The organism is Sabulicella flocculans (assembly GCF_045449635.1).
Lineage (GTDB): Bacteria > Pseudomonadota > Alphaproteobacteria > Acetobacterales > Acetobacteraceae > Roseococcus.
In genome coordinates this window covers 325,654-381,063 of record NZ_JBJJBR010000002.1, presented here as the reverse complement: position 1 = coordinate 381,063, position 55,410 = coordinate 325,654, and the positions used below count along the sequence as shown (strand labels likewise).

The 55,410-nt window shown below is 72.9% G+C and carries 52 protein-coding genes and 1 riboswitch (2 of these 53 cut by a window edge); of the genes, 29 read left to right on the top strand and 23 right to left on the bottom strand.

The genetic code is table 11. From position 1 onward, the window contains the following. The 4 genes from ACI6QG_RS04700 to ACI6QG_RS04685 form a co-directional block, all read right to left on the bottom strand. A protein-coding gene (locus ACI6QG_RS04700) for a hypothetical protein (protein ID WP_407023408.1) crosses the window boundary here: on the bottom strand, positions 1-363 show its 5' portion. The gene continues 33 nt to the left of window position 1, outside the view; only the first 363 of its 396 coding nucleotides appear in the window; it begins with the start codon at positions 361-363; its stop codon lies off the left edge, out of view. Positions 364-378: 15 nt separating this feature from the next. Continuing rightward, positions 379-3,522: an efflux RND transporter permease subunit gene (locus ACI6QG_RS04695; protein WP_407023407.1), complete on the bottom strand. Its 3,144-nt coding sequence runs from the start codon at positions 3,520-3,522 to the stop codon at positions 379-381. Between the two features lie 3 nt (positions 3,523-3,525). Then, on the bottom strand, positions 3,526-5,223 hold the full coding sequence (locus tag ACI6QG_RS04690; protein ID WP_407023406.1) for an efflux RND transporter periplasmic adaptor subunit: 1,698 nt from the start codon (positions 5,221-5,223) through the stop codon (positions 3,526-3,528). A 244-nt stretch (positions 5,224-5,467) separates the two neighbouring features. Then, complete coding sequence (locus tag ACI6QG_RS04685; protein ID WP_407023405.1) at positions 5,468-6,730, bottom strand: D-amino acid dehydrogenase; 1,263 nt, start codon at positions 6,728-6,730, stop codon at positions 5,468-5,470. Between the two features lie 34 nt (positions 6,731-6,764). Further along, positions 6,765-6,870: riboswitch (glycine riboswitch) on the bottom strand. Positions 6,871-7,083: 213 nt separating this feature from the next. On the opposite strand from ACI6QG_RS04685, the gene ACI6QG_RS04680 reads away from it, so the two are divergent. Genes ACI6QG_RS04680 through ACI6QG_RS04660 form a run of 5 tightly spaced genes read left to right on the top strand, consistent with a single transcriptional unit; the run spans position 7,084 to position 11,000 of the window. Next, complete coding sequence (locus ACI6QG_RS04680) at positions 7,084-7,707, top strand: glutathione S-transferase N-terminal domain-containing protein (protein ID WP_407023404.1); 624 nt, start codon at positions 7,084-7,086, stop codon at positions 7,705-7,707. After that, positions 7,707-8,324: a glutathione S-transferase family protein gene (locus ACI6QG_RS04675; protein WP_407023403.1), complete on the top strand. Its 618-nt coding sequence runs from the start codon at positions 7,707-7,709 to the stop codon at positions 8,322-8,324. Before ACI6QG_RS04680 ends, ACI6QG_RS04675 begins: the two co-directional genes overlap by 1 nt. After that, the gene (locus ACI6QG_RS04670; protein ID WP_407023402.1) at positions 8,321-8,935 is read left to right on the top strand and encodes a glutathione S-transferase family protein; all 615 of its coding nucleotides are present in this window, start codon (positions 8,321-8,323) and stop codon (positions 8,933-8,935) included. The genes ACI6QG_RS04675 and ACI6QG_RS04670 overlap by 4 nt, the downstream gene beginning before the upstream one ends. Further along, positions 8,932-9,492, top strand: a complete 561-nt coding sequence (locus ACI6QG_RS04665) for a histidine phosphatase family protein (RefSeq protein ID WP_407023401.1) — start codon at positions 8,932-8,934, stop codon at positions 9,490-9,492. The genes ACI6QG_RS04670 and ACI6QG_RS04665 overlap by 4 nt, the downstream gene beginning before the upstream one ends. Further along, positions 9,489-11,000, top strand: a complete 1,512-nt coding sequence (locus tag ACI6QG_RS04660) for an amidohydrolase family protein (protein ID WP_407023400.1) — start codon at positions 9,489-9,491, stop codon at positions 10,998-11,000. Before ACI6QG_RS04665 ends, ACI6QG_RS04660 begins: the two co-directional genes overlap by 4 nt. Here ACI6QG_RS04660 and ACI6QG_RS04655 read toward each other — a convergent pair whose 3' ends face one another. Next, positions 11,001-12,125 carry an anhydro-N-acetylmuramic acid kinase gene (locus ACI6QG_RS04655; RefSeq protein WP_407023421.1) on the bottom strand — a complete coding sequence of 375 codons (1,125 nt, stop codon included), beginning with the start codon at positions 12,123-12,125 and terminating at the stop codon, positions 11,001-11,003. A 61-nt stretch (positions 12,126-12,186) separates the two neighbouring features. On the opposite strand from ACI6QG_RS04655, the gene tyrS reads away from it, so the two are divergent. Further along, positions 12,187-13,398 carry a tyrosine--tRNA ligase gene (gene tyrS / locus ACI6QG_RS04650; RefSeq protein WP_407023399.1) on the top strand — a complete coding sequence of 404 codons (1,212 nt, stop codon included), beginning with the start codon at positions 12,187-12,189 and terminating at the stop codon, positions 13,396-13,398. A gap of 2 nt (positions 13,399-13,400) precedes the next feature. Then, positions 13,401-13,928 (top strand): DUF7002 family protein, encoded by a 528-nt coding sequence (locus ACI6QG_RS04645; RefSeq protein WP_407023398.1) that lies wholly within the window; start codon positions 13,401-13,403, stop codon positions 13,926-13,928. Here ACI6QG_RS04645 and ACI6QG_RS04640 read toward each other — a convergent pair whose 3' ends face one another. Further along, positions 13,929-14,855 carry a Gfo/Idh/MocA family protein gene (locus ACI6QG_RS04640; protein ID WP_407023397.1) on the bottom strand — a complete coding sequence of 309 codons (927 nt, stop codon included), beginning with the start codon at positions 14,853-14,855 and terminating at the stop codon, positions 13,929-13,931. 94 nt (positions 14,856-14,949) lie between these two features. On the opposite strand from ACI6QG_RS04640, the gene secD reads away from it, so the two are divergent. Both secD and ACI6QG_RS04630 read left to right on the top strand, forming a co-directional pair. After that, positions 14,950-17,529 (top strand): protein translocase subunit SecD, encoded by a 2,580-nt coding sequence (secD, locus tag ACI6QG_RS04635; RefSeq protein ID WP_407023396.1) that lies wholly within the window; start codon positions 14,950-14,952, stop codon positions 17,527-17,529. 52 nt (positions 17,530-17,581) lie between these two features. Further along, positions 17,582-18,661 carry an EAL domain-containing protein gene (locus ACI6QG_RS04630; RefSeq protein ID WP_407023395.1) on the top strand — a complete coding sequence of 360 codons (1,080 nt, stop codon included), beginning with the start codon at positions 17,582-17,584 and terminating at the stop codon, positions 18,659-18,661. On the opposite strand, the gene ACI6QG_RS04625 is transcribed toward ACI6QG_RS04630, so the two are convergent. From ACI6QG_RS04625 to ACI6QG_RS04580, 10 genes are all read right to left on the bottom strand, one after another. Further along, entirely contained in the window at positions 18,637-19,806 is a 1,170-nt protein-coding gene (locus ACI6QG_RS04625) for an iron-containing alcohol dehydrogenase (RefSeq protein ID WP_407023394.1), read from the bottom strand. The genes ACI6QG_RS04630 and ACI6QG_RS04625 overlap by 25 nt on opposite strands. Positions 19,807-19,815: 9 nt before the next feature. After that, positions 19,816-20,862, bottom strand: coding sequence for an ABC transporter ATP-binding protein (locus ACI6QG_RS04620; RefSeq protein ID WP_407023393.1), 1,047 nt, complete (start codon positions 20,860-20,862; stop codon positions 19,816-19,818). Next, positions 20,859-21,845 (bottom strand): ABC transporter ATP-binding protein, encoded by a 987-nt coding sequence (locus ACI6QG_RS04615; protein WP_407023392.1) that lies wholly within the window; start codon positions 21,843-21,845, stop codon positions 20,859-20,861. The genes ACI6QG_RS04620 and ACI6QG_RS04615 overlap by 4 nt, the downstream gene beginning before the upstream one ends. Then, positions 21,842-23,275, bottom strand: a complete 1,434-nt coding sequence (locus ACI6QG_RS04610; protein WP_407023391.1) for an amidohydrolase family protein — start codon at positions 23,273-23,275, stop codon at positions 21,842-21,844. The genes ACI6QG_RS04615 and ACI6QG_RS04610 overlap by 4 nt, the downstream gene beginning before the upstream one ends. Next, positions 23,275-24,873, bottom strand: a complete 1,599-nt coding sequence (locus ACI6QG_RS04605) for an ABC transporter substrate-binding protein (RefSeq protein ID WP_407023390.1) — start codon at positions 24,871-24,873, stop codon at positions 23,275-23,277. The genes ACI6QG_RS04610 and ACI6QG_RS04605 overlap by 1 nt, the downstream gene beginning before the upstream one ends. 13 nt (positions 24,874-24,886) lie before the next feature. Further along, a complete protein-coding gene (locus ACI6QG_RS04600) occupies positions 24,887-25,744 on the bottom strand; it encodes an ABC transporter permease (RefSeq protein ID WP_407023389.1) in 858 nt (285 codons plus the stop codon). After that, the gene (locus tag ACI6QG_RS04595; protein WP_407023388.1) at positions 25,741-26,679 is read right to left on the bottom strand and encodes an ABC transporter permease; all 939 of its coding nucleotides are present in this window, start codon (positions 26,677-26,679) and stop codon (positions 25,741-25,743) included. The genes ACI6QG_RS04600 and ACI6QG_RS04595 overlap by 4 nt, the downstream gene beginning before the upstream one ends. Then, a complete protein-coding gene (locus ACI6QG_RS04590) occupies positions 26,676-28,244 on the bottom strand; it encodes an amidohydrolase (protein ID WP_407023387.1) in 1,569 nt (522 codons plus the stop codon). The genes ACI6QG_RS04595 and ACI6QG_RS04590 overlap by 4 nt, the downstream gene beginning before the upstream one ends. A gap of 138 nt (positions 28,245-28,382) precedes the next feature. Further along, positions 28,383-28,877, bottom strand: a complete 495-nt coding sequence (locus ACI6QG_RS04585; protein WP_407023386.1) for an acyl-CoA thioesterase — start codon at positions 28,875-28,877, stop codon at positions 28,383-28,385. Between the two features lies 1 nt (position 28,878). Beyond that, positions 28,879-29,583 carry an RraA family protein gene (locus ACI6QG_RS04580; RefSeq protein WP_407023385.1) on the bottom strand — a complete coding sequence of 235 codons (705 nt, stop codon included), beginning with the start codon at positions 29,581-29,583 and terminating at the stop codon, positions 28,879-28,881. A 117-nt stretch (positions 29,584-29,700) separates the two neighbouring features. On the opposite strand from ACI6QG_RS04580, the gene ACI6QG_RS04575 reads away from it, so the two are divergent. From ACI6QG_RS04575 to ACI6QG_RS04565, 3 genes are read left to right on the top strand one after another with little or no spacing between them, the layout of a single operon-like run. Beyond that, a complete protein-coding gene (locus ACI6QG_RS04575) occupies positions 29,701-31,098 on the top strand; it encodes a carbohydrate porin (RefSeq protein ID WP_407023384.1) in 1,398 nt (465 codons plus the stop codon). Continuing rightward, positions 31,052-31,714 carry a DNA-3-methyladenine glycosylase family protein gene (locus ACI6QG_RS04570; RefSeq protein WP_407023383.1) on the top strand — a complete coding sequence of 221 codons (663 nt, stop codon included), beginning with the start codon at positions 31,052-31,054 and terminating at the stop codon, positions 31,712-31,714. Before ACI6QG_RS04575 ends, ACI6QG_RS04570 begins: the two co-directional genes overlap by 47 nt. 22 nt (positions 31,715-31,736) lie before the next feature. After that, positions 31,737-32,894: an aminotransferase gene (locus tag ACI6QG_RS04565; RefSeq protein ID WP_407023382.1), complete on the top strand. Its 1,158-nt coding sequence runs from the start codon at positions 31,737-31,739 to the stop codon at positions 32,892-32,894. Here the strand turns inward: ACI6QG_RS04565 and hydA are convergent. Next, positions 32,854-34,281 carry a dihydropyrimidinase gene (gene hydA, locus ACI6QG_RS04560; RefSeq protein ID WP_407023381.1) on the bottom strand — a complete coding sequence of 476 codons (1,428 nt, stop codon included), beginning with the start codon at positions 34,279-34,281 and terminating at the stop codon, positions 32,854-32,856. The two genes, ACI6QG_RS04565 and hydA, sit on opposite strands and share 41 nt — an antisense overlap. A gap of 84 nt (positions 34,282-34,365) precedes the next feature. Here hydA and hemN point away from each other — a divergent pair, with 84 nt between their 5' ends. Next, positions 34,366-35,688, top strand: a complete 1,323-nt coding sequence (hemN, locus tag ACI6QG_RS04555; RefSeq protein ID WP_407023380.1) for an oxygen-independent coproporphyrinogen III oxidase — start codon at positions 34,366-34,368, stop codon at positions 35,686-35,688. 187 nt (positions 35,689-35,875) lie between these two features. Here the strand turns inward: hemN and ACI6QG_RS04550 are convergent, their stop codons facing one another. Genes ACI6QG_RS04550 through ACI6QG_RS04540 form a run of 3 tightly spaced genes read right to left on the bottom strand, consistent with a single transcriptional unit; the run spans position 35,876 to position 37,937 of the window. Next, positions 35,876-36,493: a hypothetical protein gene (locus tag ACI6QG_RS04550; protein WP_407023379.1), complete on the bottom strand. Its 618-nt coding sequence runs from the start codon at positions 36,491-36,493 to the stop codon at positions 35,876-35,878. Positions 36,494-36,498: 5 nt separating this feature from the next. Continuing rightward, complete coding sequence (locus tag ACI6QG_RS04545; protein ID WP_407023378.1) at positions 36,499-37,503, bottom strand: Bug family tripartite tricarboxylate transporter substrate binding protein; 1,005 nt, start codon at positions 37,501-37,503, stop codon at positions 36,499-36,501. Next, positions 37,500-37,937, bottom strand: coding sequence for a type II 3-dehydroquinate dehydratase (locus tag ACI6QG_RS04540; protein WP_407023377.1), 438 nt, complete (start codon positions 37,935-37,937; stop codon positions 37,500-37,502). The genes ACI6QG_RS04545 and ACI6QG_RS04540 overlap by 4 nt, the downstream gene beginning before the upstream one ends. Before the next feature lie 146 nt (positions 37,938-38,083). Here ACI6QG_RS04540 and ACI6QG_RS04535 point away from each other — a divergent pair, with 146 nt between their 5' ends. From ACI6QG_RS04535 to ACI6QG_RS04485, 11 genes are all read left to right on the top strand, one after another. Next, positions 38,084-38,791, top strand: a complete 708-nt coding sequence (locus ACI6QG_RS04535) for a GntR family transcriptional regulator (RefSeq protein WP_407023376.1) — start codon at positions 38,084-38,086, stop codon at positions 38,789-38,791. 66 nt (positions 38,792-38,857) lie between these two features. Beyond that, the gene (locus tag ACI6QG_RS04530) at positions 38,858-39,814 is read left to right on the top strand and encodes a tripartite tricarboxylate transporter substrate binding protein (RefSeq protein WP_407023375.1); all 957 of its coding nucleotides are present in this window, start codon (positions 38,858-38,860) and stop codon (positions 39,812-39,814) included. Continuing rightward, the gene (locus ACI6QG_RS04525; RefSeq protein ID WP_407023374.1) at positions 39,811-40,233 is read left to right on the top strand and encodes a (2Fe-2S)-binding protein; all 423 of its coding nucleotides are present in this window, start codon (positions 39,811-39,813) and stop codon (positions 40,231-40,233) included. The genes ACI6QG_RS04530 and ACI6QG_RS04525 overlap by 4 nt, the downstream gene beginning before the upstream one ends. Then, positions 40,230-42,317: a molybdopterin cofactor-binding domain-containing protein gene (locus ACI6QG_RS04520; protein WP_407023373.1), complete on the top strand. Its 2,088-nt coding sequence runs from the start codon at positions 40,230-40,232 to the stop codon at positions 42,315-42,317. The genes ACI6QG_RS04525 and ACI6QG_RS04520 overlap by 4 nt, the downstream gene beginning before the upstream one ends. Beyond that, positions 42,305-43,249 carry a substrate-binding domain-containing protein gene (locus ACI6QG_RS04515; RefSeq protein ID WP_407023372.1) on the top strand — a complete coding sequence of 315 codons (945 nt, stop codon included), beginning with the start codon at positions 42,305-42,307 and terminating at the stop codon, positions 43,247-43,249. Before ACI6QG_RS04520 ends, ACI6QG_RS04515 begins: the two co-directional genes overlap by 13 nt. Continuing rightward, on the top strand, positions 43,246-44,031 hold the full coding sequence (locus tag ACI6QG_RS04510; protein WP_407023371.1) for an SDR family oxidoreductase: 786 nt from the start codon (positions 43,246-43,248) through the stop codon (positions 44,029-44,031). The genes ACI6QG_RS04515 and ACI6QG_RS04510 overlap by 4 nt, the downstream gene beginning before the upstream one ends. 131 nt (positions 44,032-44,162) lie before the next feature. After that, positions 44,163-45,500, top strand: a complete 1,338-nt coding sequence (locus ACI6QG_RS04505; RefSeq protein ID WP_407023370.1) for a CmpA/NrtA family ABC transporter substrate-binding protein — start codon at positions 44,163-44,165, stop codon at positions 45,498-45,500. Beyond that, complete coding sequence (gene ntrB, locus ACI6QG_RS04500) at positions 45,500-46,354, top strand: nitrate ABC transporter permease (RefSeq protein WP_407023369.1); 855 nt, start codon at positions 45,500-45,502, stop codon at positions 46,352-46,354. Before ACI6QG_RS04505 ends, ntrB begins: the two co-directional genes overlap by 1 nt. Positions 46,355-46,436: 82 nt before the next feature. After that, positions 46,437-47,273 carry an ABC transporter ATP-binding protein gene (locus tag ACI6QG_RS04495; RefSeq protein ID WP_407023368.1) on the top strand — a complete coding sequence of 279 codons (837 nt, stop codon included), beginning with the start codon at positions 46,437-46,439 and terminating at the stop codon, positions 47,271-47,273. Further along, a complete protein-coding gene (gene cynS / locus ACI6QG_RS04490; protein WP_407023367.1) occupies positions 47,270-47,752 on the top strand; it encodes a cyanase in 483 nt (160 codons plus the stop codon). Before ACI6QG_RS04495 ends, cynS begins: the two co-directional genes overlap by 4 nt. Positions 47,753-47,773: 21 nt before the next feature. After that, a complete protein-coding gene (locus tag ACI6QG_RS04485; RefSeq protein WP_407023366.1) occupies positions 47,774-48,586 on the top strand; it encodes an aspartate dehydrogenase in 813 nt (270 codons plus the stop codon). On the opposite strand, the gene ACI6QG_RS04480 is transcribed toward ACI6QG_RS04485, so the two are convergent. Continuing rightward, positions 48,583-49,770 carry an LLM class flavin-dependent oxidoreductase gene (locus ACI6QG_RS04480; RefSeq protein ID WP_407023365.1) on the bottom strand — a complete coding sequence of 396 codons (1,188 nt, stop codon included), beginning with the start codon at positions 49,768-49,770 and terminating at the stop codon, positions 48,583-48,585. The two genes, ACI6QG_RS04485 and ACI6QG_RS04480, sit on opposite strands and share 4 nt — an antisense overlap. 34 nt (positions 49,771-49,804) lie before the next feature. Beyond that, positions 49,805-50,677, bottom strand: a complete 873-nt coding sequence (locus tag ACI6QG_RS04475) for a DMT family transporter (protein WP_407023364.1) — start codon at positions 50,675-50,677, stop codon at positions 49,805-49,807. Positions 50,678-50,769: 92 nt separating this feature from the next. Here ACI6QG_RS04475 and ACI6QG_RS04470 point away from each other — a divergent pair, with 92 nt between their 5' ends. Genes ACI6QG_RS04470 through pcaB form a run of 4 tightly spaced genes read left to right on the top strand, consistent with a single transcriptional unit; the run spans position 50,770 to position 54,950 of the window. Next, the gene (locus tag ACI6QG_RS04470; RefSeq protein ID WP_407023363.1) at positions 50,770-51,807 is read left to right on the top strand and encodes a TRAP transporter substrate-binding protein; all 1,038 of its coding nucleotides are present in this window, start codon (positions 50,770-50,772) and stop codon (positions 51,805-51,807) included. A 4-nt stretch (positions 51,808-51,811) separates the two neighbouring features. Next, positions 51,812-52,273, top strand: a complete 462-nt coding sequence (locus tag ACI6QG_RS04465) for a TRAP transporter small permease (RefSeq protein ID WP_407023362.1) — start codon at positions 51,812-51,814, stop codon at positions 52,271-52,273. Beyond that, complete coding sequence (locus tag ACI6QG_RS04460) at positions 52,273-53,595, top strand: TRAP transporter large permease (protein WP_407023361.1); 1,323 nt, start codon at positions 52,273-52,275, stop codon at positions 53,593-53,595. The genes ACI6QG_RS04465 and ACI6QG_RS04460 overlap by 1 nt, the downstream gene beginning before the upstream one ends. Positions 53,596-53,603: 8 nt before the next feature. Further along, the gene (gene pcaB, locus ACI6QG_RS04455; RefSeq protein ID WP_407023360.1) at positions 53,604-54,950 is read left to right on the top strand and encodes a 3-carboxy-cis,cis-muconate cycloisomerase; all 1,347 of its coding nucleotides are present in this window, start codon (positions 53,604-53,606) and stop codon (positions 54,948-54,950) included. Here pcaB and ACI6QG_RS04450 read toward each other — a convergent pair. Further along, positions 54,943-55,308 carry a cupin domain-containing protein gene (locus tag ACI6QG_RS04450; RefSeq protein WP_407023359.1) on the bottom strand — a complete coding sequence of 122 codons (366 nt, stop codon included), beginning with the start codon at positions 55,306-55,308 and terminating at the stop codon, positions 54,943-54,945. The two genes, pcaB and ACI6QG_RS04450, sit on opposite strands and share 8 nt — an antisense overlap. Before the next feature lie 65 nt (positions 55,309-55,373). Here ACI6QG_RS04450 and ACI6QG_RS04445 point away from each other — a divergent pair, with 65 nt between their 5' ends. Beyond that, positions 55,374-55,410, top strand: partial view of an NAD(P)-dependent oxidoreductase gene (locus tag ACI6QG_RS04445; RefSeq protein WP_407023358.1) — the start only. Its footprint extends 998 nt past the window's final position; only the first 37 of its 1,035 coding nucleotides appear in the window; its start codon is at positions 55,374-55,376; the stop codon falls past the right edge of the window.

Below are 55,410 nucleotides of genomic sequence, written 5' to 3'. Positions count from 1 at the left end.
CTGGATGCGCGGCTGCCCGGCGGCAGGCACCAGCTGCACGACAACGCGCAGGCTGAGCTCGGCTCGGAACTCCCCGCTGGCGACCAGCGCGGCGCCATCCGGCCTCGGTGCAAAGGTCAGCGTTTGCTGCCGGCCGCCAGCCAGCACGATGGCCGTCGCCGTCGCGCCGTTCGCGCGGAGCGGCCGGTCGTTTGCATCGAACAGGAAGAAGGTCAGCCGCCCGTCCTGGGCCAGCAATTCCCCATGGTAGCTGCCGATGTCCTGCATCTGGCCACCATTAGGGCCGCGGGACGGGCCATGCGCCAGCGCCAGGGACGGGAGGACCAGCAGGGTGGTGGCGATCAGGCTGCGCTTGGTCGGCATCGGTCTCTCCAGGGCTCAGAATGTCTCAGGGGCAAGCGACCCGCCAGCACGGCGTTCCTCGGCCTCGGCGCGCAGCCGTTCCAGCGCCGGGCGCCCGAAGCGGTGGAACAGGATCGGCGTCACCAGCGTATCGAGCAGCGTTGCGCTGACCAAGCCGCCCAGGATGGTGATGGCGACTGGATGCAGGATCTCCTTGCCCGGCGCGTCGGCGCCGATGGCCAAGGGGATCAGCGCCAGCCCAGCGGACAGCGCGGTCATCAGCACCGGCGTCAGCCGTTCCGCGCTGCCGCGCAGCACCAGCGCCAGGCCCCAGCGTTCGCCCTCGTGCAGCGCCAGGTTCAGGTAGTGGCTGACCTTGAGGATGCCGTTGCGTGTCGTGATGCCGGTCAGCGTCACGAAGCCCACGAGCGTCGCGACGGACAGCGGCTGCCCGGCGATCCAGATCGCCGCGACGGCGCCGATCAGCGCGAGCGGCACATTGCCCATGATGATCACCGCCAGCATGGCCGAGCGGTAGCGCCAGTAGAGCACCACGAAGATCAGGCCGAGCGAGATCAGCGCGAGGACCGCGATGGTCCGCATCGCTTCCTCCTGCGCCTGGAAGGTACCCTCCAGGGCGGTGGTGTAGCCCGTTGGCATCGGCATGCGCGCCAGCTCGGCGCGGATGCCCGCGATCACCTGCGCCATGTCGGCATCGGGCGTGGTGTTCGCCAGCACCACGATGCGGCGGCGCGCGCCTTCGCGCAGGATCTGGTTGGGACCGTCCCCTTCCTCGACCCGGGCGAGCAGCCCGAGCGGCACACGGCCATGCGGCGTGGGCACAAGCGCCTCGGCCAGGCGTGAAGTGGTGCGGTCCTCGTCCGCGAGCCGCAGCACCACGTCGAAGCGGCGCGCACCGTCCAGGATCTGGCTGACGACGGTGCCGCCGGTCAGCGATTCCAGCGTCTCGGTCAGCGCCGCGGCCGAGACACCGTAGAGCCCGGCGCGCTCATGATCGACCGCGATACGCAGCTGCGGGATGCGCACCTGGCGTTCGAGCTGCAGGTCGGTCAGGCCGGGCACGTTCTCCGCCAGCCGGCCGCGCAGCGTCTCCGCCAGCGTCCGCAGCGTATCGAGGTCGTCGCCGAAGATCTTGAGCGCAATCTGCGCCCGCACGCCGGAGAGCATGTGGTCCAAGCGGTGGCTGATCGGCTGGCCGATATTGACCGCGGCAGGCAGGGCGGCGAGGTGCGCGCGGATATCGGCCAGCACCGCGGCGCGCGGGCGGCCGCCTTCGCGCAGGTCAATGTCGAGTTCCGAGGAATGCACGCCCTCCGCATGCTCATCCATTTCCGCCCGGCCGGTGCGGCGACCCACACCCTTTACCTCGGGCACCTGCATCAGCAGGCGCTCGGCGACGCGGCCGAGCGCATCCGATTCCGCCAATGAGATGCCGGGCTGGTAGGTGACGTTGATGACGAGCGTGCCCTCGTTGAAGGGCGGCAGGAAGGCGCGCGGCAGGAACGGCACGCTTGCCGCAGCGATGGCGACGCCGCCGACGGCGAGACCCAGCACCAGCGACCGGTGCGCGAAGGCCCAGAGCAGCAGGCGGTGCTGCGCCGCCTTCAGCCCCCGCACGAGCGCCCCATCGCCCGCATGCATCCGCCTCATCTGCGGCAGCAGCCAGTAGGATAGTACCGGCGTAACGGTGACGGCGACGAGCAGGGAACACAGGATCGAGACGATGTAGGCCACGCCGAGCGGCGCAAACAGCCGCCCCTCGATCCCGGTCAGCGCGAACAGGGGCAGGAAGACGAGCACGATGATCAGCGTGGCGTAGACGATGCCGGAGCGGACCTCCGCACTGGCCGCCGCCACGACGCGGATCACAGGTTCGGGCACGGCGCGCGCGGCGTTCTCCTTGAGTCGGCGCAGGATGTTCTCCACATCCACCACCGCGTCGTCCACCAGCTCTCCCACCGCGATGGCGAGACCGCCCAGCGTCATGGTGTTGATGGACAGCCCGAAGGCCGCGAAGACAATGGCCGTCAGCAGGATGGAGAGCGGGATCGCCGTCAGCGAGATGAAGGTTGTGCGGGTGTTGAGCAGGAAGGCGAACAGCACGATCGCCACGACGACGAAGGCCTCGGCCAGCACCTGCTGGAGGTTGGCGATGGACTGCGCGATGAAGTCGGCCTGGCGGAACTTGATCCTGTCCGCCACCACCCCGCGCGGCATGCCGGCCTGCAGCTCTGCGAGCGCCGCCTCCACCGCGCGCGTCAGGCGGATCGTGTCGGCGCCCGGCTGCTTGGCGATGGCGAGGATGACTGCGGGCTGGCCGTCCACCCCCGCCTCGCCGCGCTTGAAGCGCGGGCCGTATTCCACTCGCGCGACCTGCCGCAGCGCGATGGGCTGGCCCTCGCGGAAGCCGACGGTCGCGTTGCGCAGGTCCTCGAGCGAGGTGGTGCGGCCGATGTTGCGGATCAGGAATTCCCGGCCCGCCTGGTCCACATAGCCGCCGCCGGCGTTACCCCCGAACTGGCGCAGCGCGGTGATGAGCTGGTCGTTCGTCAGATCGAGCGCGTGCAGCCGGTCGAGGTCGGGCATGACGCGGAACTGCCGGACCTCCCCCCCGATCGGAATGACCTGGCTGATGCCAGGGATGGTCAGCAGCCGCGGGCGCATCACCCAGTCGGCCAGGTCGCGCAGGTCCATCGGGCCGACCGAGCCGTCCGTCGGCGCGGTCATCGCCACCAGCATGATCTCCCCCATGATGGAGGAGACCGGCGCCATGGTCGGCAGCACGCGCGGTGGCAGCTGCGCCTGGATCTGGCCGAGCCGCTCGCTCACCTGCTGACGCGCGCGCCAGATGTCCGCACCCCAGTCGAACTCAACGAAGACGATAGACAACCCGACGGAGGAGACCGAGCGCACGCGCGTTACACCGGGCAGGCCGTTCACCGCCGTCTCGATGGGGAAGGAGACGAGTTGCTCGACCTCCTCCGGCGCGAAGCCCTCGGCCTCGGTCATCAGCGTGACGGTCGGCTTGTTCAGGTCCGGGAAAACATCGACCGGCATGCGCGAGAGGGTGAACAGGCCGTAAAGGCTGACCAGCAGCGCGGCGACCAGCACGAACAGCCGGTTGCGCAGCGAGAAGCCGACGATCGCATTGAACAGCATGGTTCAGCGGACCTGGGCGATCAGCGCCGCGCCCTGCACCACCACGCGCTGCCCGGCCTCGAGCCCGGCCGTCACCACCACGCGCGTGCCATCCAGCGGCTGCACGCGCACCTGGCGGGGGATGAATCGCTCGGCGGTCGCGTGCTCGAAGACCACGGGCGGGCCCTCGGCGGAGCGCACCACGGCATCGGCCGGCAGCACGACACCCTGCACCGCGCGCGCCGTGCGCAGCGTGACCAGCACGGAGCTGCCGATCGGCGCATCAGCCGGCGGATTGTCCACCTGGAAGTTCACCGGCACTGCCTGCTGACGCACTGTCAGGCCGCGTCCCATGAAGACCAGGTCGAGCACGCGGCCATCCGGCAGGGTGGCGTTGGCGCCGGTGATGCGCTCCAGCGCGGCTCTATCAAAGGCGAGCGCTTCGACCCAGAGCCGGCTTGGATCAACGATCTCGACGACGGTGGTGGCGCTGTCCACCAACTGGCCGACGGCGCCTCGTACGGTCGAGACGATGCCGGAGACGGGTGCGACCAGCGGCTCGCGCCCGGAGAGTGCCGGCTGGATTGCGGTGCGGCGCTGCCGCGCGCCCGCGAGCTCGGCCTGGGCATCCTGGATCTCCCGCTCCGCTACCGTGCCGCGGAGCGTCGTCAGGCGGCGGACGCGCGCTTCGAGGATGGTGATCTGCGCGTCCAACTCCGCGGCATTCTGGATGAGGCTCCCACGCTCCGCCGCGCTGTAGGTCGGTGTGACATAGGCCAGCACCTGGCCGCGCTCGACCCGCTGGCCGAGCGTGGGGAAGCCGGCATCACCCGGCTCCAGCCGACCGTTCTGGCTTGCTTGCACGCGCCCCGAGGCGTTCGGGTCGGGCACCAGGGTCCCAATCATGCGCAGCGCGGCCGAGGCCTCGCCATTCTCGGTCAGCAGAGTGCGTACGCCGAGCAGGCGCTGCGAAGGCTTCGGGACGAAGATGGCGCCATCCTGCAGGCGACGCGGCGCCTCGCCGGTGACCAGCACCTGCTGGGCGGCCGCCGGTCCGGCGGCGGTGACCGCGACGAGTAGCAAAGCGGCCGCGCGCCGCTTGCCGGACGGCAAGGCCTCCACCGGACGGATGGTAGGTGCCTCCTCGACCATCGGCGGCAGCGGACGGCGGACGGAAGCCCGCCCTAGCAGAAGCCCGAGCACGAGCAGTCCGACCCCGATTCCGATCTGGACGACGCTGTTCCGAAGCAGGTCCAGAGCTTCGACCATCGTTCCGGAGGCCGCCGTCGGCGCTGAAACGTCCAGCGTCGCGGTCAGCAGATCCATGTCTTCGCCGGCTGTCACGGTGAAGACCAGGTCGAGCCGGCCGGGGCGTTCCAGCAGCGGGTGCCGCGCCACGAAGAGGCCTATGCCCTGACGCTCGGCGGCCACCTCCTGGCCATCTAGGGTCAGGGTGACCGAGCCATCGAGGGGGCTGTTGTCAGCGTATCGGTCAAGCGTGACGGTGAGGGCCCCGCCTGGCTGCAGGATGGCGACGATCTCGAACAGGTCGCTGTGGGCTTCCGCCCGTGGCTGCGCAGCAGCAACCGGCTCGGGTGCTGCGCCGTGGTCATGCCCTTCGTGCGCGCCGGCCGGCCGGTGGAGAAGAAGCACGGCGAGCAGACCGAGGGCGACAAGTCGGCGTAATGCCGGCAGCTGGCTCAGGGAGGAACGAAGAGGCATGCAGGGCTCCTGGAAGCCTCCTCCATGCCGGCAGGTGTGCGACAGCGCCGCGCAGGTTTATGACAAAGTGTGTCCGCAACGATGATAGGGTGGGTGCGACGACGCGCCAGGACCCTGGCGCACCCCTGGATCAAGATCCACCCGCCAGAGAATTTCGGTTCTGGGTTCCCACCGCTGCTCCAGTCCTCCCACCATACACCAACATCGAAGGCGGGAACCGCATGGTCCCCGCCCCCGGCTCCGCTCAGGCGTTCGGCCGCGCGTCGGCCAGCGCGGCCACCGCATCCGCCGTGGCGGCGGACAGCGTCCAGCCCAGGTGGCCATGCCCGGTGTTGTACAGCACGCGCGGGTTCCGGCCCCGCGCCACGCGCGGCATCATGTCGGGCATCATCGGGCGCAGCCCGGCCCAGGGCACCGCATGGCGGGTGTTGATGCCGGGGAAGCGGGCGCGGCACCACGCCACCAGCGGCGCGATGCGCTCGGCGCGGATGTCGCGGTTGGTGCCGTTGAACTCCGCCGTGCCGGCCACGCGGAAGCGCGTGGCGCCCAGGCGGCTGGTGACGATCTTGGCCTTGTCGTCCAGCAGACTGACCCAGGGTGCCGCCGCCTGGTCGGCCGCGTCGTCCAGCTGCACCGTGATGGAGTAGCCCTTCACCGGGTACACGTTCACCCGGTCCCCCAGCCCGCGCGCGAAGCGGCGCGACATCACCCCGCCGCAGACGACGACCTGGCCGAAGCGAAGGCGCTCCTCGGCGGCCGGGGCGTCGCCGGGCGCCGTCTCCACCGGGCGCACGCGCAGCGTCACGCCCGCCTGGTCCGCCTCGGCGCCCAGCACCTCGGTCGCGAAGCGCAGCGCCACGCCGCGCCGCTCGCAGGCGCGGGCCAGGCCGAAGGTGAACTTGTGGATGTCGCCGGTGAAGTCGGACGGGGTGTAGAAGCCGCCGTGGAAGGTGCCGTGCAGCGCGGGCTCGATGCTGCGGATCTCGGCCGGGGTGACGGCGCGCCGCTCCAGCCCGCCCTTGGCCAGCAACGCCGTCACCCGCGCCGCCGCCTCGAAGTCCTTCCGGCTCTCATAGAAGTGGAGGATGCCGCGGTGCTCGGCGTCGAAGTCGATGCCCTCCTCCTCGGCCATGCGGCGCAGGTGCTGCCGGGCCTCGATGGCGAGGCGCGCGGTGGTGATCGTGTTCTCCTCGTGGCGAGGGATGGCGGCGACGAACTCCGCCATCCAGGACAGCTTGTGCCAGGACGGCCGGGGGTTCACCAGCAGCGGCGCGCCGGGGGACATCATCCACTTCAGCCCCTTCAGCACGGTGGACCAGCTGTTCCACACCTCGGCGTTGGAGGCGGAAAGCTGGCCGCCATTGGCGAAGGAGGTCTCCATGGCGGCGTAGGGGTGCCGGTCGAACACCGTCACGCTGCGGCCGCGGCGAGCCAGGTTGTAGGCGGTGGTGATGCCGGTGATGCCGGCGCCGATGACGGCGATCGAATCGTTCTGCGGGTCAGGCACGTGCATTCTCCTGCCGCGCCCCCGGCGCGGCTCGAATGCCCCCTCTGTCATTGGCCTGAGAGCATCGCCGCACGCCCCTCGCGGGCGGGCGACTTCCACCTTCGGCGGGAGCTGCGGCTCCACTTTCCAGAGTTCAGAACGCGGCGCGGTACCTGGGCCTGAGAGTTTCCGGGGCGGTTGCTCCTTCGGCGTCCGTCCGGGCTCGCGCCCGGCGCGGACTCTCCCGCAACGCCCCCATGCCAATTTCGGGAGGGCCGCGTCAAGCGTTTCCGTCGCGCCCCGCCACCGGCCCTTCCGGCATCCCCGGGGCCGGGATAGGAAGGGCGACACCTTCGAACGGGGGCGTCGCGTCCATGAAGCTGTTCTACTCGCCCGGCGCCTGCTCGCTGGGCATCCACGTCATCCTGGAGGAGATCGGCAAGCCGTTCGAGACTCAGCTGGTTTCCACCCGCGACGGCTCGAACCGCAAGCCGGAATTCCTGGCGGTGAACCCGAAGGCCAAGGTGCCCGCCCTGCAGCGCGACGACGGCTCCGTGCTCACCGAATGGCCGGTCATCGCATGGTGGCTGGCCAAGTCCAACCCGATGAGCGGCCTCATCCCCATCGAGTTCGAGGCGGAGACGCGCTGCCTGGAATGGATGGACTACCTGTGCGGCACCGTGCACCCGCAGGGCTTCACCCGCATGTTCCGCCCCGGCAACTTCGCCCGGGACGCCGAGGACGAGGAGCGGGTGAAGGCCCAGGGCAAGGCGCTGGCCGAGGGCTTCCTGGAACTGGTGGCGCGGCAGTGGAAGGGCGGCGACTGGCTGCTGCCCTCCGGCTACTCCGTCGCCGACGCCGCGTTGTTCTTCATCGAGGAATGGGCGGTGGGCGAGCGCGCCCGCATGGAGCTGCCGCCCAAGCTGAAGGCGCACCGCGCCGCGATGCGCAACCGGCCCGCCGTCGAGCGGGCGCTGAAGAAGGAAGGACTCTCCTGATGCAGAAACTGTTCTACGCCCCTGGCGCATGCTCGCTCGGCATCCACGTGCTGCTGGAGGAAATCGGCGCGCCCTACGAGGCGGTGCGCGTGAACCTGCGCGAGGGCGAGCAGTTCAAGCCGGAATTCCAGGCGGTGAACCCCAAGTCCAAGGTCCCCGCCCTGCTGCGCCAGGACGGCAGCACGCTGACCGAGTTCCCGGCCATCGCCTACTACCTCGCCGCGACCAACCCGCAGGCGAAGATGCTGCCCGAAGGGCCCGAGGCCCTGGCCCGCGCCATGGAGGTGACGGACTACGCCGTGGCGACGGTGCACATGCAGGGTTTCTCGCGCATCTTCCGCCCGGCCAACTTCGCCCCCTCCGAGGCCGATCACGAGGCGGTGAAGGCGCGCGGGACGGAGATCTTCACCAAGGGCATGAAGACGCTGGACACCGCGCTGCAGGGCCGCGACTTCTTCGCCGGCGCCTATTCCTTCGCCGACATGGCGCCGTTCTACATCTCCTTCTGGGCGGCGGAGCGGCTGAAGCTGGAGCTGCCGGGCCGGCTGGCCGCCCACTACGCCGCCATGCGCGCGCGCCCGTCGGTGCAGAAGGTGATGGAGCGCGAGGGGCTTTGATCCTCTGGGTCTCCGCGCGCACCTCGTCGCTCGCGTGCCGGCTGGCCTTCGCGCTGGCCGGCACCCCGGGCGAGGTGCGGGAGATCAGCCTGCGCGCCGGCGAGGGCCGCACGCCCGAGTTCCTGGCCATCAATCCCAAGGGCCAGGTGCCGGTGCTGCAGGTGGCCGATGGCACCGTTGTGACGGAAACGCCGGCCATCATGCTGGCGCTGTCCGATTCGGTGCCGGAGGCGGCGCTGCTCGGCGCCACGGCGCCGCAGCGCTGGGCCAGCATGGAATGGCTCGCCTGGCTGTCCTTCACCCTGCCCGGCGCCTTCCAGCCCGCCTTCGCGCCGCAGCGCTTCGGCCCGCCGCCGGCCGAATCCGCCATCCGCGAGGCCGCGCTCAAGCGCGCCCAGGCCGCGCTGGACTTCGCCGCCGCGCGCCTGCCCGCCGATGGCTGGGCGGTCGGCGAGGCGCCGGGCGCCGCCGACTGCGCCCTGGCGATGCTGGCGGTGTTCGCCGGCTTCCTGAACCTCGACCCCGGCGAGCGGCTGCACGCCCTGCGCGGCCGCCTGTTCGCCCTGCCCGCCCTGCACGCCACCCTGCAAGCCGAAGGATTCGCCGCGTGAGGCTGAACCCCATCCCCTTCTGGTTCCTGCGCCACGGCGAAACCGACTGGAACGCGCAAGGCCTGTCTCAGGGGCAGACGGACATCCCGCTGAACGCCATCGGCCGCGCCCAGGCGGAGCGCGCGGCCCAGGCGTTGCGCGGCAAGGGCATCGCCACCATCGTCACCTCCCCGCTCTCCCGCGCCCGCGAAACCGCGGAGGCGGTGGCGCGCGCCCTGTCCCTGCCCATCGCCGCCGAGGACCCGGAGCTGATGGAGGTCCGCTTCGGCGAGCAGGAGGGCCAGCCGATGGGCGATTGGTACGACGACTGGATCGCCGGCACGCTGACCCCGCCGGGCTGCGAGCCCTTCGCGGAGCTGCGCGCGCGCACCGCCCGGGCCATCAACCGCGCCACCGCGCGCCCCGGCCCGGTGCTGGTGGTGGCGCATGGCGCGCTGTTCCGCGCCTTCCGCTGGGAGGCGGGGCTGGAGCCCAACATCCGCACCCCCAACGCCCTGCCCCTGTGGTGCGAGCCGCAAGGCGCGGCCTGGGCGCTGCACCACGCGGACCTGCCGTGACGGCGCCGCGGCCGCTGCTCCTCCGCGGCGGCCGCCTGGCCGACCCTGCCCGGCGCCGCGCGCCGGAAGCCGACCTGCTGGTGCAGGGCGGGCGCATCGCCGCCCTCGGCGCCGGGCTGGCGGCGCCGGAGGACGCGGAGGTCTTCGACGCCTCCGGCCACCTCATCCATCCCGGCCTCGTCAACGCGCACACCCACGGCCATGGCGGGCTGGCGCGCGGCCAGGGCGACCGCTGGACGCTGGAGCTGCTGCTGGCCGCCTCGCCCTGGATCGGCGGCGGGCGCAGCCTGCAGGACAAGCACCTGTCCACCCTGCTCTGCGCCGCCGAGATGGTGCTGAAGGGCTGCACCGCCGCCTACGACCTGTCGGCCGAGGTGCCGCTGCCGACGCCCGAGGGGCTGGACGCCGTCGCCGCCGCCTATGCCGCGGCCGGGATGCGGGCCGTGGTGGCGCCCATGGTGGGCGACCTGACGCTGTGGCAGGCGGTGCCCGGCCTGCTGGACGCCCTGCCCGCCCCGCTGCGCCGCCAGGTGGAAGGGCTGCGCGCCGCCCCCGCCGAGGCCATCCTGGCCGCCATGGCCGATGCGGCGGCCCATTGGCGCTGGGACGCGCAGGGCATCCGCTTCGCCCTGGCCCCCACCATCCCCACCCACGCCTCCGACGCCCTGCTGTGCGGCTGCCGCGACCTGGCGCGCGAGCGCGGGCTGCGCCTGCACATGCACGTGGCCGAATCCCGCCCGCAGGCCCTGGCCGCCCGCGCCCGCTGGGGCAGCGGCCCGGTGGCGGCGCTGGACCGGCTGGGGCTGCTGGGCCCCGGCTTCACCCTGGCGCACGGCGTCTGGCTGGCCGATGAGGAGCTGCGCCGGCTGGCCGGCAGCGGCGCCACCCTGGCGCACAACCCCGCCTCCAACATGAAGCTGGGCAACGGTCTGGGCCGGCTGAAGCGCGCGCTGGACCTGGGCGTGATGGTGGGCATCGGCACCGACGGCGTCTCCTCCGCCGACAACGCCAACATGTACGAGGCCATCCGCGCCGCCGCCGCCATCGGCCATGCCCAGACCCCAGACCCCGCCCGCTGGCCCTCCGCCGCCGAGGTGTGGCACGCCGGCACGCAGGGCGCCGCCGCCGTGCTGGGCCTGGAGGATGCCGGCGCGCTGGCGCCCGGCAAGGCCGCCGACCTGGTGCTGCTGGACCTGGGCGTGCCGCACTGGCTGCCGCACAATTCCACCCTCAACCAGCTGGTCTGGGCGGAGGACGCCACGGCGGTGCGCCACGTCATGGTCGGTGGCCGCTGGGTGGTGCGCGACGGCCGCCACGTCTCGCTCGACATGGCGAAGCTGGCGCGGGAGGCCGAGGCGGCGCGCGAACGGCTGGAGGAAGGCGCGGCGGCGAACCGCGCGCTGTTCGAGGCACTGGCCCCGCTGGTGGCCGGTTTCTGCGCCGCCACGCTGTCGCAGCCGCTGCCGGTCAGCCGCTACCTGTGCGAGGCGCCCGGCGAGGGGCCCTGACTACGGCAACCCACCCAGGATGCGCCCGCCGCGCATCGGCGCCGGGGCGCCCGTCGTCTCCGGGAAGCTGAGGGGCAGGCCGCGGGCGGTGCGGGCGGCCAGCACGGCGAAGCATTGCGCCTCCAGCGCGTCGCCGTTCCAGCCCGCGACCTCCACCGGCCGCACCGGCTGGTCCAGCGCGCCGGCCAGCGCGCGCATCATCGCCGGGTTGCGCCGGCCGCCACCGGCGACCAGCCATTGCAGCGGCGCCTCCGGGAAGTGGCGCGCGGCGGCGGCCACGCAGATGGCGGCGAAGGCCACCAGGGTGGCGGCGCCGTCCTGCGGGCTCAGCGCCTGGGCGCCGGCTTCCTTCAGGGCACGGTCGAAATCCAGGCGGTCCAGGCTCTTGGGCGGCGGCTGCGCCAGGAAGGGGTGCGCCATCAGCCGCCCCAGCACCGCGCCATCGGGCTGGCCGGCCAGGGCCAGGTTGCCGTCGCGGTCGTAGTCCCGCCCGGTCGAGCGGCGGGCCCAGTCGTCCAGCGGGCCATTGGCCGGGCCGGTGTCGAAGGCCAGCAGCGCGCCATCCTCGCCCAGGAAGGTCACGTTGCCCACCCCGCCCAGGTTCAGCACCGCCAGCGGCTTGGGCAGGGCATGCGCCAGGGCGGCATGGGCAATGGGCACCAGCGGCGCCCCCTGCCCGCCCGCCGCCACGTCGGCCGAGCGGAAGTCATGCGCGACGCCGAGGCCAGTCTGCCCCGCCAGGGCGCGGGCGTCGCCGACCTGCCAGGTGAAGCCCTGCACCGCGGGCCCGTCCCCCGGCCCGCGCGGGCGGTGCAGGATGGTCTGGCCATGGAAGGCGGCCAGGCTGGCGGCCGGCAGCCCGGCGCGCGCCGCTTCCTCCGCAACGCGGTTGATCGCATCGGCGTGGCGCGCGGTCAGCCGCGCCTCGCAGGAGCGCAGGAAGGCGTCCTCCGGGCCCAGGCCGGGCGCGAGTTCCAGCAGCCGGCGCAGGTCGCGCCGCAGCCCGGGGTCGTAGGGCAGGGTCACGGCGGGGCCCAGCGCGCCGACGCGCTCGCCGTCCGTCTCCACCCAGGCGGCGTCAACCCCGTCCAGCGAGGTCCCGCTCATGGTGCCGATGATTCGCAGCATCGGCCCATTGTGCTATCGCGGCCGCGACAAGGCCACCGGGGCACGGGACAGGGCGGACATGAGCGGCAAGGACTTCCTCGACGTCGTGACGGAGCGCGGCTTCGTCCATCAGGTGACCGATGCCGAGGGGTTGAAGGCGGCGCTGAAGGCCGGGCCCGTCCCCGGCTACATCGGCTTCGACGCGACGGCGGACAGCCTGCATGTCGGCCACCTGGTGCAGATCATGCTGCTGCGCTGGCTGGCCGCCACCGGCAACCGCCCGGTGGTGCTGATGGGCGGCGGCACCACCAAGATCGGCGACCCCTCCGGCCGCGACGAGACGCGGCAGATCCTGTCGGAGGAAGGCATTGAGGCCAACAAGCGCTCCATCGCCCGCGCCTTCCAGGGCTTCCTCCGGTTCGGCGAGGGGCCGGGCACCGCGGTGATGCTGGACAACGCCGAATGGCTAGACCAGCTGCGCTACATCCCCTTCCTGCGCGAGGTCGGGCGGCACTTCAGCGTCAACCGCATGCTGTCCATGGACAGCGTCCGCCTCCGGCTGGAGCGCGACCAGCCGCTGAGCTTCATCGAGTTCAACTACATGCTGCTGCAGAGCTACGACTTCGCCGAGCTGCACCGCCGCCACGGCGTCGTGCTGCAGATGGGCGGCAGCGACCAGTGGGGCAACATCGTCATGGGCGCCGACCTGGCGCGGCGCATGCACGGCGCCTCCGTGTTCGGCCTCACCGCGCCGCTCATCACCACCGCCAGCGGCGCCAAGATGGGCAAGACCGCCGGCGGCGCGGTGTGGCTGAACGCCGACCGCCTGAGCGCCTACGACTACTGGCAGTACTGGCGCAACGCCGAGGACGCCGATGTCGGCCGCTTCCTGGCCCTGTTCACCGACCTGCCGATGGATGAGGTGCGTCGCCTGGGCGCGCTGGCCGGCGCCGAGGTGAACGAGGCCAAGAAGGTGCTGGCCACCGAGGCCTGCGCCCTGCTGCATGGCCGCGAGGCCGCGACGGAGGCGGCGGAGACCGCCCGCCTGGCCTTCGAGCAGGGCACCGCCGCCGAGACCCTGCCCGGCATCACCCACGCCCTGCCCGCCCCGCTGGTGGACCTGCTGGTGGCGGCGGGCCTCTGCGCCTCCAAGGGCGAGGCGCGGCGGCTGGTGGCGCAGAACGGGGTGCGCCTGGACGACGCGCCGGTGACCGACGCGGCGACGGTGGTGGAAGGCCCGGCGAAGCTGAGCGCCGGGCGGAAGCGGCACGTGCTGGTCAGGGCGGGCTAGGCATGGAAGAGTTCCTCGAGAAGTTCCCGAGGCTCTACCACGTGACGCGGGAGGACAACCTTCCCGGCATCCGCGCAAATGGCCTGCGTTGCGCGCGGGACCTCGGTGCGGACGACGCCAACCGCGGCTCCTGGACCCCCGTCGCGGGCGCGTGGCTACGTTGGCAGCGTATGCCCGACGGCCCGATGGCGAGCCGGTTGGCCGAAGGCCGCACGCCCGACGCCTGGCGCCGCCATATCAACGGACTGGTCTTCTTCTTCCCTTCGGTGAAGGCGGCACAGGGTCTCATCCAGGTCCCGAAGGACGTCGGCGTCGCGCAGCGCATCCTGTGGGTCGAGACGGCGGCGCTCTCCGCTGCCTTGGCGTGGTGCCCGTTCAACAACGGGTTCCTGGATCGCAGCCCGCCGACGCGGCGCCGCCGCCGCAGCCCACAGGATTACCGGCCGCTGTCGGAATGGCGCCGTGGAATGCCGGTGCGCGAAGTGGTGTCGTTTCAACCGGTCCCACCAGCGCTGCTGCATGGGTTGTGATCACCCGGCCAGCGCCGCCTCCACCCGCAGCGCCGCATCCAGCGCCGCCCGCCCGGCCTGCCCATCCGCCTCGTAGGGGCGCGCTCCGGCGATGGCGGCGCGGAAGGCGTCGTGCTCCGCCTCCAGGCTGTCGTGGTCGGTCCAAGAGCGGCGCTCGATGCCCCAGCCCGGCAGGTGCTCCATCGGCGCCGCCCCGCCGGGCGCGACGAATTCCAGCGAGCGGGCCAGGAAGTCCACCCGCAGCTCCCCCTCCGGGCCCATGGCGCGCAGCCGCCGCTCCAGCCCGACCGCCAGGCGCGATGCCGTCACCGTCGCGCGCATACCCGACGCGAAGCCCAGGTGGGCCACCGCCCAGTCGGTGTTGTCGCTCACCGCGCGCCCGCCCACCGCCGCCACGCTGTCCAGCGGCGAATCCGCCAGCGCCAGGATGAGGTCCAGGTCATGGATCATCAGGTCCAGCACCACGGACACGTCCAGGGAGCGCGGGCGGAACGGCGCCACCCGCACCGCCTCCACATGCCCCAGGCGGCGCCCGGCGCATTCGGCGCGCAGGGTGCGGATGGCAGCGGAGTGGCGCTCGATCTGCCCCACCATCAGCACCCGCCCCTGCGCGGCGGCCAGCGCGACCAGGGCATTCGCCTCGGCCAGGGTGGCGGCGATCGGCTTCTCCACCAGCACGTGGCGCCCGGCCCGCAGCGCGGCGCTGGCCACGGCGGCGTGGTGCACGGTGGGGGTGGCGACCACCAGCGCGTCCGACGCGGCCAGCAGCCCGGGCAGGTCCAGCACCGGGCAGCCCGCCTCCTCGGCCACCCGGGCTGCGCGCGCGGCGTCGGGGTCGTGCAGGCCGGACAGGCCGCGCCCGCGCAGCTTCAGGGCATGGAAACGGCCGAAATGGCCGGCGCCGACGACACCAATCCGGGGATTCATGGGCCCACCGGGTAGCCCAAACCGCGCCGGGCTTGCATCCCCCCCCTCCCCTCGTCATGTTCCGCCCGGTTCCGGAACCCGGGGTGTTGCCTTCATGATGTTCTTCGCGCGGTGGAAGCAGGCCGCGATCCTCCTGGTCTGCCTGGCCGGCCTGCTGGTCAGCTTGCCGAACCTGCTGCCGCGCGCCGCCTTCCCCGACTGGTTCCCCCTGCGCCAGATCTCGCTGGGCCTGGACCTGCGCGGCGGCTCCTACCTGCTGCTGGAGGTGGACACCTCCGTCCTGCTGCGCGAGCGGCTGGAGTCGCTGGTCGAGGGCACCCGCCGCGGCCTGAACCAGGCGCAGCCGCGCATCGGCTACACCGGCCTCGCCGCCAGCCCGGAGGCGCGGCGCATCCAGCTGCGCCTCACCGACCCCGCCCAGCGCGAGGCCGCCACGCGTATCCTGCGCGACCTCGCCAACCCGGTGAACATCGGCGGCGGCGCCCAGGCGCCGGACATCGAGGTGACGGCCACCCCGGACGGCCTGCTGACCGCCACCGTCACCGAGGCCGGGCTGCGCGCCAAGTCCGCCAACGCCGTCGAGCAGTCCATCGAGATCGTCCGCCGCCGCATCGACGAGACCGGCGTGGCTGAGGCGCTGATCGCCCGCCAGGGCGCCAACCGCATCCTGGTGCAGCTTCCCGGCGTCGAGGACCCCGGCCGCATCAAGGACCTGCTGGGCCGCACCGCGCGCATGACCTTCCACCTGCTGGACGAGACGGCGAACCCCGCCAGCCCCACCCCGCCGCCGGGGGTGATGTTCCTGAACGGCGAGCGCCCGGGCGAGCGCTTCGCCGTGCGCCGCCGCGTCGAGGTGGACGGCGCCAACCTGTCCGACGCCCGCGCCAGCCAGGACACGCGCAACGCCGAATGGGTGGTGAACTTCACCTTCGACTCGGTGGGCACGCGCCGCTTCTCCGAGGTGACGCGCCAGAACGTCGGCCGCCCCTTCGCCATCGTGCTGGACGAGAAGGTGATCACCGCCCCGGTGATCCGCGAGCCGATCACCGGCGGGCGCGGGCAGATCAGCGGCAGCTTCACCGTGCGCTCCGCCAACGACCTCGCGGTGCTGCTGCGCGCCGGCGCCCTGCCGGCGCCGCTGACGGTGGTGGAGGAGCGCAGCGTCGGGCCGGAGCTGGGGGCGGACGCCATCCGCGCCGGCATCATCAGCCTCGCGGTCGGCACGCTGTTCGTGTTCCTCTACATGGGGCTGGCCTACGGGCTGTTCGGCTGGTTCGCCAACATCGCGCTGCTGTTCAACATCATCCTGCTGGTGGGCTTCCTGTCCTTGCTGGAGGCCACGCTGACCTTGCCGGGCATCGCCGGCATCGTGCTGACGCTGGGCACGGCGCTGGACGCCAACATCCTGATCAACGAGCGCATCCGCGAGGAGGTCAAGAACGGGCGCTCCCCGATCTCGGCGCTGGAGACGGGATATTCCAAGGCGTCGGGCACCATCCTGGACTCCAACCTCACCAACCTGATCGCCATGGCCTGCCTCTACGGCTTCGGCTCCGGTCCGGTGAAGGGCTTCGCGGTGACGGTGGCCATCGGCACCATCGTGCAGATGTGGACCGCCACCGTGCTGACGCGCCTGATGGTGGTGTGGTGGTACCGCTGGAAGCGCCCGAAGGAGCTGCCGGTGGTCGAGCGCCCGGGCCTCGGCCTGCTCGGCCGGCTGGCGCGGCCGTTGTTCCGCCTGGTGCCGGACGTCACCTCCATCCGCTTCATGCGCGGCGCCGCGGCGGGGCTGCTGGTGTCCGGCGTGCTGTCCACCGCCTCGCTCATCGGGGCCTTCTACCCGGGGCTGGACAAGGGCATCGACTTCAAGGGCGGCATCGTGATGGAGGTGCGCGCGCCCGAGGGCACCTCCATCGCCGCCGTGCGCAACGCCGCCACCGCGGCGGTGGCTGGCGACGTCGGCGTGCAGCAGTTCGGCGAGGCGCACAGCTTCCTGCTGCGCATGCCCGCGCCAGAGCAGGAGGCGCAGACCCAGCAGGTGGTGAACGCCACCCGCGCGGCGCTGGAGCAGGCGGTGCCCGGCATCCGCATCCTGCGCACCGAGGCGGTGGGCAACCGCGTGTCGGACGAGCTGTTCCGCGGCGGGCTGCTGGCGCTCGGCCTCTCGCTGCTGGCCATGCTGATCTACATCTGGGTGCGCTTCGAGTGGCAGTTCGGCGTCGCCGCCATCGCCACCCTGATCCTCGACACCACCAAGACCATCGGCTTCATGGTGCTGTTCAGCATCGAGTTCAACCTGACGACCATCGCCGCCATCCTCACCGTCATCGGCTTTAGCGCCAACGACAAGGTGGTGGTGTTCGACCGCATGCGCGAGAACCTGCGCAAGTTCAAGGCGATGCCCCTGCAGGAGTTGGTGGACCTGTCCATCAACGAGACGCTGAACCGCTCGCTCGGCACCTCGATGACGCTGCTGCTCTCCGCCCTGCCGCTGGCGCTATTCGGCGGCGACACCCTGTCCGGCTTCGCATGGGTGATGGTGTTCGGCATCGTGATCTCCGCCTCCTCCTCCGTCTTCATCGCCGCGCCCATCGTGCTGTTCTCCGGCCGCCGGTCGCTGCGCCGGGGCGAGCCGGAGGCCGCCCGGCACGCCGGCGCGACGGCAGTCCGGTGACGCCTTCGGCAGCGTTGTGGATGCCGGACGCCGCGCGTTAGGCTGAGGCGGCATGGCGCCGAGCGGCATCCCCCAGGGCGAGGCAGGCCCCGCACCGCGCATCGGCGTCGTCGCCCGCGACCCGCTGCTTCCGCTCGTCGTGGCCTGCGCGGCGGGCGGCGCGGCGCCGGTCGTCCTGGCGACGGACGAGGCGCTGCTGGCGGCGGTGCTGCAGCAGCTCACCGGCCTGTCCCACCTGCTGGTCGAGGAAGGGGCGCCCGGCTTCGACCCGGGGCTGCTGGACGCGCTGGCCGAGGCCTCGCCCCAGGCCGTCATCGCCACCCTGCCCCGCGGCGCCGAGCCCACCACCGTGCGCGCCCTGCTCGCCGAGGCCGGCGCCGCCCCGGCCCGGGGCACCGGCACGCTGCGCCCGGGCGGGCTGATGCTGCGCTACCAGCCCATCGTCTCGCTGCGCGACGGCCGGATGACCGGCGTCGAGGCCCTGGCGCGCTGGGCCAGCGACCCGGTGGCGCTGACCCCCATCCATTTCGTGCCGGCCATGGAGCGCATGGGGCTGGGCAAGGCGCTGGCCGGCGCGGTCACGCGCCTCGCCACCCAGGACATGGCGCGCCTGCCCTGGCCGCTGAAGGTCAGCGTCAACCTCTCGGTCGCGGAATTCGAGCGGCGCGACGTCGCCGCCTGGCTGGCCCGCGAGTCGCGCCGCGCCCGCCTCCCCGCCTCCCGCCTGGTGATCGAGCTGACCGAGACCGCGCCGGTGGTGGACCGCGCGCGGCTGGCCCGCGCCCTGCGCCGGCTGCGCGCCGCGGGGCACGAGGTGGTGATGGATGACTTCATCCTGGACGACCCGCGGCGCCGCCTGCTGGGCCTGCCCTTCACCGGGGTGAAGCTGGACCGCTCCATGGTGCGCCGGCTGAACCGCTGCCCACGCGGCCGGGCCCAGGTGCGCGCCATGGTGAAGCGCGGCCTGGTGCTGACGGCGGAGGGCGTGGCCTCGCGCGCCGACATGCAGCTGCTGCGGCACCTGGGCGTGCAGCGGGTGCAGGGCTTCTGGCTGGCACGCCCGCTGCCGGTCCAGGCGTTGATGGCCTGGGCGCGGCGGCGCGTGGCTCAGCCGCGGAAGACGCGGGCGTAGAGGGCGGCGATCTCCGCCTCATCCGGCACGCGCGGGTTGTTGCCCGGGCTGCCGCTGGCCAGGGCCTGCTTCGCCATGGTGGGCACCAGCGCGTTCCAGCGATCCTCGGCGATGCCATGCGCGGCGGGGCTGGGCACTTCCAGCTCCGCGTTCAGGGCGCGCAGCTCCTCCAGCAGCTTGGCGCCCGCCACCTGGTCGGCGTCGCCGGTCGCCGCGCAGCCGATGCAGCGCGCCGCCTCGGCATAGCGCGGCAGGGCGCTGTGCAGCCCGAACTCCGTCACCGCCGGCAGCAGCATGGCGTTGGACAGCCCGTGCGGCACGTGGAAATGCGCGCCGATCGGCCGCGACATGCCATGCACCAGCGCCACCGAAGCGTTGGAGAAGGCCAGCCCGGCGAGGCTGGCGCCCAGCATCATCGCCTCGCGCGCCGCGGCGTCGTCCGGGCGGTGCCAGACGGCGCGCAGGTTGGGGCCGATGAGGCGCATCGCCTCGCGCGCGTACATGTCGCTCACCGGGTTGGCGCGCTTGCTGACGAAGGCCTCCAGCGCGTGGGTCAGGCTGTCGATGCCGGTGTCGGCCGTGGTGCGGCGTGGGACGGTGAAGGTCAGCTCATGGTCCACGATGGCGGCCAGCGGCAGCGCGCCCAGGCCGGCGATCAGCATCTTCTCGTCGGTCTCGGTGTCGGTGATGACGGTGAAGCGCGTCGCCTCGCTGCCGGTGCCGGCGGTGGTTGGCACGCAGATCACCGGCAGCGCCGCCGCATCCGCCGCGTGCGGCACCTTGAAGTCGCGCATCCGCGCGCCCTCCGGCGCGGCGGCGAGGATGGCCATGGCCTTGGCGGTGTCCATCGGGCTGCCGCCGCCGAAGCCCAGCAGCACGTCGTAATCCCCGGCGCGGACGGCCTGCACGCCCGCGGCGATCACCACGTCCGTCGGGTCGGGCACGGTGTCGCTGAACACGGCGGGCGCCAGGCCGGCCGCGCGCAGCGGCGCCAGCAGCTTCTCCACCGTGCCGGAGGAGACCATCCACGGGTCCGTCACCACCAGCGGGCGGGAGAAGCCGAACTGCGCCAGCAGCGCGCCGGCACGGCTGATGCTGCCACCGCCGACCAGCATCTGGCGGGGCGCGACGAGGGACATGACCATGGGCGTTTCCTATCCGGCGCCGGCCTTCGCGTAGAGCGCCAGCCGGCGCTGGGCATTCGGCGCGAGGCCGCCGGAAAAGTCCAGCCCCGCCGGCGGCAGCGCATCGGCGAAGTGGCAGGCCACGCCATCCACCAGCGCCGGCTCCTCCGCCGCGCAGCGCGCCTGCGCGAAGGGGCAGCGGGTGCGGAAGCGGCAGCCCGAGGGCGGGTTGAGCGGGCTGGGCAGGTCGCCCCCCAGCGGCACGATGCGCCCGCGCCGCGAAGGGTCCGGATGCGGGATCGCCGCCAGCAGCGCCCGCGTGTAGGGGTGGCGCGGATTGGCGAAGAGCGCCGCCTTCTCCTGCACCTCGACGATGCGGCCCAGGTACATCACGGCGATGCGGTCGGCGACGTGCTTCACCACCGCCAGGTCATGCGCGATGAACAGGTAGGCCAGCCCCAGCCTTTGCTGCAGGTCGCGCAGCAGGTTCACCACCTGCGCCTGGATGGAGACGTCGAGCGCGCTCACCGGCTCGTCGCACACCACCAGGTCCGGCCCGGCTGCCAGCGCGCGGGCGATGCCGATGCGCTGGCGCTGCCCGCCGCTGAACTCGTGCCCGTAGCGCGCGGCATGGAAGGGCGCGAGGCCGACGAGGCCCAGCAGCTCCTCCACCCGCGCCCGGCGCGAGGCGGCGTCGCCGATGCCGTGCACCTCCAGCGGCTCGCTCAGCGTCTGCGCCACGGTGTAGCGCGGGTTCAGCGAGGCATAGGGATCCTGGAAGACGATCTGCGCCCGGCGGCGGAAGGCCTTGAGAGCGGCGCGGTCCAGCGTGGTGATGTCCACGCCGTCGAAGCGCACGCGCCCGGCGCTGGGCTCGATCAGGCGCAGCGCCAGCCGCGCCGTGGTGGACTTGCCGCAGCCGGATTCGCCCACCAGCGCCAGCGTCTCGCCACGCCGCACGGTGAAGGACACGCCATCCACCGCGCGCACCGTGCCGACGCGCTTCGCCCGGATCAGCCCCTCGGTGACCGGGTAATGCTTGGCGAGGTCCTCCGCCTCCAGCAGCACGTCGCTCATGCGGGGATGCTTTCCTCGACCGGCGCGCGGATGCAGCGCGCGTCGTGCCCCGGCGCGATGGCGCGCAGATCGGGGATGGCGGCGTCGCAGGCCGCGATGGCGAAGGGGCAGCGCGGGGCGAAGCGGCAGCCGGGCGGTAGGGCGAAGGGCGGCGGCACCGCGCCGCGGATGGCCAGCAGCTGGTCGCGCTCCTCATCCAGCCGCGGGATGCTGCCCAGCAGGCCCAGCGTGTAGGGGTGCTGCGGGTCGTCGAACACGGCACGGGCGGCGGCGCGCTCCACCACGCGGCCGGCGTACATCACCGCCACCTCATCCGCCATCTCCGCCACCACGCCGAGGTCGTGGGTGATGAGGATGATGGCCATGCCCGTCTCGGCCTGGAGTTCGCGCAGCAGGTCCAGGATCTGCGCCTGCACCGTCACGTCCAGCGCCGTGGTCGGCTCGTCGGCGATCAGCAGCTTAGGGCTGCCGGCCAGCGCCATGGCGATCATCACCCGCTGGCGCATGCCGCCCGAGAGCTGGTGCGGATACTCGTCGAAGCGTCGCTCGGGGCTGGGGATGCGCACGCGCTTCAGCGCCTCGATGCCGCGGTGGCGCAGTTCGGCGCGCGAAAGGTTGGGCTCATGCGCGCGCAGCCCCTCGGTCACCTGGAAGCCGACGCTGTGCACCGGGTTCAGCGACGTCATCGGCTCCTGGAAGATCATCGCGATGTCGCGCCCGCGCACCGCGCGCATCTGCGCGTTGGACAGCGAGGCAAGGTCCCGCCCCTCCAGCAGCACGCGCCCGGCGGCGATGCGCCCTGGATGCGCCACCAGCCGCATGATGGAGAGCGACAGCACCGACTTGCCGCAGCCGCTCTCGCCCACCACGCCCAGCGTGCGGCCGCGCTCCACCTCCAGCGACACGCCATCCACCGCCGGCACGTCGCCGCTGCTGCTGCGGAAGACGGTCCGCAGGCCCTCGACCTGCAGCAGCGGCGTCACAGCCAAGGGAAGGTCGGCCTGACGATCTGCTCGACCGGCCGATGCGCCCAGTCCTGCTGCGTCGCCCGGCCGACCACGCGCTTCTGCGCCTCGGCCAAGTGGGCCGCGGCCTGGCGGAAATCCATGGTCAGCACCTCGCCATCCTTCACCACCTGGCGGCCATCCACGAAGACGTCCCGCACCGCGCGGTCGCCGGCCGCGTAGATCAGGCTGCGCACCGGGTCATGGCGCGGCTGCATGCGCGGATGGGTGGCGTCCACCAGCACCAGGTCGGCGCGGCAGCCGGGGGCGAGGCGCCCGATATCCTCGCGCCCCAGCGCCCGCGCGCCGCCCACCGTGGCGGCGTCGAAGACGTCGGTGGTGGACATGGTGCGCGGGTTGCCGGCCTGGGTGCGCGCCAGGTAGGCGACGAGGCGCATCTCATCCAGCATGTTGTGCGGGTAGGTGTCGGTTCCCACGCCCATGTTGACTCCGTTCCGCACGTAGCGGCCGAAATCCTTCATGGTGATGCCGCGCCGCGCGAAGACGGTGGGGCAATGCGCGACGGTGGCGCCGGTCTCGGCCAGGATGCCGAGGTCGGCATCGGTGTGCCAGCGCGTGCTCGGGTGGTCGTCCAGGAAGATGCCGTGGCCGATGATCGCCTTCTCGTCCAGCAGCCCCATCTCGTGCAGCCACTGGATGGGGGTGAAGCCCTCGCGCCGGGTGATCTCGTGGAACTCGACCACGCTCTGCGCCGCATGAATCTGCCAGGAGATGCCGCGGGCGCGGGCCTCGGCGCGGGAATCCCGCAGCAGCTCCGGGCTGCAGGTGTCGATCTGCGCCGGGCAGGCCATGCCAAACAGCAAGCCCGAGGAGTGCTGCTCGGCGCGCTGGATGAGGCTGAACGCCTCCTCCATCGCCTTCACGCCGGCGGCTTCGTCCCACTCATACTCGACCACGTGCCCGTTCCTGGTGAACCAGCGCGCCGAGCGGAACATCGGCGCGATGCACACCCGCATCCCGGCCTCGGCCAGCAGGTCCAGCCAGCCGGGATGCGCCATGGAGAGATCGGCCAGCGTGGTGACGCCGGAGAGCAGCAATTCGCTCAGCGCCACGCGCACGCAATCCGGGATGGCCTCCGCATCCGAGCGGAAGATCGGCATGAACTCGTAGAGCGACGAGTTGTAGAGGCCGGGGCTGCCGATCTCGTCCAGCAGCCCCTTGTTCATCGGCTCGCTGGTCGGATGCGAGTGGATGTTGACCAGCCCGGGCATCACCATGGTGCCCGCGCCGTCGATCACCTCGTCGGCCACGCCCTCGAAGCCGCGGCCGACGAAGGTGAGCACCCCGTCCCGCCAGGCCACGTCGGCGCCCGGCATGTAGGCGTGGCGCTTCGCAGAGGCGTCCCAGGCGACGACCAGCTCGGCGTTGCGGATCAGGGTGGTGGGCATCAGCGCACCGTCCGCACGTCGAGCAGCTTGTAGAGGCCCGCGCCATAGAGCCCGTGCGCCCGCACGCCCTGCACGCGGTTGGAACTGAACAGCGTGAGCTGCGTGCGCGCCACCGTCATCCAGGGCGCCTGCTCGGCCAGCTGGCGCTGCACCAGGGCGACGTTGCGCGCGCGCTCGGCGGGGTCGAGGGCGGAACGCCCGGCCTCCAGCCACTGGTCGGTCTGCGGGTTGGCCCAGTTCATGCGGTTGGGCGTCGGCCGGTTGCGGCTGTGCCAGTAGAGGTTCAGCGCGTCCCCGGCCGAGACGTAGGGGTAGGACAGGAAGAAGGCGTCGAATTCCTGCGTCGCCAGCCGGCCCCAGGCCACGGTGGCGTCGAACAGCTGGATGCGCATCTCGATGCCTACCTGCCGCAGCGCCTGCTGGATGATCTCGCCCATGCGCTGGTTGTCCAGCGTGTTGATGGCGTAGGTCAGGAAGGTGGCGCGCTGGCCGTCCTTCACCCGCACGCCGTCAGGCCCCGGCCGCCAGCCGGCCTCCTCCAGCGTGCGGATCGCCGCGGCGCGGTCGAAGCCCGGCACCATGCGGTCGCTCTCGGCGTCGAAGTCGGGCGCGTTGGGGTTCACGATGTTGCGCGCGGGCTCCGCCTGCCCGGCCCAGACGGCGCGCACCAGCGCCGGCCGGTCCACCGCCATGTGGACGGCGCGGCGAATGGCGATGTCGCTCACCACCGGCTTGTCCACCTTGAAGCCCATGAACACGTCCCAGAAGTAGTTGGGCTGGGTGTGGCGCTGCACCGTGGGCACGCGCGACAGCGGCTCCACGAAGGCGGGCGGGATGTACTGCGTGATGTCGGCCTGCCCGGCCTGCAGCGCGGCCACGCGCGCCGCCGCCTCGGGGATGACGCGCCAGGTCACGCGCTCCAGCTGCGCCGGGCCGCGGTTGGTGTAGAACTCCGGCCCCCAGCGGTAATTGGCGTGGCGCGTCAGCACCAGCTCCTGCCGCGGCGTCCAGCTGCCCCAGCAGAAGGGGCCGGTGCCGTTGAAGCCCTGCACGCCGAAATTGTCGCCCAGCCGCTCCACCGTCGCGGGGTCCACGGCGGAGGCGAAGTAGAGCGTGAGCTGGCTCAGCAGCTCGCCGAAGGGGCGGTTCAGCTCGTAGCGCAGGGTGAAGTCGTCGACCGCCGTGATCTCCTTCACGTCGCCGGCGCGCCAGGCCACCGGGGAGGTGATGCGCGGCGTGGTGCGGCCGATCCAGCGGTTGAGGCTGAAGGCCATGTCCTGCGCGCGGAAGGGCTTGCCGTCGCAGAAGGTGACGTCACGCCGCAGGTGGAAGGTGTACACCAGGCCGTCGGGCGAGACCTCCCACCGCTCGGCCAGCAGGGGCTGGATGGTGCGCATGTCCGGCGCCATCGCCACCAGGGTGTCCGACAGCATGGTCATCACCTCGCCGGCGGCCAGCGCGGTGGTGCGCGCGGGGTCGTACCGGTCGGCGTCGATCTCGCGCATGATGACGACCTGGTTGCGCGCGGGGGCCTGGGCTTGCGCCGCACCCGTGATGCCGATGGCCGCCAGCGCGGCGAGCGTTGCACGTCGAAGCATGGTCCCGTCTCCTCTAGATCCGCAAGCGGGGGTCGAGCGCGTCGCGCAGCGCATCCCCCAGCAGGTTGAAGGCCAGCACGATCACGAAGATCCCCAGGGACGGGATCACGCTGATGTGCGGCGCGATGAACAGGAAGTTGCGCCCCTGCGCCGCCATGGCGCCGAGTTCCGCCAGCGGCGGCTGCGCGCCCAGGCCGAGGAAGGACAGCGCCGAGCCCAGCAGGATCACCTGCCCCAGGCGCAGCGTGCTGAACACGAAGATGGCCGAGAGGCAGTTGGGCGCCAGGTGCCGCCAGATCAGTCGCCGGTCGCTCATGCCGATGGCGCGCGCGGCCTCGATGTAGTCCAGCCCCATCACCACCAGCGCCGAGCCGCGGACGATGCGCGCCATCAGCGGCACCGTGGCGATGGACAGCGCGATCACCACGCTCACCTCGCCCGGCCCGAAGATCGCGGCCAGGGCCAGGCCGAACAGGATGGCGGGGAAGCTCAGCAGGATGTCCATCAGCCGCATCAGCAGCCCATCGGCGCGGCGGTAATAGGCGGCGCAGAACCCGACCAGCGCCCCCACCACGCCACCCGCGATGAGCGAGGCGAGGCCCATCAGCAGCGTCACCCGCAGCCCGTAGAGCATGCGCGCCAGGATGTCCCGTCCCTGCCCGTCCGTGCCCAGCCAGTACTCGGCGGAGGGCGGCTGCATGATCGCCAGAAGGTCGGTCTCGTAGGGGTCGCGCGGGGAGAGCCAGGGCGCCAGCAGCGCCGCCAGCAGGATCAGCACCACCAGCCCCAGCGAGACGGCGCCGCCCAGGTCACGCCCCAGCATCCGCAGCACGGAGGGCTTGCGCGGCGCGGCGATGGCGGTCGCGCTCATGCCCGCACCCGCGGGTCGAGCGCGCCGTAGAGCAGGTCCACCACCAGGTTGATGATGATGAAGCCCGCGCTGAGCACGATGATGGTGCCCTGCGCCATCGGGAAGTCGGAGGAAAGGATGGCGCCCACCGCCAGCCGCCCCACCCCTGGCCAGGAGAAGATGGTTTCCGTCACCACCGCCCCGCCCAGCAGGAAGCCGATCTGCAGCCCGATCAGCGTCACCACCGGAATCAGCGCGTTGCGCAGCGCGTGCCGCCGCACCACCGCGCCCTCCGCCAGCCCCTTGGCGCGGGCGGTGCGCACGTGCTCGGCCTGCAGCGCATCTACCACCGCCGTGCGCGTCATCCGCGCGACCGGGCCGACGAAGACGCCGCCCAGCGTGATGGCCGGCAGGATGATGGCCTTCAGCCCGTCCATCGTCCACAACGGCCCGGCCCGCCCGGTGAAGGGCAGCAGCTGCCACTGGAAGCCCACCAGCCAGATCAGCAGCAGCCCCAGGAAGAACACCGGCACCGAGACGCCGGCGACGCTGACCGCCATCACGACGCGGTCAAGGAAGGAGCCGCGGAAATACGCCGCCACCGTGCCCAGCGCGATCCCCAGCGGGATGGACCACACCAGCGCCGCCAGCATCAGCTCCAGCGTCGGCCCGATGGTGTTGCCGAGTTCCTGGCTGACCGGGACGTTGTTGATGATGGACACCCCCAGGTCGCCTTGCAGCAGCCGCCAGACATAGAGGCCGAACTGCTTCCAGATCGGCTCGTCCAGCCCCAGCTCGGCGCGGATCGCGGCCACCACCTCCTGCGTCGCCTGCGGCCCCGCGCGCACCGTGGCGGGGTCGGTCGGAACCACCTGCATCAGCAGGAAGCCGATCAGCAGCACGCCGAACAGCACCGGCACCGCCAGCAGCATGCGCTGGAGGGCATGGCGCATCATGCCGGCAGCTCCCCATGGCGGTCATGGATGACCGCGCCGCCGCGCAGCGTCAGGTCGCAACGCGTGCCCAGGATGTCGGCGCCCTCCGCCAGCAGGTCGGTGTCCAGCACCGCCAGATCGGCGTCCATGCCGGGTTCCAGCGTGCCGCGCGTCGATTCGGCGAAGGTGGTGTAGGCGCCGCACCAGCCGTAGCAATGCAGGGCCTCGGCCATCGTCAGCCGCTCCTCCGCGCCCATCACGCGGCCTTCGGCGGTTTCGCGCGTCACCATCGCGTGCAGGTTGGCGAAGGGGTCCACGCTGCACACCGGGCTGTCGGTGCTGGCCGAGGGATGATGCCCTTCCGCCAGCCAGGTCTTCATCGGGTAGGCGCGCAGCGCGCGCTGCGGCCCCAGCACGCGCAAGTAGGTCTCGCCGAACTCGCGCATGAAGGAGGGCTGCGGCACGGGCAGGATGCCCCGCGCCTTCATCCGGTGCCGCTGGCCTTCCGTCAGGAAGCCGCAGTGCTCGATGCGGTGGCGGCGTTCCGGCGCGGCGCCGGCGGCCTCCATGCCGGCCAGCACCTGCTCGATGGCGGCATCGCCGATGGCGTGGATGTCCAGCTGCCAGCCCTGCGCGTGGAACTTCGCCAGCAGGGCATGGATGGTGTCGGTGGGGAAGGTGAAGACGCCACGCGTCTCGGCCACCTCGTACGGGTCGAAGAAGGCCGCGGTCAGCCCCCCGGCGCTGCCATCGGCGAAGACCTTCACCGCGCCCCAGCGCAGCATCGCCTGCAGGTCGTCGCGCGGCGTCCAGGGGCGCATCCCGGCCTCCCATGCGGCGTCGGCGATGCCCTCCGGGTTGCCGGCCAGCACCAGCCACATGCGCTGGCGCGGGCTGGCGGCGCGGTAGGCCGCCACCTCCTCCATGTCAGCCGTCATGCCCACGTTCATGTCGGTGGCCGAGGCGAAGCCGAGCGCGGCCAGGTGGTCGCCCGCCGCCTCGATGGCCTCCACCATCGCGGCCTGGGTGGGGGGCGGCATCGCCTCCTTCACCAGGCGCATCGCGCGTTCCTGGATCAGCCCGGTCAGCCGGCCCGCGGCGCGTTCGATCACGCCGCCCTCGGGGTCCGGCGTGTTGTGGCCGATGCCCGCGAGGCGCAGCGCGGCGGTGTTGGCCACGCCCATGTGCCCGCAGGTGCGGGTGATGAACACCGGGTGGTCGGGCACCGCGGCGTCCAGCTCCGCCACGTCCGGGTGGCGCCCCACGTCCAGCGCCGTGTGGTCGTAGCCCCCGCCCAGCACCCATTGCCCCTTGGGGGTGGTGGCGGCGGCGGCCTTCAGGCGGTTCAGCGCCTCGTCCAGGCTGCGCACCTCCTCGGCCCGCAGCTTCACCTGGCGCAGCCCCAGGCCGAACAGCAGCAGGTGCATGTGCGCCTCGTTGAAGGCGGGGATGGCGAGGCGGCCGTCCAGCTCGACGATGCGGGTGCCGGGGCCGACCGCTTCCAGCGCGGCGTCGCCGAGGGCCAGCACCTTGCCGCCGGCGACGGCCAGCGCATCCGTCACGCCACCATGCAGGCCGCGGAACACCTTGCCATTCCTGAAGACGATCTCCGCCCGCACGCCCTGCCCCAATCCCGTGACATGTGAAGGTTCATGCCAGGGCGCGGCATCGTCAACCGCCTGTTTCAACGCCGTCACGCGGCGCCGCGCGCCGCTGCCGCGCAATCAGGCACGCCGCCCCAGCATGAGGCGCTTGGCGGGGGCGCCCGTCGCCACCTCCTCCAGCCGGGCGCGCACCGCCTCCGGCCAAGTGGTGACGCGGCGCGCCGCCAGGTCCACGCAGAGGTAGAGCACCTCATGCGCCGAGCTGGTCCAGCCTTCCTCCCAGTGGAACATGCGGTGGCGCACCAGCAGGCGCTTGGCGTCGCAGCCCAGCACCTCGCTTTCGGCGCCGATGGGCATGCCCTCGGTCATCTCGCGCTGGTAGTCCAGCCAGGCCTCGGCCGCGAAGGTGCCCAGGCCGGCCTCGCGCAGCGCGGTGCCCAGGCGCAGGTGCGGCCAGAGGCGGTCGGTCTGCGCGTCGAAGGCCACCAGGTAGAAGCCCATGTTCATGTGGCGGTAGCCGTCCACCCATTCGGGCCTCACCGCGCCCAGCGGCGCCGGCCAGCGGAAGACGCCGCCTCCCAGCGCCGGCGGCGCGCCATCCTCGACGAAGGGCATGTCAGTGGATGTCTTCGCTCCGCTGCAGCGCCTCGCGCAGCTTGCCGATGTCGAAGTCGTCGCGCCGCGCCATCTCCAGGATGACGGCCTCCTTGCGGGTCAGCAGCTCGATTGCCGCCGGGATGGCCTTCACCGCGTCGGCCGGGATGGTCACAGCGCCGTGGCGGTCGGCGTGCACCACCTCGTCATGCTGCACCGCCATGCCGTGCACGGTCACCGGGCGCCCCCAGTCCACCACGTGAACGAAGGCGTGCGAGGGGTTCACCACGCCCAGCAGCTGGAATTCCGGCGCGATCATGTCGAGGTCGCGGAAGGAGCCGTTCGTCACGCAGCCCAGCGCCTTCAGCCCCTTGTGGACGGTGGTGTTCACCTCGCCCCAGAAGGCGCCGGTGCCGGGAACGTCGTCCAGGTCCTGCAGCACCACCACCGTCGGCAGGTCGGCGTTGGCGACGTACTCGTACCAGCCGATGCGCGCCGCGCGGTCCAGGTCCCTGGTGCGGCCGGAGGGGTGGGCGGCGCGGATGGTGCCGACGCGCGCCGGCCCGCAGATCGGCTTCATCGAAGGATAGGCGCAGTCGAACCGGCGCACGGTGAAGCCGTGGGAGCGGCGGGCCGGCACCACCACCTCCAGCGCGTTGCAGATGGTGGGGGTGTCCCACTCGCACAGCGCGTCGAGGTCGGCCTGGGTGTAGGGGCGCGTCGTCATGCGTTCGTCTCCTCCGGTGGGGCGCATCGAAGCCTGCGCCGCGCCGCCCGTCCAGCCGCGCGCGTGACATTTCCGCGAGGCCGTTGCGCCGGCCTACCGCTGCCGCTAGGGATTCCCATGCGTCCGCCCCGCTTCGCCAACATCCGCAGATCTCTTCAACTGTCGCTGCTGCTGCTGGCCCCGGCCGGCGCCGCGGCGCAGGGCTTCGGCAGCGCCGCCGCCCCCAATGTCGGCCCGCCCGAGGCCGCGCTGTTCCCGAGCTTGGCGCAGCGGCAGGACCGGCTGGAGGAGCAGGGCTGGCTGGTGCGCGGCCAGGCCACCTTCATCCTCCAGGGCCATCCGCGCTTCCGCTCGCCCTATCGCGGCGAGGGCTCGCTGGTGCCGGCCGCCAACGCCCGCAACACCTTCAGCGCCGACCTGGTGCTGGGCCGGCGGCTGTGGGAGGGCGCGGAGTTCATCCTCAACCCGCAGGTGACGCGCGGCTTCGGCCTGTCCAACAGCACCGGCGTCGCCGCCTTCCCCAACAACGAGGCGTTCCGGCTCGGCACCACCGACCCCTACGTGGCGGTGCCGCGCATCATGCTGCGCCAGACGGTCGCCCTGGGCGGCGGCACGGTGCCGAACGAGGATGACCCGCTGCGCTTCAACAGCCCGCTGCCGGCACGCCGCCTGACCATCACCATCGGCAAGATGAGCGTATGGGACATCTTCGACGACAACCGCTACGCCCATGACGCGCGCACGCAGTTCATGAACTGGGCGCTGGTCGGCGCCGGCGCCTTCGACTACGCCGCCGACGCGCGCGGCTGGACCCCCGGCGCGGCGGTGGAATACGACGACGGCCGCTGGGGCCTGCGCGCCGGCGTCTTCCAGGTGCCGCGCCGCGTCAACGGCCTGTTCATGGACCCCTCCCTCACCCGGGCCTGGAGCGCGATGCTGCAAGGCGACCGCTTCTGGACGCTCCATGGCCGCCCCGGCGCCGTCCGCCTGCTGGGCGGCCTGTCCAGCGCGCGGATGAGCCAGTGGGGCGAGATCTCGCGCAACGGCTTCGACAGCTTCGAGCAGAACCCGTCCGGCTACCGGCGCAAGCTGATGGCCGCGCTGAACGCCGAGCAGGAGGTGGCGGAGGGCATCGGCGTCTTCGCCCGCCTGTCCTGGAATGACGGCCGAACCCAGAACTGGAGCTTCACCGAGATGGACCGCGCCATCTCCGGCGGCGTCAGCGTCAACGGCGCGCGCTGGAACCGCCCGCGCGACACGCTGGGCCTGGGCGGCAACATCGGCTGGGCCAGCGAGGGGCGGCGGCGCTACCTGGAGGCCGGCGGCATCGGCTTCATCACCGGCGACGGGCGGCTGAACGCCGGCCCGGAATACGCAGTCGAAACCTACTACCTGTGGCACGCCGCCGCCGGGCTGGACGTGACGGGCAACTACCAGCTGGTTGCCAACCCGGCCTACAACCGCGACCGTGGACCCGTGCACCTCTTCGCTCTGCGCCTGCGCGCCGCCTTCTGACTGGTTCGCCCCGGCCTGGGCGGCGCTGCGCGAAGCCGAGCCCGCCTTCGCGCGGGTGGCGGGGCCCTTGCCCTACGTGGCGCGTGCGCCCGGCTTCCCGGGGCTGTTGAAGACCATCTGCGGGCAGCACGTCTCGCACGCCGCGGCGCAGGCGGTGTGGGCGCGGCTCTCCGCCATTCCCGGCGCGCTGGAGCCCGCGCAGCTGGTGCTGCTTGATGACGACGCGCTCTGCGGCCTGGGCGGGCTGACGCGCGCCCGCGCTGCCACGGTGCGCGCCGCCGCCCGGGCCGTGATGGACGGCACGCTGGATTTCGCACGGCTGGCGCGGCTGGACGACGCCGCGGCGACCGCGATGCTGGTGGCGGTGAAGGGCATCGGCCCCTGGACGGCCGAGGTCCACCTCGTCCTGTCCGAAGGGCGGCCGGACGTCTTCCCGGCCGGCGACGTCGCGCTGGCCGCGGGTGCGGCACACCTGCTGGGGCTGCCGGCGCGCCCCGACCCCCGCGCGCTGCGCCGGATGGCCCAAGCCTGGTCGCCCTGGCGTTCCGTCGCCGCGCGCGCCCTGTGGCACCACTGGCTGCACGTGACCGGCCGCCCGCCCTGGACGCAGGACTGACGCGGCGCGACAGTCCCATCCCATGTTCGCCCGCACCATCCTCGCCACCGCCGAGCCGCCGATTCCCGCCGCCCGCGCCTGGGCCGCGCGCTATGACGGGCGGTGCGGCCCGGCGCTGGACCTCACCCAGGCGGTGCCCGGCTACCCGCCACACCCGGAGATGCTGGCCCGCCTCGGCGCCGCCGCCGCCGACCCCGCCTGCGCCGGCTACGGCCCCATCACCGGCGACATGGCGCTGCGCGAGGCGGTGGCCGAGGAAACCCGGCGCCTCTACGGCGGCACGGCGACGGCCGCCCATGTCGCCATCACCGCCGGCGCCAACCTGGCCTTCGCCATGGCCATGGCGGTGCTCGCCGCGCCGGGCGACGAGGTGGTGCTACCCACCCCCTGGTACTTCAACCACGAGATGGCGCTGCGCATGGCCGGCGTCACGCCCGTGCCGCTGCCCTGCGACCCCGCCGCCGGCTTCGTGCCGCGCGTGGAGGACGCGCCCATCACCCCGCGCACGCGGGCCATCGTGCTGGTCACGCCCAACAACCCCACCGGCGCCACCTACCCGCCCGCCACCATCGCCGCCTTCGCCGCGCTGTGCGACCGCCACGGCATCGCCCTGGTGCTGGACGAGACCTACCGCGACTTCCTCGACACCCGCCCGCACGCGCTGTTCAGCGAGGGGCGGCGCTTCGTGCAGCTCTATTCCTTCTCCAAGGCCTACTGCATCCCTGGCCACCGGCTGGGCGCCATCCTGGCCGACGCGGCGTTCCAGGCGCAGCTCGCCAAGGCGCTGGACACCTGGCAGATCTGCCCGGCCCGCCCCGGCCAGGCGGCGCTGGCCTGGGCCATCCCGGCCCTGCGCGACTGGCGCGCCGGCAACCGCGCCGTCATGGCCGGCCGCGCCGCCGCCGCGCGCGCCGCCCTGGCCGGCTTCCAGATGGAGGCGCTGGGCGCCTACTTCGCCTACCTGCGCCTGCCCGAGGGCGCGCCCGATGCCCTGGCCGCCGCCGAGTTCCTGGCGGCGGAGCACGGGCTGATGACGCTGCCCGGCCCCTTCTTCGGCCCCGGCCAGCAGCGCCACCTGCGCCTGGCCTTCGCCAACGCCGAGGCCGCGCGCCTGGCCGAGTTGCCGGCGCGGCTGGCCTTCACGCCAGCCACGGCTCCAGCCCGCCCCGCGGCCGGATGAGGTCGTAGGGTCCGCGCGGCAGCCATTCGCCGGAGCCCGGCGCGGCCGCCACCACGTCGCCTTCCATCACCACCTCGCCGCGGCGCAGCACCATGACCGGCCAGCCGGTGACGGCGCGCCCCTCATAGGGGGTGTAGTCGATGGCGTGCTGGGCGGCGGCGTTGGACAGCACGCGCTCCGCCTTCGGGTCCCACAGCACGCAATCGGCGTCGGCGCCGATGTGCAGGCTGCCCTTGCGCGGCCACAGACCCATCATGCGCGCCGGGTTGGCGGCGACCAGCCGCACGAAGTGCTCGGGCGTGATGCGCCCGGCCGCCACGCCCTCGCTGAACAGCAGCGGCAGGCGGGCCTGCAGGCCGGGAATGCCGTTGGGCACCTGGTCGAAGGGCGCGTCCCGCCCGCCCGGGCGCTTGCCACGCGTGCCGCCGAAGCTGAAGCCGCAATGGTCGCTGCTGACCACGTCCAGCACGCCGCGGCGGATCATCGCCCACAGGCGCTCTTGCTCCGCCGCCGCGCGCGGCGCCGGCGAGCACATGAACTTCGCGCCCTCCCCGCCCGGCCGCGCCATGTCATCGGCCGTCAGCACCAGGTATTGCGGGCAGGTCTCGCCCCACACCTGCACGCCGCGCGCCTGGGCGCGGGCGATCTCCTCCGCCGCCTCGGCGCAGGAGACGTGGAACACCTGCAGCGGCTGGTCCAGCATCTCGGCCAGGGCGATGGCGCGGTGGGTGGCCTCGCGCTCCACCACGGGCGGGCGCGCCAGGGCGTGCGCGAAGGGCGCCTCCAGCCCGGCCGCCTTCAGCGCGGCGATGCGGTGGGCGATGGCGTGGTGGTTCTCGCAATGCACCGTCACCAGGCAGCCCAGGCGGCGCGCCGCGGCCAGCACCTTCAGGAAGGCGCCGTCATCCAGCACCAGCGGGTCATAGGTCAGGAAGGCCTTGAGGCTGCGCACGCCCTGTTCCACCAGGGCGGGCAGCTCGCGCTCCAGCACCTCCGGCACCGGGTCGGTGACGATCTGGTGGAAGGCCACGTCCACCATGGCGCGGGCAGCGCGGCGCTTCTGCTCGCGGAAGCGCTCCAGCACGCCGCCGCCCTTCCACTGCGGCACGAAGCACACGACGCTGGTGGTGCCGCCGGCCAGGGCGGAGCGCGAGGCGCTCTCGAACCCCTCCTCCATCACGGTGCCGTCGGGCGCCGGCTCCTCGATGTGGCAATGCGGGTCCACCCCGCCGGGCATCAGCCACAGCCCGTCCGCCTCGACCACCCGGCGCGCCTCCGGCAGCCGCGCCGCGATGGCCGCCACCACCCCGCCCTGGATGCCGAGGTCGGCGCGCTGCATCCCCTCCGCCGTCACCAGCGTCGCGCCGCGGATCGCCACGTCCAGCATCGTCCATGCCCCCTTTGCCGCGGCGATGCTCCGGCTTGATCCACCGCAAGGCAAGCGGGCGCGGGAAGGCGCATGCAGCCCGGCATGGACCTCGCCGCCTACGCAACGGCCAACCTGCCGCGCTACACGTCATACCCGACGGCGCCGCACTTCGTGCCGCTCTCGCCCGACGCGCACGCGGCCGGTCTGGCGCGCATCCGCGCCGAGGACCCGGTCTCGCTCTACCTGCACGTGCCCTTCTGCCACGCGCTGTGCTGGTATTGCGGCTGCCACACCACCGTCACCCGCTCCGACGCGCGCATCGAGCGCTACGCCCTGGCCCTGCTGGCCGAGGCGCGGCTGCTGCACGCCGCGCTGCCGGCGCATGGCCCGGTGACGCACCTGGCGCTGGGCGGCGGCACGCCCTCGGCGCTGGGGGCGAAGCGCCTCGCCGGGGTGGTGCGCCACCTGCGGCGCCTGTTCCCCTTCGCCCCCGATGCCGAGCTGTCGGTGGAGCTGGACCCGCGCACCCTGACGCAGGATGTGGTGGACGCGCTGGCCGGCGCCGGCTTCACCCGCGCCTCGCTCGGCCTGCAGGACGCCAACCCGGAGGTCCAGGCCAAGATCGGCCGCATCCAGCCGGTGGAGCAGGTGGACGAGGCGATGCGCCGCCTGCGGGCCGCCGGCATCGCGCGCATCAACCTGGACATGATGTACGGCCTGCCCACGCAGACGGTCGCCCATGTGGAGGCCACCGCGCGCACGGCGGCCGCGCTGGGGGCGGACCGCGTGGCCGCCTTCGGCTACGCCCACGTGCCCTGGATGAAGCCGGCGCAGTCCGCCATCCGCGGCGAGGAGCTGCCGGGCGCGGCGGCGCGCATGGATCAGGCCGCCGCCGCCCATGGCACGCTCGCGGCGAACGGCTTCCTTGCCATCGGTCTGGACCACTTCGCCCGGCCGGACGACCCCATGGCGCTGGCTGCCGCCGCCGGCACGCTGCGCCGCAACTTCCAGGGCTACACCACCGACCGAGCGGAGGTGCTGCTCGGCCTGGGCTGCTCCGCCATCGGCGAGACGCCGCGCGGCTACGCCCAGAACATCGCCGACGAGCGCGGCTGGGTGGCCGCCGTGGAGGCCGGGCTGCTGCCGGTAGCGCGCGGCCTGGAGCTGACGGAGGAGGACCGCATCCGCCGCCGCGCCATCGAGCGCGTGATGTGCGACCTCCGCCTCGACCTGGCGCCCCTGCCGCTGTGCATCCGCGCCCAGGCCACGCCTGGCCTGCGCGCGCTGGCACGGGACGGGCTGGTGGCGCTGGAAGGCGACGTGGTGCGGGTGGGCGAGCCGGGACGCCGCTTCCTGCGCCACGTCGCCGCCTGCTTCGACGGCAAGCTGGGCACCGGCAGCGGGCGGCATTCCGCCGCGGTGTGAGGTGGGCCTCAGGCCCCCAGGCCCCCCCGCGCCGGCCGGTGGCCACGCAGGGGGCGTCGCGGAGGGATGGCGGCATCGGCCGCCCGACCAGGCCAGGTTCCCCTCGACCAAGCTGCCGGACGCGTCCACGTTCACGCAGGCATCGCCGGTGACCCGCGTGGCGGGTCGGTGAATCCGTCGGGCGGCGTCAGGCGCGCATGGCGAAGACCGTCGCGTGGGCGGTGCCCTCGCCGGTGGCGCCCAGGGCGCGGAGGGCCTCGCCGTGGCGGGCTGCGGCCTGGCGCAGCGCCGCCGCGTCGGTGCCCTCCAGCAGCAGCAGCGCCGTGAAGGGCGCGTCGCCGCCGCGCAGCGCCTTCTCGGTGGTCGGCAGGCCGGAGCCCGCCCGGTCCACCACCATCAGCCGCAGGGCGCAGACGCGGTCCTCCTCCAGCAAGGCGTCCGGCAGCGCGGCGGCGGGCGCCGCATCCAGGCGCCAGGCCAGCACGCAGCCGCCCTGCCCGGCCCCCAGCGCCGCGACCACCGGCCCGCCGCCGCGCGCGAAGCCGCGCAGCATCGGCATGATGCGGCGGGACCACGGCGTCGGCGCATCCAGCCGCGCCAGGTAGGCCGGGCTGGACAGCACCGCGGCGTCCGCCAGTTCGTAGAGGATGAGGGTGCGGCCGGGGGCGGAGCGCAGCACCCGCACCGCCAGGAAGCCGGGCACGCCCAGGCGTTCGGCCGTGTGCTCGCGCAGCAGCCAGTGCAGGTGCTCGGTCTCGGCCTCCGGCAGCACATCGCCCCAGATGGCCAGCAGGGCGCCGGCCATCGCCGCTATTCCATGCGGATGTTGCGGCGGCGGATCAGGTCGCCCCAGCGGCGCGCCTCCTCGGCGATGAAGGCGGGGAAGGCTTCGGCCGTGCCGGCATGGATGTCGATGGAGGCGGCGTCGAGCCGCGCCTTCACCTCCGGCATCGCCAGCACCGTGGGCGCGCCTTCCGAGAGGGTGCGCACGATGGCGGGCGGCGTGCCGGCCGGGGCGAAGAAGCCGAAGTCGTTGGTGGCGCGGTAGCCGGCCAGCCCGGATTCCGCCAGCGTCGGCACGTTGGGCATCTGCGGCGAGCGCGCCGCGCTGGTGACGGCCAGCGCCCGCAGGTCGCCCGACTGGATGTGCGGGATGGCGGTGACGGTGTCGATGAAGGCCATCTGCGTCTCGCGCCCCAGCAGCGCCTGGGTCTGCAGCCCGCCGGAACGGTAGGCGACGTGCAGCATCTCGATGCCGGCCATGTCGAGGAACAGCTCCGGCGCCAGCATGCTGATGGTGCCCGGCCCGGCCGAGGCGTAGGAGAGGCGCCCCGGCTGCGCCTTCGCGGCGGCGACGAGGTCGGCCACCGTCGCCATGCCGCTGTCGGCGCGCACGCAGACGAACATGGCATTGCCGGCCAGCAGGCTCAGCGGGGCGAAGCCGCGCTCGCTGTCATATGGCAGGCGTTCCATCAGGAAGGGCGCCAGGGCGAAGGTGCCGGTGGGCGAGACGCCGAGCGTGTAGCCATCCGGCCGGGCGCGGGCCACCGCGCCGTGCCCCACCGTTCCGCCGGCCCCGGCGCGGTTCTCCACCACGAAGTTGCCGCCCAGCAGCGGCGACAGGTGCTGCGCCAGCAGCCGCGCCATGAAGTCGGTCGAGCCGCCGGGGGCGAAGGGCACGATGACAGTGACCGCGCGCGACGGGTAGCGCTCCTGCGCCGTCGCCGCCGCGCCGGGCAGCGTGGCGAGGCCGGCCAGCAGGGCGCGGCGGCCGGTGGGGAAGGGGTGCATGGTGGCGTCTCCTCGTTGGGTCATGGCGCGGCCATCTCGCGCAGGGCCTGCACCGCCGTGGCGTAGCCGCGCGCCCCCAGCCCCGCGATCACCGCGGTGGCGACGGTGGAGACGAGCGAGCGGTGATAGATCGCCTCGCGCCGGTGGATGTTGGTGATGTGCAGCTCGATCACCGGGCGGCCGAACATCTTCAGCGCGTCCAGCACGGGGATGGAGGTGAAGGTGAGGCCGGCGGGGTTGATGACCAGGCCGAGCGCCTCGGCATCCGTCGCCTCGTGGATCCATTCGACCAGCTGGCCCTCCCAGTTGGTCTGGCGGAACACCAGCGGATGCGGCCCGGCGGCCTCGCGGCACATCGCCTCCACGTCGGCCAGGGTGGCGTGGCCGTAGATCTCGGGCTCCCGCTGGCCGAGGCGGTTCAGGTTCGGCCCGTTCAGCACTTGGATCGCCCGGTTCACCCTACCCTCCCGTCATCTTGCGCCGACGGTAAGCACAGGCGCCAAACAGATCAACCGTGTTTTCTTTAATCATCGGATGATTTCGGGTTTGTCTTTCTTTACCTGCGTCCCTCCCCGCGTCACCATCGGCGCGAAAGGAACCTGCCTTGCGCAAGGACGTCTTAGCCCTCCCGGAAGAACCCAGCCCCGGCGAGCTGGCCTATCGCCGCATCCGCGCCGACATCCTGTTTGGCCGCCTGCCCCCTGGCCGGAAGCTCGGCCTGGACCGCATGCGCGAGACCTACGGCGTCGGCATCGGCACGCTCCGGGAGCTGCTGAGCCGCCTGGCCTCGGAGAACCTGATCCTCGCGGAAGGCGCGCGCGGCTTCGAGGTCGCGCCCGTGTCGGAGGAGGAGTTCCGCGAGGTCACCGCCCTGCGCCTGCTGCTGGAGACGCACGCCATGGAGCGCGCCTTCGCCGCCGGCGGCCTGGACTGGGAGGCCGGCGTGGTCGCCGCCCACCACAAGCTCGCCAGCACCGAGCGCACCCTGCTGCAGGGCGGCACCGCCGACCCCGAAACCTGGAAGCGCTACGACTGGGAGTTCCATCGCGCGCTGATCGCCGCCTGCGGCTCCACCGTGCTGCTGCAGGCGCATGCGGCGATCTATGACCGCTACCTGCGCTACCAGATGGTCGCCGTGGTGTTCCGCGGCGAGGCCGCCGCCGCCGAGCACCGCCGCCTGCTGGACGCCGCCCTGGCCCGCGCCGCCGCCACCGCCAAGGCCGCGTTGCGCGAGCACCTGGAATCCTGCGTGGCCCATGTCGTCGCCTCCGGGGCGCTGCGCCCCTTCGCCCCGGCCCGCCGCGCCTCCTGAGGCCCCTTGCGGCGCGGCGCGGCGCCTGGACATCATGGCGCCAACGAACACCGAGGAAACCTTTCCATGCAGCGCCGCGCCCTGCTTGCCGCCCCGCTCCTCCTGCCCGGCCTGGCCCGCGCCCAGCCGGCCTGGCCGCAGCGCCCGGTGCGCATCATCGTGCCCTTCGGCCTGGGCGGCAGCGCCGACGTGGCCGCGCGCTTCCTGGGCGAGCCGCTTTCCGCCGCGCTGGGCCAGCCCTTCGTGATCGAGAACCGCCCCGGCGCCGGCGCCACCATCGGCACGGACCAGGTGGCGAAGGCCGCGCCGGACGGCCACACCCTGCTGCTGATGTCCAACACCCACACCGCGAACGAGACGCTGCTGCCCAGCCGCCCCTACGCGCTGCTGCGCGACCTCGTGCCCGTGGCCGCCATCAACATCGCCTACCACGCGCTGGTGGTGCACCCTTCGGTCGAGGCGCGCAGCGTGGCCGAGCTGGTGGCGCTGCTGAAGGCCAGTCCGGGACGCTTCGACTACGCCAGCTCCGGCCCCGGCACGCCCTACCACATCGCCGGCGAGGTGTTCCGCGCCATGGCCGGGGTGGAGGTGCAGCACGTGCCCTTCCGCGGCTCCAACGAGGCGCGCACCGCCGTCATCTCCGGCCAGGTGCCGATCATGTTCGACGCCATCCCGACCATGCGCGAGCAGATCGCCGCCGGCCGCGTGCGCGGCCTGGCCACCACGGGCCCGCAGCGCAACCCGCTGCTGCCCGAGCTGCCTTCGGTGGCCGAGACGCTGCCGGGCTACGAGGCCTCCATCTGGCTCGGCCTGATGGCGCCCACCGGCACGCCGCGCCCGATCGTGGAGCGGCTGAACGCGGAGGTGAACCGCATCCTCAACCTGCCGCAAACGCGCGAGCGCCAGGCGGCGGCGGGCGCGCAGCCCATGCCGATGGGCATCGAGGAGTTCGGCGCCTTCCTGGCCCGCGACGTGGAGCGCCAGCGCGAATGGATCCGCATGGCGCGCATCACCGCCGGATGATCGCCTTCACGTTGAACGGCGCGCCGGCGCAGGCGGAAGGCGGCACCACGCTGCTGCACGCGCTGCGCGGCGAATGCGGGTTGAGCGGCCCGCGCTTCGGCTGCGGCGCCGAGGCCTGCGGCGCCTGCCACGTGCTGCTGGACGGAGAATCGCGTCCGAGTTGCGCGCTGCCGGTGGAGGCCGCGGCCGGGCGCAGCGTGGTGACGGTGGAAGGGCTGGACGGCCGCCTCGCCGCCGCCTTCGCGCGCGAGCAGGCGGGGCAATGCGGCTTCTGCCTCTCCGGCATCCTGGTCAGCGCCGCCGCCCTGCTGGCGCGCGTGCCGCAGCCGGACGAGGACGCTGTGCGCGCGGCCCTGCAGCCGCACCTGTGCCGCTGCGGCGCGCAGAACCGCATGCTGCGCGCGGTGCTGGCCGCATGAACCTGGCCTTCCGCGGCACCGATGACGGGCGGCCCAGGCTGCCCGGCTCGCTGCACGTCAACCGCCGCCTGTCGCAATGGCTGGAGTTCCACGCCGATGGCACGGTGACGATCAAGCCCGGCAAGGTGGAGCTGGGCCAGGGCATCCTCACCGCCTTCCGCCAGATCGCTGCCGACGAACTCGGCGTGGCGCCGGACGCTGTTCGCCTGGCCCCCACCGTCACCGGCGAGAGCCCGGACGAGGCGGTGACATCGGGCTCGCTCTCGGTGCAGGAGGGCGGCATGGCGATCCGCCACGCCTGCGCCGATGCGCGGGCCCTGTTCCTGAGCGTGGCGGAGCAGGCGCATGGCGGGCCGCTGCGGGTGGAGGACGGGCGCTTCGTGGATGCCGCCGGGCGGGCCGTCTCCTCCTACGCCGCGCTGGCGGATCGCGGCCTGCTGGACGCCGAGGCCAGCCCGGATGCCACCCCCCTGCCCGCCGCCGCCCGCCGCCACGCCGGCACCGGCGCGCCCCGGCTGGACCTGCCGGACAAGCTGCGCGGCGCCCCGCGCTTCCTGCACGACATGCGCCTGCGGGGCATGCGCCACGCCCGCATGATCCGCCCGCCGCGGCCCGGAGCGCGGCTGCTGGAGGCGCCGGCCTGGACGCATCAAGAAGGCAGCTTCCTGGCGGTGGTCGCGGACACGGAGCACGAGGCCGAGCGCCTCGCCGCCCGCGCCGTTACCGCCGCGCGCTGGGAGGGCGGCACCGAGTTGCCCGCCGACTGGCCGGCCTGGCTGGAATCCGCCCCCGCCGAGCGCAGCGAGGTCACCCACCACGGCGAGCCGCGCGCGGGCGCGCGGTTGCTGCGGCGCCGCTTCCTGAAGCCCTTCATCGCCCATGGCAGCGTCGGCACCTGCTGCGCCGTCGCGCTGTGGGATGGCGGCACAATGCGCGTGTGGTCGCACACGCAAGGCCCCTACAACCTCCGCACCGACCTGGCGAAGACGCTGCGCCTGCCGCCCGAGGCGGTGGTGGTGCAACACGTGCAGGGCGCCGGCTGCTACGGCCACAACGGCGCCGACGACGTGGCGCTGGACGCGGCCCTGCTCGCCCGCGCCCATCCCGGCACGCCCATCCGCGCCCTGTGGAGCCGCGCCGAGGAACTGGCCTGGTCCCCCCTCTCGCCCGCCATGCGCGTGGAGGTGGAGGCGCAGACGGACGCGGATGGCACCCTGCTCTCCTGGCGGGTCGAGGCGCGCGGCAACGGCCATTCCGGCCGCCCCGGCCGTGCCGAGCACCCTGCCCTGCTGGCCGCGCCCCTGCTGCCGGGCGGCGCGCCGATGCCCGTCGCCATCAACCCTCCCTTGGCCGGCGGCGGCGGCCTCCAGCGCAACCTCGTCCCCGCCTACCGCATCCCGCACCTCGACGCCGCGATGGCGCGCATCACCGAGATGCCCATCCGCGCCTCCGCCCTGCGCGGCCTGGGCGCGCTGGCCAATGTCTGGGCCATCGAAGCCGTGATGGACGAACTCGCGGGCGAGGACCCGCTGGGCTTCCGCCTGCGCCACCTGGACGACCCGCGCGCCGCCGCCGTGCTGCGCCAGGCCGCCGCCATGGCGGGCTTCGAAGGGCGCGCGGCACTGCCGGAGGGCGAAGGCATGGGCCTGGCCTTCGCGCGCTACAAGAACACCGGCGCCTGGTGCGCCGTGGTGGCGCATGTGCGCGCGCAGGAGCGCGTGCGCTGCCTGGCTCTGCACGTCGCCGCCGATCTCGGCGAGGTCATCAACCCCGATGGCGCGCGCAACCAGTTGGAAGGCGGCGCCATCCACGGCACCTCCATCGCCCTGCACGAGGAGGCGCGCTTCGACGCCGAGCGCATCCTGGGCGATACCTGGGACAGCTACCCCGTGCTGCGCTTCGCCGACGTGCCGCGGGTGCACCTGCACCTGGCGCATCGCCCGCAGGACCCGCCGCTGGGCGCCGGCGAACCCTCGGTCGCGCCCACCATCGCCGCCATCGCCAACGCCATCCACGCCGCGCTGGGAATCCGCCCGGACCGGCTGCCCTTCACGCCCGAGAACCTGTCCCGATGCTCCGACTGACCCTCGCCTCCACGCTGACCGACCGCACGCGCCCGCTGCTGGACGGCCGCGTCCGCATCCCCGGCGTGGAGATCCAGCACATCCCCGGCGAGCCGGAGGACATCTTCCGCCGCGCCCTGCGCGACCGCGCCTTCGAGGCGACGGAGCTGTCCATGGGCAGCCACATCACCACCACCGCGCGCGGCGATGCGGCCTATGTCGGCATCCCAGCCTTCCCCTCACGCTCCTTCCGCCATGGTGCGGCGTGGATCCGCACCGACCGCGGCATCACGACGCCGAAGGACCTCGAGGGGCGCACCATCGCCCTGCCGGAATACCAGCAGACCGCGGCGCTGTGGGTGCGCGGCATGCTGCGCGAGCAGCACGGGGTTGACACGCGCAGCATCAAGTGGCGCATCGGCAGCGAGCGCATCGCCATCCAGCTTCCCCCCGGCCATGACGTCGCGCCGCTCGGCATGGCACCCGAGCAGGCGCTGCGCGAGGGCGTGGTGGACGCGCTCATCACCCCGCGCCCGGTGGCGCCGCATCCGCAGGTGGGGCGCCTCTTCCCCGACTGGGTGCGGGCCGAGCAGGACTACCACCGCGCCACCGGCTTCTTCCCCATCATGCACTGCGTGGCGCTGCGCAAGGACGTGGCCGAGGCCCAGCCCTGGCTGCCGGTGGAGCTGTTCCGCGCCTTCGCCGCCGCCCGCCGCCTGGCGCTGGAGGAGCTGCTTTTGACCAACGTGCTGCGCGCCTCCCTGCCCTGGATCGCCGCCGCCTGCGAGGAGCAGACGGCCATCATGGGCGGCGACCCCTGGCCCATTGGCTTCGCCCGCAACCGCGACGAAATCGCCGCCATGACGCGCTACGCGCTGGCGGATGGCCTGGCGGCGCGCGAGGTGCCACCGGAGGAGCTGTTCCACCCCTCCACCCTGGGAGAAGCCGCATGAAGATCACCCTGGACGGGCGCTGCGCCCTGATCACCGGCGGCTCCAAGGGGCTGGGGCTAGCCATGGCGCTGGCCTTCGCGCGCGCCGGCGGCCACGTGGCGCTGGTGGCGCGCGGCGAGGCCGAGCTGGAGGCGGCGCGGGCGCAGGTGCAATCGGCTGCACCTTCCGCCAAGGTCGTCACCATCGCCGCCGACATCCGCACCGCCGAGGGCTGCGCCAGCGCCTTCGAAGGCGCGCAGGCGGCGCTGGGCACGGTGGACATCCTGGTGAACAACGCCGGCACCTCGCAGCGCGGCCCGTTCCTGGATGGCGGCGACGCGCTGTGGCAGGACGACCTGGACCTGAAGCTGATGGCCGCGGTGCGCCTGTGCCGCGCCGCCATCCCCGGCATGCGCGCGCGGAAGTGGGGGCGCATCGTCAACGTGCTGAACATCGGCGCGAAGGCACCGCCGGCGGCCAGCACCCCCACCTCGGTCTCGCGCGCCGCCGGCATGGCGCTGACCAAGGCGCTGAGCCAGGAATTCGCCCCGGACAACATCCTGGTGAACGCCCTGCTGGTCGGCATCATCGAGAGCGACCAGTGGGTGCGCCGCCACGCCGCCGACAAGCGCAACATTTCCTGGGAGCAGTGGAAGGAGGAGCAGGGGCGCGGCGTGCCGCTGGGCCGCATCGGCAAGGCAGAGGAATTCGCCTCCGTGGCGCTGCTGTTGGCCAGCGATGCCGGTGGCTACGTGACCGGCGCGGCGATCAACGTGGACGGTGGACGCAGCCCCGTCGTCTGATTTTTCGGCAACCCGCCTGTCGTTTCGGCACCGTCGGTGCTGGCCGGGGCGGATTGCCCGCCGGATTGCCATTGGCGAGGGGGCCTCTACAGCGCATCTCGGAAGGCGGAACCCTTCCGGGAGAATCGCCCATGGCCCGCCTCTTCGGTCCCGCCGCCTGCGGCTGCCCCGCCCCGCATGAGGGCCTGGCCTGCGCCGCCCCCACCGACGGCACCGCCGCCTTCGGCCAGGCGGTGGACGAGGCCGCGCTGCGCGCCACCTTCCCGCACGCCCCCACCCGCCGGGCAATGATCCGCACCTTCGGCGCCGCCACGCTGCTCGCCGCCATCGCCGACCAGCTGCCGCTGCACATCGCGCGCGAGGCCCTGGCCCAGGGCGCGCCCGCCGCGGCGCCGGAGAAGCGCGACCTGAAGATCGGCTTCATCCCCATCACCTGCGCGACGCCGATCATCATGGCGGACCCGATGGGCTTCTACCGCCGCCACGGGCTGAACGTGGAGGTGATCCGCACCGCCGGCTGGGCCGTCATCCGCGACCGCGCCATCGCCCGCGAATACGACGCCGCGCACATGCTGGCCCCCATGCCCGTCGCCATGTCGCTGGGCGTCGGCGTCGCGCAGCCCATCCCCTGGGCGGTGGCGGCGGTGGAGAACGTGAACGGACAGGCCATCACGCTGGCCAACAAGCACCGCGAGAAGCGCGACCCGAAGGACTGGCGCGGTTTCCGCTTCGCCGTGCCCTTCGACTTCTCCATGCACAACTACCTGCTGCGCGCCTACGTGGCCGAGGCCGGGCTGGACCCCGACCGCGACATCCAGATCCGCTCGGTGCCGCCGCCGGAGATGGTCGCCAACCTGCGCGCCGACAACATCGACGGCTTCCTGGGCCCGGACCCGTTCAACCAGCGCGCGGTGTTCGACGGCATCGGCTTCCTGCACGTGCTGACCAAGGAGATGTGGGACGGCCATCCCTGCTGCGCCTTCGCCGTGCCGCGCTCCATGGTGACGGAGACGCCCAATACCTACGCCGCCCTGCTGCGCGCCATCGTCGAGGCCACCGCCCACAGCAACAACCAAGCCAACCGGCGCGAGGTGGCGGCCGCCATCAGCGGCCCCAACTACCTCAACCAGCCGCAGACGGTGGTGGAGCAGGTGCTGACCGGCACCTTCGCCGATGGGCTCGGCCGGGTGCAGCGCGTGCCCGACCGCATCGGCTTTGACCCCTACCCCTGGCATTCCATGGCGGTGTGGATCCTCTCGCAGATGCGCCGCTGGGGCCAGCTGCAGCGCGAGGTGGACTACCGCGCGGTGGCCGAGCAGACCTTCCTCGCCCTCGATGCCGGCCGCGCCATGCGCGACCTCGGCCTGCCGGTGCCGGCCAGCCCGATGCGCAGCGAACGCATCCTCGGCCGGACCTTCGACCCCGCGAACCCGGACGCCTGGCTGCCCGCCGGCGGCATCCGCCGCTGATGGGGCGCGCGGTCAGCCCCTGGCGCGCGGCGCTGCTGTCGCTGCTGATCCTCGGCCTGTTCCTCGCGGCGTGGGAACTGGCGGTGAAGGGCGGCGGCGCACGCGGCGGCGGCGCGACGCTGGACCCGGAATACGCCGCCCTGCTTGGGCAGGCGGCGGCGCAAGGCGGGCAGACCACCCTGCCCGCCCCTTCCGACATCGGCGCGCGGCTGCTGGAGCTGCTGCGCGACCCCTTCCACCAGCGCGGCACCAACGACCAGGGCATCGGCATCCAGATCGCCTATTCGCTGGCGCGCGTCGGCGCCGGCTTCGGCCTGGCGATGATCGTCGCCATCCCGCTGGGCTTCCTGATCGGCATGTCGCCGCTGCTCAACGCCGCGCTCAACCCGTTCATCCAGGTGCTGCGGCCGGTGTCGCCGCTCGCCTGGATGCCGCTGGCGCTCTACACCATCAAGGACAGCTCGATCAGCGCGGTCTTCGTCATCTTCATCTGCTCGCTCTGGCCCATGTTGCTGAACACGGCCTTCGGCGTCGCGTCGGTGCGGCGCGAATGGCTGAACGTGGCGGCGACGCTGGAGGCGGGGCGGTGGAAGACCGCCATCCGCGTCATCCTGCCCGCCGCCGCGCCCACCATCCTGACGGGAATGCGAATCTCCATCGGCATCGCCTGGCTGGTGATCGTGGCGGCCGAGATGCTCGTGGGCGGCACCGGCATCGGCTACTGGGTGTGGAACCAGTGGAACAACCTGTCCATCGCCGACATCGTCATCGCCATCCTGCTGATCGGCGTGGTGGGGCTGCTGCTGGACCGGCTGCTGGGCTGGGTCGCCGCCCAGGTGGCGTGGGCCGAATGATGGCGCGGGGTTGGCCACTCCCATGGCCGCAAGCGGCCATGGGGCCCGATTTTGGCGGCCGCGCCCCGGCCGGGAGGCCGGCATGATCAGCGTCGAGGGGATCGCCCGCCGCTACCCCGGGCTGACGGTGTTCGAGGACGTGTGGCTCTCCATCGCGCGCGGGGAGTTCGTCTGCCTGGTGGGCCATTCGGGCTGCGGCAAGACCACCATCCTCAACATCCTCGCCGGGCTGGACGCGCCGAGCGAAGGCGTGGTGCTGATGGAGGGCAAGGAGCTGTCCGGCCCCTCGCTGGACCGCGCCGTCATCTTCCAGGGCCACGCGCTGATGCCCTGGCTCTCGGCGCTGGACAACGTCGCCTTCGCCGTGGGCTGCCGCGAGCCCAGGCTGTCGCGCGCCGCGGCGCGGGACCGCGCGCGCGCCGCGCTGGAGAAGGTTGGGCTGGCCCAGGCCGCCGACCGCAAGCCGGCCCAGCTCTCGGGCGGGATGAAGCAGCGCGTCGGCATCGCCCGCGCGCTGGCGGTGGCGCCCAAGCTGCTGCTGATGGACGAGCCGTTCAGCGCGCTCGACGCCCTGACGCGCGGCGCCTTGCAGGAGGAGGTGTCGCGCCTGGTGACGGAGGCCGGGCAGACCGCCTTCATGATCACCCATGACGTGGACGAGGCCATCCTGCTGGCCGACCGCATCCTGCTGATGACCAACGGCCCGCAGGCGCGTATCGCCGAGGTGATCGAGAACACCCTGCCCCGGCCGCGCACCCGCGCCAGCCTGCACCACATGCCGGGCTACCACCCGCTGCGCGACCACATCATGGACTTCCTGGTCACGCGCTCCCGCACCCTCGCCGGGCCGCCGCCGCCCGGCCACGACCCCCGCCGCCCGCCCGTGGTGCGGCCCGCCCTGGAGGAAACCCCCGCATGACCCGTGCCCAGCTCACCGAGAAGATCCTCGACATCAAGCGCGAGAAGGCCTGGAGCTGGCGCTTCATCTGCGACGAGATCGGCGGCCTGTCCGACACCATGATCGTCGGCGCGCTGCTGGGGCAGATGAAGCTGGTGAAGCCGCTGGCCGCCAAGGCCGCCGCGCTGTTCGGCCTTTCCGCCAGCGAGCAGGCGATGCTGAACGAGGTGCCCTATCGCGGCACCGCCATGCCGCCGACCGACCCGCTGATCTACCGCTTCTACGAGATGGTGATGGTCAACGGCCCCGCCTGGAAGGCGCTGATCGAGGAGGAGTTCGGCGACGGCATCATGTCCGCCATCGACTTCGACTTCCATTTCGAGCGCATGGCGCACGAGAAGGGCGACCGCGTGAAGATCGAGATGACCGGCAAGTTCCTGCCCTACAAGTACTACGGCAACGAGCAGGGAATCCCGGCCTACGGCTTCAAGGAGGAGTGACGCCGTGATATCCGGCGGTGCATGAGCGAGACCTTCACCGTCGGAATCGTCGGCCTCGGGGCCATCGGGTTGCAGCTGGCGCGCGCGCTGGATTCGGGCGTGCCGGGCCTCAAGCTGGCCGCGGTGGCGGTGCGCGACCGCGACAAGGCGGTGGCCGCCATGAAGGGCTTCCGCGACCGGCCGCTGGTGCTCGACATCGCCAAGCTGCCGCGCGAATGCGACATCATCGTCGAGGCCGCGCCCGCCGCCGCCTTCAAGGACATCGCCACCACGGCGGTGGAGGCCGGCTGCATCTTCGTGCCGTCCTCCTGCGGCCAACTGCTGTCCCACATGGACCTCGTCGAGCGCGCGAAGGAGACGGGCGCGCGCATCATCGTCCCCACCGGCGCGCTGCTGGGGCTGGACGCGGTGCGGGCCGCCGCCGAGGGCGAGGTGTTCTCCGCCACCATCCGCTCCGCCAAGCCGCCGCGCGGGCTGGAGGGCGCGCCCTTCCTGGCGGAAAACAACCTCGACATGTCGAAGGTGACGGAGCGCACGCGCATCTTCGCCGGCAACGTGCACGAGGCGATCAAGGGCTTCCCGGCCAACGTCAACGTCGCCGCCGCCCTGGCGCTGGCGGGCATCGGGCCGGAGCGCACGCAGGTCGAGGTCTGGGCCGACCCGGTGCTGGACCGCAACACCCACACCATCGTGGTGGACGCCGCCGCCGCGCGCCTGACCATGACCATCGAGAACGTGCCGAGCGAGGCCAACCCCCGCACCGGCAAGATCACCGCCCTGTCCATCCTGGCCTGCCTGCGCGGGCTGACCAGCACCTTGAAGGTCGGCAGCTAGCTCCGCTCGCGCAGCTTCAGGCGGTCGCTCTCCGGCACCGCTTGCCCGGCATCGGTGAAGGCCTGGCGCAGCGCCGCGATGTTGGGTGCGAAGATGCCCTCGCGGTTGGCCACGCACCATTCGCGGCTCTCGCCGGGCATGCGCAGGCTGCCCTGGAAGCGCGGCATCACCCAGCGCGCGAACAGCTCGTAGCTGTTCAGCGTCTGCCGCCGGTCCGCCCATTCGTGGGAGCGGAACAGCACGCCGCCCGCCCCGCCCTCGGTGTAGCCCAGCAGCTTCTCGATGCCCGCGGCCACGGTGGCCGGGCTGCCCACCAGGGTGGTGCCGGCGCGCAGCCCGTCGCCCAGCGGGTCCTCCGTGCGGGTGGGCGGGCGGCCCAGCACCTCGCCGAAGTAGTTCTCCGTCTCCAGCCGCTCGCCCACGCGCACCTGGGCCATGGCGGTGGCGTCGTCCTCCGCCACGTGCAGGTTCACCACCAGCCGCCAGTTCGCGCGGTCCATCGCCTGCCCGTGCTTCGCCGCCTCGGCCTCCGCCAGCCGCCACTGCTCGGCCAGCTTCTGCGGGCCGCCCGGCAGGCCGGCGCCCAGCGAGATCAGCCCAAGCCCGTGCCGCGCCGCCGCCAGCGCGCCGGTCGGCGTGGTGGAGGAGGCGACCGAAACCGGGAAGCGCGGGTGGCTGTAGGGCGCCAGGTGCAGCCGCGCCTCGCGCAGCTCGAACCAGTCGGTCTTCATGGTCACCGGGCCGTCGCAGCGCAGCAGGGCCATGATGGCGGCCAGGGATTCCTCCATCCGCCGCCGCTGGTCCTTCGCCTCGATGCCCATCATCCAGGCGTCGCTCACCAGCGCGCCGGGGCCGCAGCCCAGCATCACCCGGCCGCGCGACATGTGGTCCAGCTGCACGAAGCGCTGCGCCACCAGCAACGGGTGGTGGTAGGGCAGCGACGTCACGCCGCTGCCCAGCCGGATGTGGCGCGTGCGGCCGATGGCGGCGGCGATCATCACCTCCGGGCTGGCGATGGTCTCCCAGCCCGCGGAATGGTGCTCGCCGATCCAGGCCTCGTCGAAGCCCAGCTCGTCCAGGCGCTCCAGCAGCTCCAGGTCGCGGTGCAGCGCGAGCGTCGGGTTGTCCCCCAGGCGGTGGAAGGGGGCGAGGAAGATGCCGAACTTCAGGCCGGCATGGGGCATGGCGGGGTGTTCCCTCGGACGTCCTGCCCGCAGGCTAGCGCCGCAGCACGACCAGCGCGACCCCCAGCGCCGCGACGCCGGTGCCCAGCACCGCCAGGGGCGCCATGGTGGCCCCCAGCACCACCCAGGCGATGCCCGCCGCCACCGGCGGCACCAGGAAGAACACGGTGCTGGCCTTCGCAGCCTCGCCGTGGCGCAGCATCAGGAACAGCAGCGACAGCGACACCAGCGAGTTCACCAGCACCAGGTAGGCCAGGCCGGCGACGAAGCCGCCGGTCCATTCCACCCGCATCTCCTCGGTCAGCGCCGCCAGGGGCAGCGTCGCCGCCAGGCCCACCGCGCACATCACCAGGTTGGCGGGCACTAGGTGGGCGGACACCCCGGCGCGGCGCTCCAGCAGCGCCCCGGCCGCCATCAGCGCGAGCGCGAGCACGGCGAAGCCCACCCCCAGCCAGCCCCCGGCCGCGACGCCGGAGCCCGACGCGATGACCATGCCGGCCCCCAGCACCCCCAGCGCCAGCCCGGCCCAGCCGCGCGGGCCCACCGGAGGGTCGCCGCACACCGCCGGCGCCAGCAGCGCCACCAGCACCGGCTGCAGGCCGATGACCAGCGCCACCGCGCCCGGCCCCATGCCGTGATGCTGCGCCAGGTTCATGGCGGCGAAGTAGCCGAACTGCACCACCAGCCCCATGCGGGCCAGGTGCCCCAGTGCCCGCCGCCCCGGCCAGGGCGGCCGCAGCAGCAGCGCCAGTGGCAGCAGGATGAGGACGACGCAGGCGTAGCGCACCACCTGGATGGTCAGCGCCCCCGCATGCGGCAGGCACAGCGACACCGCCGTGAACCCTCCCGACCACAGCAGCACGAACAGGAACGGCGCGACGGGCAGCCAGGCGGGCTTGGGGGCCATCCGGGCATGCTTCCACCCGTTCCGCTTGAAAGGAAGCCGCCGCCCCCGCCATAAGGGCGGCAATCACGACGTTTCAGGGAGTCGAACATCCAATGACCCACCGCCGGACCCTGCTGCTGGGCGCCTTCGCGGCGCCGGCGCTGATCCGTCCCGCCTCGGCGCAGGAGGTGACGCTGCGGCTGCACCACTTCCTGCCCGCCGTGTCCAACGTGCACCGCCACTTCCTCATGCCCTGGGCGCAGAAGGTGGCCGCGGAATCGCAGAACCGCCTGCGCATCCAGATCTTCCCCTCGCTGCAGCTCGGCGGGGCGCCGCCGCAGCTCTACGACCAGGCGCGCGACGGCGTGGTGGACATCATCTGGACGCTGCCGGGCAACACCCCGGGCCGCTTCCCCTCCATCGAGGTGATCGAGCTGCCCTTCGTGGCGCACAAGCGCGGCAGCGTGAACGCCCGCGTGACGCAGGAGCTGCACGACCAGGCCTTCCGCAACGAGTTCGCCGAGACCCACATCATCACCGCCTGGGCGCATGACGCCGGCGTGATCCATGCCCGGCGCGAGGTCCGCCGCATGGAGGACCTGAACGGCCTCAAGCTGCGCTTCCCCACCCGCCAGGCCGGCGAGGCGCTGCGCGCGCTGGGCGCCGCCCCCGTTGGCCTGCCGGTGCCGCAGGTGCCCGAGGCGATGAGCAGCGGCGTCATCGACGGCGCCGTGGTGCCGTGGGAGGTGGTGCCCTCGATCAGGTTGCAGGAGATGGTGCGCCACCACACCGAGTTCCCCGGCACCCCGACCTTCTACTGCGCCTCCTTCGTGCTGGCGATGAACAAGGCGCGCTACGAGGGGCTGCCGGCCGAGCTGAAGCGCGTGCTGGACGCCAATTCCGGCCAGGTCGCCGCCGCCATGGCCGCCAAGGCCTGGGACGACCAGGGCCCGGTGGTGGAGGAGATGGTGCGCAGGCGGGGCAACCAGATCATCGAACTGCCGGCGGAGGAGGTGCAGCGCTGGCAGCGCACCACCCAGCCGGTGATCGACAACTGGGTGCGCATGATGCGCGAGCGCAACCTCGATGGCGGCGCCCTGCTGGAGCGCGCGCGCGCCCTGGTGGCGCAATACGGCCAGGGCGTTTCCTGAGCCGATGGGCCGCATCGCCAGCCTCGTCGCCCTGGCGGGCGGCGCGGCCCTGCTCGCCGCCGCCAGCCTGACCACCGTCTCCGTCGTGCTGCGCTGGCTGACCAGCCAGCCGGTGAAGGGCGATTTCGAGCTGGTTTCCATCGGCTCCGGCCTCGCCGTGCTGGGCTTCCTGGCCTGGGGCACCCACAAGGGATCCAACATCCTGGTGGACAGCTTCACCACCTGGCTGCCCGCGCGCGTCAACGCCGCGCTGGACGCCTTCTGGTCGCTGGTCTGGGCCGCCGCCGCGCTGCTGATCGCCGAGCGCATGGCGCGCGGGGCGTTGGACACGCTGGCCTCCGGCACGCGCACCATCGGGCTGCTGGCCCTGCCCTACTGGTGGGCGGTGGGCATCGGCGCGCTGTGCTTCGCGCTCACCGGCCTCGCGGCGATCCTCGTCGTGCCCCGACTGCTGAAGGCAAACTGATGGCCCCGGAATTCGTGCTCGCGGCGGCGGGCTTCGCCGCGTTGCTGGGCCTGATCGCGCTGCGCGCGCCCATCGCGCTGGCCATGCTGCTGGTGGGCGCCGCCGGCTACGTCCACATCCTGGATGCCAACGCGCTGTTCAACTACCTCAAGACCACGCCCTACCACCTGTTCGCCAACTACACGCTGTCCGTCATCCCGCTGTTCATCCTGATGGGCGCGCTGGCCGAGCGCGGCGGGCTGGCGCGGGACCTGTTCACGGCGGCGAACGCGCTGATCGGGCGGCGGCCCGGCGGCATGGCGATGGGCGTGATCGGCGCCTGCGCCGCCTTCGGCGCGGTCTGCGGCTCCTCCGTCGCCACCACCGCCACCTTCGGCCGCGCCGCCCTGCCGGAGCTGAAGCGCTACGGCTACGACCCCGGCTTCGCCACCGGCACCATCGCGGTGGGCGGCACGCTGGGCATCCTCATCCCGCCCTCGGTCATCCTGGTGGTCTATGCCATCTCCACCGAGCAGAACATCGCCAAGCTGTTCATGGCCGCCTTCATCCCCGGCCTGCTGGCGGTGGCCTTCTACCTCGCCGTCGTCGCCGTCTGGATGAAGCTGAACCCGGCGCTGGGCCCCGCCACCCCGCCGATGGACCGCGGCGAGAAGCTGCGCGCGCTGCGCAACGTGCTGCCGGTGCTGGGCATCGCCGTGGTGGTGATCGGCGGCATCTACGGCGGCGTGTTCACGCCGACGGAATCCGCCGCCATCGGCTGCATCCTGGTGCTGCTGGTCAGCCTGCTGCGCCGGATGCTGAACGGGGCGGAGGTGCGTGCCGCCCTGCTGGCCACCGCCGAGACCACGGCGATGATCTTCGCCATCCTGCTGGGCGCCGAGGTGTTCAACGCCTTCCTCGCGCTGTCCCAGGCGCCGGACCTGCTGGCGATGTGGGTGACGGAGCAGGGCTTCCCGGCCTACGGCGTGCTGGTGGCGCTGCTGGTGTGCTACATCATCCTCGGCGCGGTGATGGACGAACTCGCGATGATCCTGCTGACGCTGCCGGTGTTCTTTCCCGTCGTCACCGCGCTGGATTTCGGGATGACGACGGAGGAGACGGCGATCTGGTTCGGCATCCTGGTGCTGGTGGTGGTCGGCATCGGCCTCACCGCGCCGCCCATCGGGCTCAACGTCTTCGTCATCTCCTCCATCGCGCGCGAGGTGCCGATCGCGCGCACCTACCGCGGCGTGCTGCCCTACCTGGCGACGGACCTGCTGCGCCTCGCCCTCCTCGTGCTGTTTCCCGCCATCAGCCTGTGGCTGGTGCGCCTCCTGACCTGAGGCCCTCGATGACCGTGAATCCCTCCGACAGCCCCGTCCTGGGCGTCCTCTACGGCACCGACGCCATGCGCGCCGCGATGGGCGAGGCCGCCTTCCTCCAGCGCATGCTGGACGTGGAGGCGGCGCTGGCCCGCGCGCAGTCCCGCCTGGGCATCGTCCCGCCCGAGGCCGCTTCCGCCATCACCGCCGCCGCCGATGCCTCGCGCCTCGACCTGCCGGCGCTGGCGGCGGCCACCCGCAACACCGGCTACCCGGTGGTGGGGCTGGTCAAGCAGCTCACCGCCCTGGCCGGCCCGGAGGCCGGCAAATGGACCCACTGGGGCGCCACCACGCAGGACATCATGGACACCGCGCTGGTGCTGCAGATGCGCCAGGGCCTGGCGCTGGTGCGCGCCGAGCTGATCGCGGTCAACTCCGCGCTCGCCGCCATGGCGCGCACCCACCGCGACACGCTGATGGCCGGCCGCACCCACCTGCAGCACGCCCTTCCCACCACCTTCGGCTGCAAGGTCGCCGTCTGGCTCTCGCCGCTGCTGACCATGGTGGAGCGGCTGGACCAGCTGCGCCCGCGCGTGGAGCGCCTGCAGTTCGGCGGCGCCGCCGGCACCCTGGCTTCCCTGGGCGACCGCGGCCTGCTGGTGGCGGAGGAGCTGGGGCGCGAGCTGGGCCTCGCGGTGCCGGACGCGCCCTGGCACGTCTCGCGCGACGGCATCGCCGAGGCGGTGAACCTGCTGGGCCTGGTCTGCGGCTCGCTGTCCAAGATGGCCACCGACATCATCCTGCTGATGCAGACCGAGGTGGCGGAGGTGAACGAGCCGCACGTGGCCGGGCGCGGCGGCAGCAGCACCATGCCGCAGAAGCGCAACCCGATCTCCTGCGAATACGTCATCGCCCAGGCGCGCGGCGTGCACGCGCTGGTGCCGCAGGTGCTGGCCGCCATGGCCCAGGACCAGGAGCGCGGCACCGGCCCCTGGCAGGCCGAGCCGCTGGCGGTCGGCCAGGCCTTCAACCTGGCGCATGGCGCGCTGGCCCAGGCGCGCTTCCTGGCCGAGGGGCTGCAGGTGGACGCCGCGCGGATGCGCCGCAACCTGGACGGCACCGGCGGCCTGATCGCCGCCGAGCAGGTGATGATGGGCCTGGCCCCGGTGCTGGGCCGCGGCGAGGCGCACCACGTGGTCAACCACGCCTGCGACCGCGCCCTGGCCGAGGGCATCCCCCTGTCCGAGGCGCTGCTGCGCGAGCCGGAGGTGACGGCCCGCGTCACCCGCGCCGAGGTGCTGGCGCTGTGCGACCCGGCCAGCTACCTGGGCAGCGCCGGCGCCTTCGTGGACCGCGTGCTCGCGCGCCTCAGCTGAAGCCCCGGCCTGCCTTGCGATAGGCCTCGCGCGGGGGCGCGAAGATGTCCAGCACGGTGCAGCCCTCGGGGCCGGCGCGCATGGTGTGCGGCACGCCGCCCGGGGTGCGCCAGAAATCGCCTTTGCCCACGGCGATCTCCTCGCCGCCCTGGATGCGCACGGCGCTGCCTTCCAGCAGCACGCCCCATTGCTCCTCCGGGTGGTCGTGCAGCCTGCCCTCGCCGCCGGGCGCGATGGTCACGACGGAAAGCATGGCGTGCTCGCCGGGAAAGATGCGCGTGGTCACGCCCGGCGCCAACTCGCGGAACAGGCCCTGCGAGGCGTCGAACAGGTGGTGGAACTCGTCCTTCTGGCTCATGGCGTCTCCCCTTGCCGGGCGCAGGGTTGCGCGGGGCGTGGGGGCGCGCAAGGCTCCGCCGGGTGATGACGCCCCTCCGCATCGGCCATGTCGGCCCGCCGC

Bases quoted from the DNA above. Each gene is read 5' to 3' on its own strand.
- ACI6QG_RS04680 (WP_407023404.1), top strand. From the start codon at position 7,084: ATGAAGCTGTTCTACTCGCCCGGCGCCTGCTCGCTGGGCATCCACGTC.
- pcaB (WP_407023360.1), top strand. From the start codon at position 53,604: ATGACCGTGAATCCCTCCGACAGCCCCGTCCTGGGCGTCCTCTACGGC.
- ACI6QG_RS04620 (WP_407023393.1), bottom strand. From the start codon at position 20,862: ATGAGCGACGTGCTGCTGGAGGCGGAGGACCTCGCCAAGCATTACCCG.
- ACI6QG_RS04640 (WP_407023397.1), bottom strand. From the start codon at position 14,855: ATGAATCCCCGGATTGGTGTCGTCGGCGCCGGCCATTTCGGCCGTTTC.
- ACI6QG_RS04550 (WP_407023379.1), bottom strand. From the start codon at position 36,493: ATGGCCGGCGCCCTGCTGGCCATCTGGGGCGATGTGCTGCCGGAGGCC.
- ACI6QG_RS04525 (WP_407023374.1), top strand. From the start codon at position 39,811: ATGATCGCCTTCACGTTGAACGGCGCGCCGGCGCAGGCGGAAGGCGGC.
- ACI6QG_RS04545 (WP_407023378.1), bottom strand. From the start codon at position 37,503: ATGACCCAACGAGGAGACGCCACCATGCACCCCTTCCCCACCGGCCGC.
- ACI6QG_RS04475 (WP_407023364.1), bottom strand. From the start codon at position 50,677: ATGGCCCCCAAGCCCGCCTGGCTGCCCGTCGCGCCGTTCCTGTTCGTG.
- hydA (WP_407023381.1), bottom strand. From the start codon at position 34,281: ATGCTGGACGTGGCGATCCGCGGCGCGACGCTGGTGACGGCGGAGGGG.
- ACI6QG_RS04515 (WP_407023372.1), top strand. From the start codon at position 42,305: ATGCTCCGACTGACCCTCGCCTCCACGCTGACCGACCGCACGCGCCCG.
- ACI6QG_RS04505 (WP_407023370.1), top strand. From the start codon at position 44,163: ATGGCCCGCCTCTTCGGTCCCGCCGCCTGCGGCTGCCCCGCCCCGCAT.
- ACI6QG_RS04625 (WP_407023394.1), bottom strand. From the start codon at position 19,806: ATGGTCATGTCCCTCGTCGCGCCCCGCCAGATGCTGGTCGGCGGTGGC.
- ACI6QG_RS04460 (WP_407023361.1), top strand. From the start codon at position 52,273: ATGGCCCCGGAATTCGTGCTCGCGGCGGCGGGCTTCGCCGCGTTGCTG.
- secD (WP_407023396.1), top strand. From the start codon at position 14,950: ATGATGTTCTTCGCGCGGTGGAAGCAGGCCGCGATCCTCCTGGTCTGC.
- ACI6QG_RS04630 (WP_407023395.1), top strand. From the start codon at position 17,582: ATGGCGCCGAGCGGCATCCCCCAGGGCGAGGCAGGCCCCGCACCGCGC.
- ACI6QG_RS04530 (WP_407023375.1), top strand. From the start codon at position 38,858: ATGCAGCGCCGCGCCCTGCTTGCCGCCCCGCTCCTCCTGCCCGGCCTG.
- ACI6QG_RS04580 (WP_407023385.1), bottom strand. From the start codon at position 29,583: ATGACGACGCGCCCCTACACCCAGGCCGACCTCGACGCGCTGTGCGAG.
- ACI6QG_RS04610 (WP_407023391.1), bottom strand. From the start codon at position 23,275: ATGCCCACCACCCTGATCCGCAACGCCGAGCTGGTCGTCGCCTGGGAC.
- ACI6QG_RS04600 (WP_407023389.1), bottom strand. From the start codon at position 25,744: ATGAGCGCGACCGCCATCGCCGCGCCGCGCAAGCCCTCCGTGCTGCGG.
- ACI6QG_RS04690 (WP_407023406.1), bottom strand. From the start codon at position 5,223: ATGCCTCTTCGTTCCTCCCTGAGCCAGCTGCCGGCATTACGCCGACTT.
- ACI6QG_RS04510 (WP_407023371.1), top strand. From the start codon at position 43,246: ATGAAGATCACCCTGGACGGGCGCTGCGCCCTGATCACCGGCGGCTCC.
- ACI6QG_RS04695 (WP_407023407.1), bottom strand. From the start codon at position 3,522: ATGCTGTTCAATGCGATCGTCGGCTTCTCGCTGCGCAACCGGCTGTTC.
- ACI6QG_RS04585 (WP_407023386.1), bottom strand. From the start codon at position 28,877: ATGCCCTTCGTCGAGGATGGCGCGCCGCCGGCGCTGGGAGGCGGCGTC.
- ACI6QG_RS04575 (WP_407023384.1), top strand. From the start codon at position 29,701: ATGCGTCCGCCCCGCTTCGCCAACATCCGCAGATCTCTTCAACTGTCG.
- ACI6QG_RS04675 (WP_407023403.1), top strand. From the start codon at position 7,707: ATGCAGAAACTGTTCTACGCCCCTGGCGCATGCTCGCTCGGCATCCAC.
- tyrS (WP_407023399.1), top strand. From the start codon at position 12,187: ATGAGCGGCAAGGACTTCCTCGACGTCGTGACGGAGCGCGGCTTCGTC.
- ACI6QG_RS04605 (WP_407023390.1), bottom strand. From the start codon at position 24,873: ATGCTTCGACGTGCAACGCTCGCCGCGCTGGCGGCCATCGGCATCACG.
- ACI6QG_RS04465 (WP_407023362.1), top strand. From the start codon at position 51,812: ATGGGCCGCATCGCCAGCCTCGTCGCCCTGGCGGGCGGCGCGGCCCTG.
- ACI6QG_RS04495 (WP_407023368.1), top strand. From the start codon at position 46,437: ATGATCAGCGTCGAGGGGATCGCCCGCCGCTACCCCGGGCTGACGGTG.
- ACI6QG_RS04485 (WP_407023366.1), top strand. From the start codon at position 47,774: ATGAGCGAGACCTTCACCGTCGGAATCGTCGGCCTCGGGGCCATCGGG.
- ACI6QG_RS04565 (WP_407023382.1), top strand. From the start codon at position 31,737: ATGTTCGCCCGCACCATCCTCGCCACCGCCGAGCCGCCGATTCCCGCC.
- ACI6QG_RS04480 (WP_407023365.1), bottom strand. From the start codon at position 49,770: ATGCCCCATGCCGGCCTGAAGTTCGGCATCTTCCTCGCCCCCTTCCAC.
- cynS (WP_407023367.1), top strand. From the start codon at position 47,270: ATGACCCGTGCCCAGCTCACCGAGAAGATCCTCGACATCAAGCGCGAG.
- ACI6QG_RS04595 (WP_407023388.1), bottom strand. From the start codon at position 26,679: ATGATGCGCCATGCCCTCCAGCGCATGCTGCTGGCGGTGCCGGTGCTG.
- ACI6QG_RS04645 (WP_407023398.1), top strand. From the start codon at position 13,401: ATGGAAGAGTTCCTCGAGAAGTTCCCGAGGCTCTACCACGTGACGCGG.
- ACI6QG_RS04470 (WP_407023363.1), top strand. From the start codon at position 50,770: ATGACCCACCGCCGGACCCTGCTGCTGGGCGCCTTCGCGGCGCCGGCG.
- ntrB (WP_407023369.1), top strand. From the start codon at position 45,500: ATGGGGCGCGCGGTCAGCCCCTGGCGCGCGGCGCTGCTGTCGCTGCTG.
- ACI6QG_RS04520 (WP_407023373.1), top strand. From the start codon at position 40,230: ATGAACCTGGCCTTCCGCGGCACCGATGACGGGCGGCCCAGGCTGCCC.
- hemN (WP_407023380.1), top strand. From the start codon at position 34,366: ATGGACCTCGCCGCCTACGCAACGGCCAACCTGCCGCGCTACACGTCA.
- ACI6QG_RS04450 (WP_407023359.1), bottom strand. From the start codon at position 55,308: ATGAGCCAGAAGGACGAGTTCCACCACCTGTTCGACGCCTCGCAGGGC.